The following is a 56,685-nucleotide window of genomic DNA, read 5'->3' on the forward strand; positions in this document are numbered from 1 at the left end:
ACGTCAGCGGACATGGCAAGCGCCTGTCCTATTACGATTTCGGCCACACGACGGTGTACGCCTCCCGCTTCGACCAGCGCTTCCCCTATTGCGCCTATGTGCCCGACGACTATGACGAGGACGGCGACAAGACATATCCGCTGGCGGTGATCGTGCATGGCACCGAACGCGGCATGCTCGCCTACCGCGATGCCTTTGCCGACTTCGCCGAGCAGAACGGCGTGATCGTGCTCGCCCCGCTCTTCCCGGCGAGCATCTGTTTCCCGGGCGACCTTTCCTCTTACAAGATGCTGCGCGAGGGCGACCTCCACTACGATGCCGTGATGCTCGACATGGTCGAGGAAATGCGGGAGCGCTACCGCACCCGCGGCGACCGCGTGCTGATGTACGGCTTCTCCGGCGGCGGCCATTTCACCCATCGTTTCCTGTTCCTCCATCCCGAACGCCTGCTGGCTGCATCGATCGGCGCGCCGGGCGTCGTGACCCTGCTCGACTTCGATCACGATTTCTGGGTCGGGGTGCGCGACTTCGAGAAAGTGTTCGGCAAGAAGGTCGACCTCGACGCCATGCGCAAGGTCGCCGTGCAGATGGTGATCGGTGGTGACGATCTCGAAACCTGGGAGATCACCATCAAGCCGGACGATGCCTGGTGGATGCCCGGCGCCGATCTCGCCGGCGCGACCCGCAACGACCGGATCAGGTCGTTGAAGGGCAGCCTGGAGAGACACGGCGTCGAGGTGCAGCTGGATGTCGTGCCCGGCATCACCCACGACGACCGCGAGCTCATCGCCAAGGTCAAGGACTTCTTTGCGCGGGCATTGAATGGGGTTGCCGCGCCCGCCTGAAAAACTGCAGTCAACAAAACTGGAGATAAAAATGGGAACAAGATCGGGAATGGGAAGACGATTGATCCGGGTGCTGGCGGCAATCGCCATGATGGCGTGTGCGCTGCCGGCGATGGCGCAGGAGCAGCCGAAAACCGGCGGCACGCTCAAGGTTCGTATTAACGCCGACATCCGCGCCACCGATGGTCTTAATCGCGACGCGAACACCGACACGGTGCTGCACCAGATCTTCGAGACGCTGGTGGCCTACCGCGCCGATCTCACGGTCGGCCCGGCACTGGCCGAATCCTGGAAAGTGTCGGACGACGGCAAGACCTATGCCTTCACGCTGCGCGACGGCGCGGCTTTCCACAATGGCGACGCCGTGACCTCATCCGACGTCAAATGGAACTGGGACCGCCGCATGGATGCGGCCAACGAGTGGTTCTGCATTCCGTTCTTCGACGGCAGCCAGGGGCTCAAGGTCGATGAGGTGGCGACGCCTGATCCACGCACCGTTGTCTTCACGCTCAACGCGCCGAATGCGCTCTTTCTCGCGCAGCTCGCCAATGTCCAGTGCAATGGCTGGGTCGCCAGCCCGAAGAATGTCGGCACCGACGGCAAGTGGATCGCCGACAGCGCCATCGGCAGTGGCCCCTTCAAACTGAAGGAATGGGTCAAGGGCCAGTATGTCACGCTCGAACGCTTTGCCGATTACAAGCCGGTGAAGGAGGCGCCGAGCGGCTTTGCCGGCAGCCGTGAGGCCTATGTCGACGAGGTGCGCTTCATGGTCATTCCCGACACGGCGGCATCGGAAACCGCGCTGTTCGCCGGCGAGCTCGACGTCCTGCCTGATCTTGAATCATCGCGTGTCGAGGAAGCCAAGTCGCGGGGCATGACGGTGCTGTCGACGCAAGGCCTGTCGTGGACGGCGATCCTGCTGCAGACCAAGGATCCGCTGCTGTCGAACGTCAAGATACGCGAGGCGCTGGCGCATGCCGCCGACATCAACCAGATCGCCGCCGCTCGCACCAACGGTGTCGCTGCCGGTGACCCCTCTGCCGTCGCCCAGGCGAGCTCGTTCTTCGACGGTGATTTTCTCAAATGGCCGGAATACGACCCGGTCAAGGCCAAGACGCTGCTGGACGAGGCCGGCTACAAGGGCGAGCCGATCAAGATCCAGACCAACACCCGCTACCAGGGCATGTATGAAAACGCGGTGCTGCTGCAGGCGATGATGACGGCCGCGGGCTTTAACGCCCAGCTCGAAGTGCTGGATTGGGCGGCACAGCTCGACAATTACCTTGCCGGCAAGTTCCAGATCCAGTCCTTCGGCTATTCGGCGCGTCTCGATCCGTCGCTGATGTATGGCGTCATCCTCGGCGACAAGGCGACCGACCCGACGGCGCAGTGGGACAGCAAGGAGGCCCTCGACCTCTACACGAAGTCGATGGCCACGACGGACCCATCGCAACGCAAAGCGCTGTTCAAGCAGCTCCATGCCCTCATGGCAAAGGATGTGCCGATCCTTGGCCTCTATTACGAGCCATCCGTCGACGCCGTGTCGCCGAAGGTGAAAGGCTATTCAGTATGGCCCGCGGCAAACCCCCGCGTATGGGGTGTCTGGAAAAGCGAATAGGAGCTGGCGGTTGTCTGTCGCTCGAAAGGTCGGAGGCGTGGCCTCCGATCTTTTGTTTGAGCTACCTGGTGGTGAAAACCTGACGCTTGGTACCGGGCCGTAAACCCGCTCAGGGCGGGAAGGAGACCTAAACTCACCAGCTCTCCCGCGGCGCGTTTGCGCCAGGAGCGATCGTTCGACAGCGATCCGAGCAGCAATGGCCGTTCTGCGTGGCCGAAGTGCCTCTGACCTTTAGTACGAGGTGACGGTTGACCGTGGAGGTCTGTGACCTAGCTTTGTGACCTAACTTAAAGCTCAAGCGGACCGCCCACAGGCACGGCAATGCCAAATCATCTTGCCGAAATTTACGCAAACAACGCAGATCTCGTTATCCTGGGCGGGATAGCAACACTTGCCTCGGTGGGCCTCTGTCTTATGCTCCGGCGTATCCGTCGCCTCACATCAGATGAGAGCGAAGGCGAATCTGATCCCCCCGAGGAGGCATCTTGGGATTGGGAAAGCCCGGTCGACCTTGCAACCGAGCCTGCTTCTTCTTCTCAGGTTGCCGTGCCCTCAGACACGGCAGACCTGGATGATCGGCATCAGGATGCCACTTACCTTCGGTTCGGGGTGCGAGTCGAGTATTTCGACGTGATCTCCGAAGCTTACGAGAGCTCGTCTGTGGCCCAGGCCAACGCTTTCGCTTCCGCGACGAACATGCCGCAATCCGGCCGCCTTGCGACATCGGTCAGAGAAATCGCTGGCTATGTTCGTAGGCAGGTGGCGGCTAATCTTGCCGCCGTAAGTAGTCCAGTATTGAGGGCCCTGAGCCGTATGCCGACACAACTCGCCCTCGCGGAACGTGGGGAGCCAATTTGCGGGTCAGCATGGGACCAATTGGGTCATAAGGTTTTGCCGCGCAAAGTTGCTCAGTTGGCCAAACCGTCGCATCGCGGTTTGAACGTCACAGCTCGAAGGGGAACGATCAGCCTGGATCCCGACCCGACCATCGCGAGGGCCTCACCTCCACGCGTTCGCAAGCCGATCGGTCTTGTGCCCCGCTTGGGCGTCGCCGCAATCTGCCTGGCCATGCCGCTTAGCTATGCGATGAGACAAAACTGGGTCGAAAGCGCCCCCGCCATTTCGCGGGCCCAAGGCACGAGTGTCGACTTGCTCAGCCCGGATTTCACGGCTGCCCGGGCGCAAGTCGGGGCAGCCGGTGGTCAGGCTGCCGCTGCAGGGGAATTGGGCGGCCAGGAGCACCGGGTGGCGGAAAGCGAACGCGCCAGGAGCGCTGCTCTGCAGGAAGCACTCCTCGAGTCGCGCAAGCAGATCGATGCGCTGAGGACAAGCATCGCAGCCTCCGACAACGCACACGAGGAGCGATTGCGCAACGAGCTCGCGGCAGCCCGCACACTTGACGCATTGCGGCGCATAGCGGGAGATGCCCGCACAATGCTGCGCGAGGCCACCAACTATGTCTTTACGGAGATGCCCGCTGCTCATCTGGAGCGTCAGCGAACAGAATGGCGGGCGCGCGATCTGTCGCGAGCGCGGGCGAAAATTGAACAGCTTGAGGCCGAGGCCGCCGAGAATCGCGCCAAGGCCAAGGCTTCGCTGGCGCAAGCGAGCGGAATGCTCGACGACGAACGCCGGAAGTCAGAGAACCTTGGTGGCGATCTCGCCGAAGTGAAACTGTCCAATGCCGCGCTCAAGGAGCGCGCGGACGCGGCTGAGCAGGAACGGACCGGTGCAGTCACAGCGAGAGAACGAGTGGAGCAGACCGCGGCCCAGACGGAGGGCGCGCTGGCTCGAGAACGCGCTGCAGCAGCGTCGATTCGTGAGGAGCTAAAAAAAGTTCGCCTTGAGCGCGACGCGTCTGCACAGGAACGAGCCAGAGCGGTGTCAGCGAGAGAGCGTGCCGAGCAGACTGCAACCGAGACGGCACAGGCTCTGGCACGAGAACGTGCTGCAACAGCGTCGACGCGTGACGAGCTGGAAAAAGCTCGCCTCGAGCGCGTCGCGGCTGAACAGGAACGAGCCAGAGCAGTCTCAGCGACAGAGCGTGCAGAGCAGACTGCAACCGAGACGGCGCAAGCGCTGGCACGAGAACGCGCTGCAGCAGGCTCGACCCATGAGGATCTCGATAAGGTTCGCCTCGAACGCGCCGCCGCTCGAGCACTTTTGGTACGGGTCACCAGGCTGAACGAGGCTCTGGACAAGCAACGTGAAGACAATGTTTCTCTTGCCCGCGACCTGGCTGCGGCGCGCGCGGACAATGACAGGCTCAGGGCTGAGCGTCGCAGCGCGCAGATTGAGCGGCCGCTGAAGCCGCGCGCTGGCCGCGCAGCAGCCGCTGCCGGCGGGTTGAAGGCTGTCAGCCAGAAGACTGCACGCAGCAAGGTTCGCGACCCGTCGCGGATTGCCCGGGTGCGTTCTCTCACACTTCCCTATTCCCTCAGGCCAAGACACGTGACCTTGGAGTGATTTCCAAAACGAATGTGCGTCCCTCCTATCGAAGGCCCAAGGCCTTTGGGAGGCGTTGCCTCGCACCCTCTCACGACGCCGCGGATCACCCTTCGAATTCATCCTGCTCTCGTCGGCGGGGAGTTCTGCGCGATACGCTATGTCAGCCCGATCACCCTGCCTGTCGCGTTCAATTCGCATTTGATCGGCGCCTGCCGCGTCTCCACGTTGCCTTGCCGTCCATAGTCGATGCTTACCTCAACGGGAGCCGAGATCGTATCCGGGCTCAACCGACGTATGGAACCTGCGCTGCTGACGCGCACACTGGTCGCGCCAAACGGGCCGGCGGCCGACTCGATTGCATCATGGCAGGCGCGAACGACTTCATCCGGGACGCCCGGCAGCGCCTTGATTGGACTGACCGTCGATGGACTGTTGCTGGCGCTGAGAGGCTGGAGGTTGGCCGGGAGGTCGAGCGACCGTCCGGCCCCTGCGGACCGGGCGACACTGACGGCAGTGGCTGCCGGAGTTGCCGTCATTGCCGCCGTTGCAGTTGTGCTGGTCCCATCGTCGTCCACCGGCGAACTACTGCTGGAGCCGCTGGGAACGCCGCCAGGTCCTTTGTGCGCGCCGCCTTTGCGGCCTTCACCGTGATGGCTGCCAGCGCTATTGCCTCCGCCACCATGGTTGCCAGCGCTATTGCCTCCGCCGCGCTCGCCGCCGGCAGCAGCTCCTACGCAAGCTACCGCGATCGAGCAAACGAATGCGAGATATGCCCAACTGGATTCAGGGGATTGACGCACGACCACCTCCATAAAGTGCGTCGGTCGAACCGTCTTTCCGCGGCATGCAGTCAGGACGGCGGACCGCCGCCGCCTTCAGGCAAACTCGCGACTAAGGCGCCCACGGAGCTAAACTAGGGGATGAATCCGGTGTATCAAGGACGCGGTGCGTAGTGGCCGGCATCAGCAGCGAGTTCGGCAAACAACGCATACTCCGCATAGCCGCCATCAAACTTACGGCCCATCTCACCCATCAGCCGCCGCAACGTGCCGCCGTCCAACACCGGAAGGTGGATAACGTCAGGCTTCGTTCAAGGTGACCCGGTCGCCCAGCCTGATCTTGCCGGGTTCGACGACCTGGCAGAGCGCGCCGAAGCCGCCTTCGCCATGGCGCGCTATGGTTTGCAGCACTGCCGGTTCGAAAGCGAGATCGCCTTGCGCGAGCGCCGTGAAGGTGCAGCGCGCGCAGGATTCCGAAATCATGATCCGCGCCTCGCCGATCGAAAGCACTTTTCCGATGATCTGCTGCTCGACGAAACCGTCCCGCGAAGCGTCGGTTTCGATCACGATGTTGGGCCGGAACCGCCTGGAATCCATTTGCGACGGATCCGGAAGCAGGCCGGCTAGCCTGTTCATCGAGGCTGACGTGACGATGTGGATGTCGGCACGCTGATAGCGTGGCGCGATATGATCCTGGGCTTCCGAGCCGAAGGGGACGTGCGGGTGCAGCGCCGCCGGGAAATCGAGGAAGGCCGAAACCAGCTCGCCTGCGAGGCTGGAGCCGGCATCGATCCAGGTGCCATCGTCCAATCCGATTTCCGGCCGGTCGCCCTTCAGCCTCGCAAGAAGGTTGGGCAGCGGCCGCCAATGTTTTCGCTTCTCCGGCGCGGCAACAATTCCGTCGCGCCGGTCGACGATGCCCCAGATCCGGTCGCCCGGAATCCCACCTTCAACAAGCTCCGTCCCGTCCAGCCGTTCGCCGCCCATAGAACTGACGGGATATCGCCAGATCTCCTTGATATGGCCGAACGGTGTCATGATGCGCAGACGAGCCGTGTCGCCTTCATTGCGCCACGGCCTTGCGGGCGCCCGCGCCATCGGCGAAACGGCGGTCGATCAGCATCGCCGCATCGAGGAGGGCGCGCGTATAGGCGTGGCGCGGACGGTCGAAGACGTCGTCGCGGTCGCCGATCTCAACGATCCTTCCGTCCTGCATGACGGCAACCCGGTCGGCAACCTGCTCGACCGCACCCAGATCATGCGAGACGAAGAGGCAGGCGAAACCGTAGCGTTCCTGCAACGACCGGATCAGAAGCAGGATCTGTTTCTGCACCGTCATGTCCAGTGCCGAAACCGGCTCGTCGGCGACGACGAAGGCCGGTCGCCTGACGATCGCCCGCGCGATCGCGACGCGCTGGCGCTGGCCGCCAGACAGCTGATGCGGGAAACGCTCGAGAAGGTCGCGCGTCAGCCCCACTTCCTCGATGACCTCATCCATGCGCGCAGTCCGCCGCTTGCGGTCCAATTCGGTATCGAGCTTCAATGGTTCGGTGACGATCTCGGCAATGGACTGGCGAGGGTCGAGCGAGGAATAGGGGTCCTGGAAGACGATCTGCATATCGCGACGCTGCAAGCGCGCGTCAGCCGATCGATCATTTGCAATCGCCTTGCCAAGAAATGAGATCGTTCCACCGGACGGCCTGACGAGGCCGACAATGGCGCGCCCGAGCGTCGTCTTGCCGGAGCCCGACGCGCCGACCAACGCCAGGGTTTCGCCACGCCGGATGGTCAGGTCGACGCCGTCGACGGCGCGCTTCGGCTCCGCGCGCGCAAACAGCCTCGGACGGCCCGGATAGTCGATGACGACATTGCTGATCTCGACCAGGGCCGGGCCGTGGACGACTTTTCTCGATCCGCCGGCGCTGCGCTTGGGAAGCGCATCCACCAACCGCCTCGTGTAATCGTGCTGCGGTGCGTGAAGAACCTGGGTACTGCTTCCCTGTTCGACTGCCTTGCCTTCGCACATCACCGTCACGTTGTTCACATAGTGCGACACCATGCCGAGGTCGTGGCTGATCAGCAGGACGGCGGTTCCATTCTCCCGCGTCAGCTCGACCATGAGGTCGAGCACGTCGCGCTGCACCAGCGTGTCGAGCGCGGTGGTCGGCTCGTCGGCGATCAGCAGGCGCGGTTTGAGCAGCATGACCGATGCGAGCATGATGCGTTGGCGCATGCCGCCCGAGAATTCGTGCGGATAGGCCGCAAGGCATTTGCTGGGGTTCTTGATCTGGATCCTCTCCAGCATCGCCAGTGAGCGGTCCTTTATCTCGGCGCGCGACATGTCGCGATGCAGGCGCAGACCCTCCGCCATCTGCTCGCCGATGGTGACAGCGGGATTGAGCGAGACCATCGGCTCCTGAAAAACCATGCCGATCTGCGCACCGCGTATCTGGCGCAGCGCCTTTGGGGCAAGGCTGGTGAGTTCCTGCCCGTCGAAGCGGATGCTACTGTCCAGGGTCGTGACCAGCGGGGCAGGGAGCAGGTTCAAGATCGAGCGGGCCGCCATCGTCTTGCCCGAACCGGATTCACCGACCAGCGCCAGCATGTCACCGGGCGCGAGATCGAAATTCAGCTCGTCGACGATCCGCTTTCCCGATGGCCCGACCGAGATCGACAGGTTGCGCACTGAAAGCATCGTGTTCTTGTCCCCGGTCGGCACGAGCATGTTTCCAGCACCTACATTTTCGGGTCGAGCCAGTCGCGCACCGCGTCGCCCAGCATGTTGATGCCGAGCAGCGTGATCGAGATGCAGAGACCTGGCAGGATGATCAAATGCGGCGCCTGGCCGATATAGGGCCGTGCCGTCGACAGCATGTTGCCCCAGCTCGGCGCCGGAGGCGGGACGCCCAGTCCCAGAAAGCTCAGCGCGCTCTCCGACAGGATGATCCAGCCGAACATGGTGGTGGCGAGCACGATGATCGGGGCGACACAGTTGGGCAGCACGTGCCGCGCCATGGTGATGATCTCGCTGTTGCCCATCACGCGCGAGGCCTCGACATATTCCCGCTCGCGAATGGACATCACGGAAGCCCGCACCACGCGCACCACGATCGGCATATAGGCAAGGCCGAGCGCAAGGATGATGCCTTCGCGGCTGGCACCGATCACCGCCATCAGGCCAAGCGCCAGGAGCAGGCCTGGGAAGGCGAGGAAGGCATCGTTGACCATCATGATGACGCGGTCGACCCAGCCCCGCAGGAAACCTGCGAGAACGCCGAACACGGTGCCGGTGATCAATGCGAATATAACAGTTGCAAAAGCGATCCAGGCGCTGGTACGCGCGCCGCTGGCGAGGCGGCTGAGCACGTCGCGTCCGAATTCGTCGGCGCCGAGCAGATGCAGAGACGAGGGCCCGCTGAGGCGCGACGGCAGATCGAGCTTGAGCGGATCGTAGGGCGCGATCCACGGACCGAACACGGCCAGAAGGATCAATGTTCCGGTGACGGCGATCCCGAAGATCGCGTTGAATTTCAGACCGGGCCGGCCGAGAGCACGGGCGATCATGCGGTAACCCTCGGATCGAGCAGCGGATAGACGAGGTCGACGAGAAGATTGACCGCGACATAGATGAAGGCGACGAACAGCATCGTTCCCTGAACGACGGGATAGTCGCGGGCATAGATGGCGTCGACCAGCAGCCGGCCGAGGCCGGGAATGGTGAAGACGGTCTCGATGACGACGATGCTGGATAGCAGGCTGCCGAGCACGAGCCCGATCAGGGTCCAGGTGGGCGCGAAGGCATTCTTGAATGCGTGGCGCCACATCACCGCGCTTTCCGAAAGCCCCTTTGCCCGCGCATGGGTGATGTATTCCAGGCGCGCCACCTCGATCGTGCTGGCCCTGGCCATGCGCGCAATCGGGCCGGACTCGACGAGCACCAGGGTGACCACGGGCAGGATCACATACAGAGCGGCTTGCGCGAAGTCGCGGCTGAACGGCACATAGCCGACGATCGGCAACCAGCCGAGATAGAGGCCGAAGATCAGCATGAGCATCAGCCCCAGCCAGAAACTGGGGATCGAGAGCAGGATGGTCGAGGTGGCGACGACGGCGATATCGCGCAGACTGTCCTGCTTCCAGGCGGCCAGCATGCCGGCGGGCACGGCGATCGCCGAGGCGACAAGCACAGCAAGAAAAACGATGATCGAGGAGACGGCGAAACGGTCGAGGATCAGCGGCAGCACTTCTTGCCCGCTGCCGATCGAGCGCCCGAAATCGCCTGAAAGGACATTGCCGATCCAGATCAGGTATTGCACCACCACGGGCTGGTCGAGCCCCATCTGATGCCGCATCGCCTCGACCTGTCCGGGCTGTGCGAGGTCTCCCAGCATCAAGGTCGCGGGATCGCCCGGGATGAAGCGCATCATCACGAAGACCGCAACCGACACCAGGATAAGTGTCGGTATGGCGCTGGCGATGCGGGTCAGGACAAAGCGGACCATCGTTTCTCCTGTGCTGATATCGAAGATGTCTCCCGTGCCGGCACTGCCTTCTCCGCCCTTGCGAGGACCGCATCGTCCATGGTGAGCTCGTAGCTGGTGAATTCGCGGTTTTGAGCCGGCATCGGAGCGATCTCCATGACGCCGGTGGCTGGTTCGAAGACGATCATCGCGACTGTCGCCGAGAGATTGCCGCCTTCTTTCCTGACCACTGGACGGCACACGCTGAACGGCGAAGCGAAATCGTCGAACAGGGCTTCCTTCACATCGTCGATCGTGATGTCGCCATGCCGCGCCGACAAATGCCGGCGCACGCGATGGTCACGATAGAGACTGTCCGGCACATCGCGAAGTCCGGTCTCACGCAGCTTGGACAGCGCGACCGGGCTTTGCCAGTGATTGGCATGGACGATCATGTCCTTGTCCGGATAGATCGCAAACGCCTCGTCCGGCGCGCATTCGAGATCGACCGTGAACCCCTCGGCAGTGCTCAGGATCATGTTGTTGGAGCCGGATTTCGGCGTCGTCGCCACCACCTTGATGGCATGGGAGAAATGCTGCGCCTCGAGGGCCCGGCGGCGGATGAAGGGAAGCGGAATGCCGATCTCGCGATAGTCACGGTCGGATTCGAGATAGTTCGCGGTGATGCCGATGCCGGCCGCGTTGAAGCCGCTGCGCGCCAGTCCGCCGGCTTCGGTGAAGGTGAGGAGGTCCGGCCCGTCCGTTCGCCGGATGCGCAACACCACCGATGTCTCGGCGCATTCGGCCTTCCAGTCCCAGTTCTGGCCATGGATGAGCCTGCCGTTCCGGGTTGCTTCCGGCAGGATCGCCGCGCCCGTGCAACCGTCGGGCTCGTCGTCGGAAATGCCTTTCTCGCGCCGGGCAAGCTGCAGGATTTCGGTGCGCGCATTGACCAGGACGATCGAGGACAGATCGACATTGGCGCCTGACGCGATCCCTTCCATTTCCTCGACGAGGTCGGGCGCCCATTGCCGAAGGCGAGGCAGGAAGATGCCGGAGAACCGCCCGACATCGTCCCGCCTGAAGCCGAAACGATCGAGCTGCGCAGCGTAGAGCGCCACCGAAGCGCCGATGCGCCCGCGCGCCTGTTCGCCGTAGGCCGTGCCGCGCGCTTTCGGCGCTCCTGCGATTTCGACAAGCGGAAATGGTGTGACTGTTGTCATCAAAAGGAAAGCCTCAAACTCGTATGAGTCCGGATAGTAATGCATTTTGATTGAATGAAAAGCAGAAAAATTCGATAGATTGCCAGTTCGAACTGCGTGGCGCATATCTATAATGCGAATGCCTGAGGAAGTGCATATGAACGAAACGATCATCGACCGGCAGCCACGCAGTGAGGCGGCCAGCCCGCTGCAGATAGATCTGGCGCGGCGGATCCTGGAGCGGATCAGGGATTCGGGCTGGACGGTTGGAACCCGCGTCTCGGTGCCGGACCTTGCCCGCACGTTCGGCGTTTCGCGTTCTCCCGTCAGCGCAGCGCTGGAACTGCTGGTCGCTCAGGGCATCTTAAGTCCCTTCGAGACGAGGGGGCTGCAATTGGCGCGCGATGTCGCCGATCTCGACCCGGAGGATATACTGCCCAGTTCTCCGCTCGAGGAGCTTTACCGCAGGATGATGCGGGAACGCGCGCTCGACCAACTGCCCCAGGAGGTGTCCGAGGCGGAACTGATGCCGCGCTATCAGGCATCACGCGGCATCGTGCGCAAGCTTTTGCTTCGCTTTGCCGCCGAAGGCCTGGTGCAGCGCCTGCCGGGGCACGGCTGGCGTTTCGCCGACACGCTTGTCGGCGAGGATGCCTACCGGGAAAGCTATGATTTCCGGATGGCTGTCGAATGCGCGGCGCTGCGGTCGCCCATGTTCAATGCAGACCCCCAGCAACTGGCGCCGGTCCGCCGCGCACACGAGCGTATCCTGGCGATCGTGTCGACGGGCAAGACGCTGATCGGCGGCGATGAATGGTTCCGGATCAACGCGTCATTTCATGAAGGACTTGCGGCCTGCTCCGGCAACCGGTTCCTGGCCGATGCGGTGCGTCAGCAGAACAATCTGCGCCGGTTGCAGGAATCGGCGGGTTTCGAGGAACTGCCGGCGGAACGCATCGAGCAGTCCTGCCGGGAACACCTCGCCATTCTCGATGCCGTCGAGGCGGGCGAGATCGAATGGGCCGAGGCGCTGCTGCGCCAGCATCTACGGCAGGCCTCCGAGTTCGCTGCGCCGCAGCGCTCTATCTGACGGGCAGCGATTCCGGCCGCTATTTGGGCTGGTCAGGTTCGAGCCTGATCAGTCCGTTCCACTACTGCTGATCGTTCCTGGTGCGCTGTCAGCAAAGGTGTCTTTCATTGCGCGCAGGATAATGACGGCCGAGGCCGCGCCTGGGTCGATGTGCCCCAGGGACCGCTCCCCGAGCCGTGCCGCCCGGCCACGGGCAGCGACCATGGACCGTGTCGAATTCGCGCCGGCTTCCGCGGCCGCCAGGATGCCGTTCCACATCTCCCGGCTGCCGGCGGCGCGCGCCTGTGCGCTGACCGCAGCTTCGGTTGCTGGAATCCAGGCGTCGAGCATGGTCTTGTCGCCGCGCTGCCCCTTGCCGCGCTCTCGAATGCCGGTCGTCATGGCCTCGATGATCGCCGCCTGGCCTGAAGGTGAAAGGCGTTCGTCCTGTTTGAGGGCTTGCGCCGCTCTGCGGAACGCGGTCGCATAAAGCGGCCCGGTGGAAGCACCGACGGCATCGAGAAAGGCGGACGCGGCAGCCGTGAAAACCTCTGACGGCAGCATATGGTCGAGATCGAGCTTGGCCAGCTCAGCGTTCACAGCCATGAAGCCGAGAGACATGGTAATGCCATGGTCGGCATCGCCAATGGCGCCATCGAGATCCGAGAGATGGTCCTTTCCCGCCTCGATCGCGATGGATATGCGATAAAACATCCTGCTCAGGCATTGCGCCGCGTTTTCGGACATCATGTTCCTCCCGGTTCCAGCAGGATGCGGCCACAGGCGCGTATCCTGTATCCTCAGCCGACCCGCAGGACAGCGGTATCGCAAGGATGGTGCAACAGCTCCGTCAACTCATTGTCGAGGTGCAGGATCGATATGGACGCACCGACCATGTCGAGCGAGGTGCAATAATGTCCCACCCAGTTCGCCTCTATCTTGATGTCCTTGGCGCTCAGCCGCTGCTCGACGCGCCTGAACAAAATGTAGAGTTCCATCAGCGGCGTTGCCCCGAATGAATTGATCAGCACCGCGACACGGTCGCCCGATGCCGGCTTCATTTCGGAAAAGATACGGTCCATCACCCGGTCGGTGATCTCATCGGCGCTCATCATTTTTTCGCGGATGACGCCGCGTTCGCCGTGGATGCCCATGCCGATCTCAATGTCATCGGGGCCGATCTCGAAATTGTGACGACGGGTCTGCGGGAGGGAGCAGGGCTCCAATGCGACGCCCATCGTGAATGTCCTCGAATTGGCCTTGCGTGTCGCCGCTTCGCAGGCATCGAGCGACAGGCCGCGATCGCAGGCGGCGCCGGCGATCTTGAACATGAAGAAGTTGCCGGCAACGCCGCGGCGGCCTTCCCTGTCCTCCAGCGGCGACGAGGCGATATCGTCCGTCGTCACGACCGTCCGGACCTCGATGTCGTTTTCCGCCGCCATCTCGGCCGCCATCTCGAAGTTCATGACATCGCCGGCATAGTTGCCATAGACGAAGAGCACGCCTTGCCCGCCGGATGCCGCCCTGGCGCACTGAAAGATCGGGCCGGGAGGCGGCGATGAAAAGATATTGCCGACAGCCACGGCATCGGCGAGACCCTTGCCGACATAGCCGAGAAAGCAGGGCTCGTGCCCGGTGCCGCCGCCGATCACAAGCCCCACCTTGCCAGGTCGCGGCCCCGTGCGGGCAACGAGGGCGCGATGCGAGCCTTTGATCGGTTGGATATAGGCGCCATGCGCCTTCACCACGCCGTCAAGCATCTCCTCGACGACATCGTCAGGGTCGTTCAGGAACTTCTTGATGTGGGTTCGGAAGTTGCTGGGCAGGGCCACCGAGCTATCGATCTTCGGGCGTTGGGAAAGCTTTTGATCGAGCTCCGTCACGCCATCGGCATTCAGAATGCCGCGGCCCGTGGCAGCGTCGGTGATGAGCACGTTGACGTAGCCGCCGCGGAGCGCGGCAAGGATCGCCGGCACCTTGTCGAAACCACCGGCGACTGCAATCCGCAGGCCGATAGACCTGAGCATGTCGAGCGAAATTCCGATCGTCCGGTCGTCGAGCGGGCCAGCTACCGGGCTGCCCCGCCCGTCGATGAAGCGTCCGGCGAGGACGCCCACGGCATCTTTGGCGAGATATTGCTGCACCGAAACCGATTCGAAAAAACCGCTGGTGTGGATCGTTGAATTCGGACGCAGCGAGGCGATGCCGAATAGCGCTTTGTTGGCTTTAGAAAGCGCTGCGAACTGACTTTCGATCAGCGGCTCGCGCAGAAGAATGTCGCGGACTTCCGCATTGGAAACGATAGCCGGCGCGGTGATGTTGATCAGCTTGCCATTGACGGCATTGGCGATGGCGGCCGCGCAGAGTTCCGGAGTATAGGCAAAACTTGCTCGCGTGCCGCCAGTCGCCTGCACGACAGTGACGTCCTGAAGGCCGGGCACGGAGGCCTGCTCGCCAATCGCCAACACGGTTCGCCCCCAGGCAACGGCCACCGTGTCGCCGGATTTCAGAAGCTTGGTCAGAGCCTGCGCGGCCGCGGTGCCGAGACGATCGATCAGCGGACGCGCATTGTCGTCGCTCGGCACGACGAGGCAGTCATGCAGCCCGAAATGCCGTTTGAGTTCCTGTGCGATCGAGAGCGAACTCAGCCGTGATGGCTCGAGGGAAATGTTGACGATGCCGCGGGCGCGGGCATCGGCCAGGTAGCTGTTCACTGTCGCCCGCGAAATGCCCATGATTTCGGCGATATCGCCTTGCGTCATGTGGTCTTCGTAGTAAAGCCAACAGGCCCAGACATAGGGATCGTCACCATAGCGCAAGGGAATGGGTTCGGCGCCAGCCTCGGGTCCTGTCCGCACCGTTCCGTTCTTCCGCGCCGATGATGTCTTGACTGTCATGCTGCCTGGTTTCCCCGAATCCAGAATCGATCCTCAAGATGAGCGCAAACGGAAGAACTCACAATCTTGGTTCGATCAGGCGTTAACCTGGCTTCCGGCTGTAAAATCAGCCGGAGGCCAGCGCTCGGGAGGAGCGGTCGTAGCTCAATCACTCGCAGTCGCGGACTGCTGCAGCTTCTCCTTGGCACCGAGCGCCAGGGCTTTCAGAATCAACGCACAGGATGTGGCGCCGGCGTCGAGCACGCCGAGCGAGCGTTCGCCCAGGCGGCTGGCGCGGCCAATCCTTGCAACCAGGTCCTTTGTGCCGTCACGGCCTTTTTCGGCTGCGACGACGAGCGCATCCAGAGCTTCCGGGAACGGCTTGCCGTCGGCGTTGGCGCCGTCGAACGCTTCGATCGCCGGCACGAGCGTGTCGAGAAGCGTCTTATCGCCGACCTTGGCCGATCCGATCGCCTGGATGCCGTCGAGACCACTGGTGAGCATGGCACTGAAAGTCCGGGCATCGATGGATGAAGATTTCTCGATCGTTTCGGCGAATTGCGTGAACATGACGCCATAGAGCGGCCCCATGGAGCCGCCGATCTCGGTCATCAACACCGTGCCCAGCGTATCAAAGGCGGTGGCCAGCGACATGTCGTTGCCCCTGATCCGCTCCGCAGCCATGCCGAAGCCCTTGGCCATGTTGACGCCGTGATCGCCGTCACCGATCTTGCCGTCGATCTCGCTCAGATAGGCTCGGTTTTCGATGATCCGGTCGGCGATCGAAAGAACGATGTCGCCAGCGGAAGCGTTGTCAAACTGCTGCATTCGCCTGCTCCTAAAGCCTTGCGGGACAATCGACATCCACGTCCAGCAGCCTTTTCAGTTCGGCGTCGAGCGCCATGACCGTGAGTGTGGCGCCGACCATTTCCAGCGAGGTGAAGTAGTTGCCGATGTAGGTCTTGTAGATGGCTAACCCGCGTCCGGTGATTTCCTGCTCGATCGTATCGTGGAGGATGTAGAGTTCGTTGACCGGCGTTGCGCCGAGGCCGGACACAAGAACCGCAACTTCGGTTCCGGCGGCAAGATCGTGATCATCAAGCACGATCCTGACCATCTGCTGCGCTATTTCGACCGCGGACTTCAGCGGCTCGACCCTGACGCCCGGCTCACCATGATGACCGATGCCGACTTCCATCGTGCCCGGCTCAATCAGGAAGTTGGGATGCCCCACGGCAGGCAGCGTGCAAGGGCCAAGGCCAACGCCGATGGAGCGGCAATTGTCGATCGCCCGCTGCGCCGTTGCCTGCACGTCCTCGAGGCTGGCACCTTGCTGGGCCTTGGCGCCGGCGCATTTCCACATGAAGATCTCGCCGGCGACGCCTCGGCGCTTCTCACGCTCATCCGGTCCGGCCGAGCATACATCGTCGTTGGCGACGACGGTTGCGATCGTAATGTCCTCCTTGGCCGCGAGCTTGACGGCCATCTTCACATTCATGTTGTCGCCGGCATAATTGCCGTAGAGGCAAACGACACCCTTGCCGCCATTCGCCTCCCTTGCGGCGTCAAGGAAGCTCTTTGCCGTCGGCGACGAGAAGAGCTCGCCGACCGCGACCGCGTCCAGCATGTTGCGGCCAGTGTAGCCGATGAAGGCAGGCTCATGGCCGGAGCCGCCGCCGGTGATCACGCCGACCTTGCCGCTGACCGGCGCATGGCGGGCTGCGATGACGCGCGGGTTGCTGCCGAGCCTGACGATGTCGGCATGCGCCTTGACGAAGCCCTTGACCGTATCTTCGACGACCTCGTCGGGATTGTTGATGAACCGCTGCATTGTTGCTCCAATCCTGCGCCGGTCAGACAATGGTGTAGCCGCCATCGACCAGAAGGTCGGCGCCGTTGATCATGTCGGCGCCGTTCGATGCCAAAAACACCGCCGCGGCGGCTATTTCTTCCGGAAAGGCAAAGCGGCCGGTCGGAATGCGTTGCTTCAGCGCCTCTCCGCGCGGCCCATCCCAGGCCTTTCTGCCGAGGTCGGTCAACACCACCGTCGGCGAGATCGTGTTTACCGTGATGCCGTGCTTGCCCCATTCGGCGGCAAGTGTCTTGGACAGGCCGATGACGCCGAATTTCGAAGCGCAATAGGCGACGTGCTGGTCGATCGCGACAGTGCCGGCCTGCGAGGCCATGTTGATGATCTTGCCACCCTTGCCAGCTTTGATCAGGGCACGCCCGGCGGCCTGGGAAACAAGGAAAGTTCCCTTGAGATTGATATCGATGGTCTTGTCCCAGGCATCGAGGCTAAGATCCTCGGCGGGAGCGAGCAGGGCGACGCCGGCGCTGTTGACGACGATGTCGATACGGCCGAAGGCGGCTTGCGCCGCAGCAAACACGGCTTCCACCGATCGCGGATCGGACACGTCGCAGACGAAGGATTTCGCACCGTTGCCGAGTTCGTCGGCCTTCGATCTCGCAACGGATTCATTGATGTCGATCACCCCGACGACCGCGCCCTTCGCGGCAAACGCCGATGCGATGGCGCTGCCGATGCCGGAGGCGCCGCCAGTGACCAGAGCGACCTTGCCGCCCAGTGAAAAATTGAGATCAACCTGTATTGAATCCGTCATGGTGCTCTTCCCGGCTTGTTGGAAAGTGGGGCGGGCAAGAGAGCCCACCCCACGGCTGGATTACTTGCGCGTCGCCAGAAGCTGATCGACGTTTTCCGCCGTCACCGGCGTCCACGGCACATTGTAGATCTTCTCCTTGCCGTCGTTCCACGGCATGTCCTTGTAGGTTGCCCAGATGTCGGATTGCGGCTTGTAGTCCCCCTTCTTGGCAGCGAAGATAGCAAGGTCGAGCGCACCTTGAGCCTGGGCGCGCGCGTCTTGAAGGATCGAGGTCATTTCACCGGCCTTGACGGCATGGAGCGCATCGGTGATGCCGTCGATACCGGCAATGGCGAAGCTCTTCACGTCGAGGCCGGCGGCCTTGATCGCCTCGATGGCGCCGAGCGCCATTTCGTCATTCTGGCCAATCACGCCGTTGATCTGGTTCGGATGCGCGGTGAGCCAGTTTTCCATGAGCGTCTGGGCTTCGGCGCGCGACCAGTTGGCGGTCTGATCCTCGAGGATCTTGACATCCGGGCACTCGGCAAGCGCTTTCTTGTTGCCTTCGAGGCGGGAAATCTGCGCGGACTGGCCGACCGGCCCTTCGAGGATAACCACATTGCCCTTGCAGCCGATCTTGTCGAGCACGGTCTTGGCTTCCATGTAGCCCGAGATCGTGTCGTCGGATCCGACATAGGAAGTCAACAGATCGGAGTTGACGCGGGTGTTCGAACCGACAACCGGAATGCCGGCATCGGCTGCCGTCTGAACGGCTGCCGCGCCGGCGTCGACGTCGATCGGAGCGAAGATGATCGCATTGTACTGCTGGGTGACCATCGTCTTGAACTGGTCCTGCTGGACCAGGGCATCATAGCGGCCGTCGAAGACCGTCAGCTCGACTTCGCCGCTCTTGACGGCCGGGTGCTCCTGAAGCGCTGCCGACCAGATCTGCATGAACTCCGCATTCAATCCGTAAGGCGCTGCGCCGATCTTGATCTTCTCCTGCGCCATGGCCGACGAGGCCAGCAGCGCGGTCGCAGACGCGAGCGCTATCATCAATCTTTTCATTCCGTACCTCCACTTAAGTGAGCGACCGACATGGTTCGCCTATCAACGGACACGCGCAGTGCAGGTCCGATTTCGAAAGGGGCCTTTTGTTTGAGCCTCGGATTGGGTCCGACGCCCTAAGCCCCGTAGTTTCTCTTCTGGTCAAGCATCACGGCGCCGACGATCAGGGCACCCTTGAGAACTTGCTGGTAGTAGGATTGGATACCCATCAGATCGAGGCCGTTGTTCATGACGCCGATGATCAGCGCGCCGATCAACGTGCCCGTCACCCGGCCGATGCCTCCCGAAAGGCTAGTCCCGCCGATCACCACCGCCGCGATCGCATCCAGCTCATAGGCAATGCCGGCCTGGGGAAGCGCCGAGCCGGTGCGGGCGCTGAGCAGCATCCCGGCGAGGCCGGCAAGGCCGCCGGATATGACATAGACGACGAACTGGATGCGGGTAACGTTGATGCCCGAGGTCCTGGCCGCATGAGGGTTGCCGCCGACGGCATAGATGTAACGGCCGAAACGGGTCCGATTGAGGATCCACCAGGAGACCGCAAACACGACTGCGAGAACGACGACCGGTGCGGGTATGCCAAGGACATTGCCTGTGCCGATCCAGCGGAATGCTGGTGTCAGCGCGGGAACCGGACGACCTCCGCCATAGATGAGGGTCAGTCCGCGCGCCGCCGACAGCATGCCTAGCGTCGCCACGAAGGCCGGCACCGAAAACCGCGACACGATCACGCCGGAAACGGCACCGCAGGCAATGCCGACCAGCAGGCCGATGCCGAGACCCAGGGCGACCGGATAGGGCGCGCCGGAAATCCCGGCGGTCGCGGAGGAGGTCACGAAGCTGGCGCTGACGATGCCGGCAAGCGCGACGACGGAGCCGACCGAGAGATCGATGCCGCGCGTCAGGATGACGAAGGTCATGCCGATGGCGAGGACACCGTTGATCGAGGTCTGCAGCAGCACGTTCGAGATGTTGCCGGCCGTCAGGAAGAACTCGTTGGAGACCGAGAGAACCGCCGCCAGGATCAGGAACGCGAGGAAGATCCCGTATTCCTGAATCAACAGCCGGCGCTGCTCCGAGCCGAGCCAGCCGCTCGCATTCCTGTTGTCGCTAACCGACATCACCGGCTCCTTTGCCGCTGAGCGAACACCCCTGTTCATGTTGAAAGGTGGACGAGTGATTGGGCATTCGTTTCCTCCCGGCTGTAGATTCCGGCACTTCTGCCGGCGCGCATCACCATGATCCGGTCCGCCATGCCGAGGACCTCGTCGATTTCGGACGAGATCATCACGACCGTGCCGCCGGCAGCGGCGAAATCGCTGATGATCCGGTAGATTTCACGCTTGGCGCCGACATCGACACCGCGGGTCGGCTCGTCCAGAAGCAGGACTTTCGGATTGCGAAGGAACCATTTGCCGAGCACCACCTTCTGCTGGTTGCCGCCCGAAAGGCCGGAAACCGGCATCGTGTCGCGGGCAGCCTTGATCTGGAACTGCTCGCGCATGTCGCGGCTTGCTTGCGCCTCCCGAGCCCGATCCATGGCGAAGCTGGGGCTCATTTCAGGCAGGCTCGCCATGCAGATGTTTGCGCGCACGCTGTCGGAGAGATTGAGACCGGTCAGCTTGCGGTCCTCGGTGACCAGAGCCAACCCATGCGCCATGGCATCCGCCGGCTTTGAAATGGTGACCTCGATACCGTCGACCTTGATGCTTCCCGTCGATGGCTTGTCGAGCCCGAAGAGGCAGTTGAAGATTTCTGTCCGCCCGGCTCCCATCAGGCCGTAGATGCCGAAGATTTCTCCCTTTCGCACCGAAAACGAAATGTCCTCGATCTTGTTCGGGCAACTGAGCCCGGCAATTTCGATACCGGGTTCTTGCGTCGGCGTGCTGGTCTTGGCGAATTCCTCCGACAGCTCGCGGCCAACGATCATGCGAATGAGCTCGGGCCGATCGATGTCCGCAAGCGCGCCGCTGCCAACATAGGCGCCGTCGCGAAAGACCGTGTAGGAATCGGCGATCTGAAAGATCTCCGACAGACGGTGGGAAACATAGACGATGCCACGCCCTTGCGCCTGCAGGCGGCGGATCGCGGCAAACAGGTGCTGCGCCTCCCGCTCGCCGATCGCCGACGTCGGCTCATCCATGAAGATGACCTCGGCGTCGTGACTGAGCGCCTTGGCAATCTCGACGAGCTGCATCTGCGCAACCGAGAGGTTCATCATGTACTGCGTGGCCCGGATATCGAATTCCAGATCGTCCAGCAGCCTTTGCGCGGACCGGTTCATCGCACGGAAATCGATGCCTCCGAAGCGCGCCTTGGGCTCGCGGCCGAGATAGATATTCTCGGCAACCGTCATGTGGGGAACAGGGCTGAGCTCCTGCTCGATAATGGCAATGCCCGACGCCAGCGCGTCGGCGGGGCTTGCGAATTCCACATCCTTGCCGCGGCGGCGGATCGAGCCGGCATCGCGGTTGAAGATACCCATCAATATCTTGAGAAAGGTCGACTTGCCGGCGCCGTTACCGCCGCACAGGGCATGGACCGTGCCGGCGCGAAGCTGGAGGCGGCCTTCGCGCAAGGCTGCAACGCCGCCAAAGGACTTTGCCAGCCCTTCCACCTCGAGCAAAAGCTCCACGTAGTCTTCCTCCCTTTGGGCATTCGGCAATCCTTTTTGGTGGGGAGCCGATCGACACGGGGTAGCCTCCGCCCTGGTGCCAATGTGACAATAGTCAATATTTGTTCGACAAATGTCAAGTCATGGATTCGGCTTGATCGTGGCGCTGGAAATCAGGGTCGAAGCGGCCGCAACATCGCACTTGCCGGGTAGGTGCCGAGACGACGGCGACCGTAACGCGCATGCCGGCCGTTCGGCCACGCAGTGCGCCGACATCTTCTGCGGCATCCATAAGGAGTCGGGCGATCTGGAATGAGTGTTTCCCCGATCGCTTCACGCTAGTTCCGATCCGTCAAATGCCGGGATCGGACGCTTTGGGGCCAATTTTCAGTGGCGCGTCGTTTTCATCCGGATTGGGGACGGGGGCTTCGTCGGGAAGTCTGTCCGGATCCGGCTCACGCACCGGCTTCGGCTCGGGAAACGGCGGTGGCGTGGGCGCCGGAGTGGGCGTTGGTTCGGGAGTGGGAAGAATGGCCATGGTGTGATTTCCTTCCGCTCGCTGCATTCTGCCTTGGCGGGTCATCGACGTCGGGTGGGATTTCTGACGCCACCCGTTTCGACCGGTTTCGCTCTACGGGCTGATGCACGCAGAACGACCACGCGTGCCTATGGTTCCGATACGAGCCTCCGACGATCCCGCAGGCATCAGGCGCTCGTGGCAGGACGGCGCCGTCAGAAAATTGATCGAATGGTCCCCGCATGAGGGCCTTGTCGGCGTCGTGGAGCGCCATAATTTCCATTTCAGGGTGGGACAAACTCACCTGCTGAATAGGAGGCGGTCGTGAAGCACCAAACACTTGACCAACTGCATGCCGTTGCCGACGTTCACGCTGAAGCAACAGACCTCGTGGCGACTCGAAGCCAGCGTCTCGAACGTTGGGCGAAACTGCTAGAGCAAAATCCCGATCGGCGTCTCGAAGCGCTGACGGGCACCGAATACAAATCCCCTGAGATACGCGAAAAAATGCGCTACAACGACTCGCCTCTCACCGTTGCCTTCGAGGATCCGATTTTTCGCGCACAAGGCTTGAGAGATGACACCTATGGCGAAGCCAGGCGCTTCTTCGAGCTGACCGACTGGCAGTTGCACGAAATCGTCTGCCATTGCCATGTCGGCGCCACGATACGAGCGCGGTGGGCTGCCTCTCGCGTCCGTGCGGCAATGTCGGAGAGGTTCGGTTTCTTTGCCTGGCTGCGCGGAACATTCATGCATTGAAGCATCGGCATTGACGCTACAGGTCGGCATGTTCGGATGATGGAGGCGGCGAAGTGATTTTCACGCCTCCAATGGTCGTTGATGACGGATGCCGTTCGGCGGCGATCCGCCATCGGCGAGACTTGGATACCATCCGCATGGGCGGGATTCAGTCGGCGGGCGCGGTGTAGCGGCGATGGACCGCTTCCGCGATGGCGGCGCGGCTTCTATGCGGATCGAGACTATCGTCATCCTCGATGATAGCCGCTTCCTCCGCAAGTTCCATGTCCTTGACCTGGTTGCGGAACCAGGCCGAATAGTCGCCCGCGCGCAAGTGATGCTCCCAGGTGCGGTCGTCGATCCCCTCGGCGAGATGGAGGAACATCATGAGATTTTGCGCTTTCAGGTTGAGCGTGCCGTCAGCGCCGCGGAAATAGAAACTGTTGTCGCCAAGATCGCCCTCGGCATATTTGCGTATATGGCGCTTGCGTTCCTGCCGGGGACGTTCGACCGAGATCGGCCTCGCGGGATCGGCTGTCGAGCGGTTCCAATACAGAACCTTGTTTTCCGGTGGCGGCGCGACGCCCTCCGGCACGTCCTCGCCAATTGCGGCACAGAAGCTTTCGACGACCTTGTCGGCTTCCGGGCCAAGGGCCAGCACCGTGTCGACACCTGCCAGCACGTCGCGCGAAACCAGATCGGGATGGACTGTGACCAGAATGGTCGCCGAAAGGCTTTTTGGAAGCGCAAAGGATGTGCCGTCGCGTGCGTGCGGCAACAGGTGGTGTGCCTCGTCGATGATCAGCCAGTGCGGGCGTCCGGTGCGGGCGCGAAGCGCGGCAAGCTCCGGCAGCAGCTTGGCGAAGGCGTTTGGCCGTTCCCCGGTCTTGATCCCGAGCATGTTGACGGCGACATTGTTGGACGGCTTGGACAAAAGGTCGAAGATTTCGCGTGAGCTCGGCGGGCTTTTGGCGTCGCCAACCACCAGCACGTCCTCCAGTTCCTCGTAGTCGCCTTCCGGGTCGAGCACGCAAAACTGGAAGCCTTGCTCGACGAAGCGTTCGGTCAGGGCGGTGGCGAGGGTGGATTTTCCGATCCCGGACGTGCCGGCCAGCAGGACGCTGCCGCCGCGCGGTGAAAGGTGCATCACTGCGCCCGATCCGTCGTCCGCGCCAATCTCGATGCGTTGCCGCGCCGTGTCCAGCGAGGCGGCGTCATGCGAGATGAGGCCCTCGATCAACTCCCTCACGCCCGCGCCGCGGGCACCATTCGTCACGTGGCCCGCCGTCTCCCTTACCTTCGGCAGGGCATTGGCAACTGCAACGCCGAAGCCGACGGCGCGCAGAAAGGCGTGATCGTTCTCCGCATCGCCGATGCCGACGACATTGTGGGCGGACAATTCCAGATCCTCGAGGGCAGCGGCAAGACCGGTCGCCTTGTTGACCCCGCTCGGCAGCACCATGACGGCACCCTTGTTGAAGATTATCTCCAACTCCAAGCCAAGGTCCTTGATCACTTCCAGCACGATGGTCTCGTTGGGCTCCCTGGTGGCGACGACGGAACGTCCCATCGACAGGGGCGCGATCTTGCGCATCATCAGCCTGTCGACGAATTCCGCCGGAGGGGCAGGCGCAAGGATGCGCTCCTTCTTCGAAGCCGGCGTGTAGACGAGCGCGCCGTTTTCGGCGACGACCTTGTCGAAAATGCCAAGCTCCGGGAAAACGCTTTCGAGGTCGGCAAGCTCGCGACCGGTCACCACTATCAACTTGCGGCCGGTTTCCTTCAGCCGCTCGAGCGCAGCACGGGTCGCATCGGAAACGATCCCGTTTTCCGCGAGTGTGCCGTCGTAGTCAGTGGCTAACGCAAGGGCATACATCGAACCATTGTCGGCAGCCCGAAAGCCGACCCGAGATGCTTTCTCGCCGAACTGAGCGGAAAGGCATCTGTTTCGGTGACTTCCATTGGCCGAATCCCGTCATCGTTTGTCATGGCCGCCCGCAATCATGGCTGATTGGTCCCAACGGCGCTGGCTGTCGATTGTTCCCAGCGGCGCAAGGCAAGAATCGCGGAGGCCTGGCTTTTTGGTTGAGCATTGGGTGTTTTCCGAAAGCTGGTACCCACTTTCTAGCCGATGATCCTGAATCCGTTCGGCTCCTGACCGGGATCGACGTCTTGGGATGTCACGCCGGAAACCGACGCTCCGGTCGGCCCTTTCCACAACCGGTTCATCATCGTCGAAACCGCGCCTTCGGCCCCGACGATCAGTGCCGTTACGGATCCGTCATCTTCGTTGCGAACCCATCCGGACAGACCAAGCCTCTCGGCCTCGGTCCGTGTCCACACGCGAAACGAGACGCCCTGCACCCTTCCACTGAGCCTGACGCGTACCGCTTTGCGCCCATCCTCCATCATGATCACCTCCGTGCCAGTGGTTTTCTCATATCTTCAACTCCCCGGCGGCGGAAAAGGCTCCGCCTTCGCATTTCCAAGGGCTTCGGCCGGCCGCCAGTCCGATCCGCTGATGTCGGCAACGGAACCATGCGGCGGCGGCTTTGTTAAGGACGGACAGCTGCAGGTTGCTGGGCTTCGGAGCCACGATTTCATGACTAACGATTCTCCAACGGGAGGCGCCATCCCGGCATCCGTTCCGACGATCGATCCAAAAGCCGCGCCGACGCTTCAGCACGCCGAGGCCGAGGTCTTCTACACAGAGGCGATCCGCGAGCTCGCCGCGACGGACATCCCCTTTCTTGTCGCCGGCACCTATGCGGTGAGCGCCTACACAGGCGTCACGCGCCAGACGAAGGACCTCGACATTTTCTGCAAGGCCGGCGATTACGCGCGCATTCTCGCGCATTTCAAGCAGGCCGGCTATGCGGTCGAGATCGTGGACGACCGATGGCTTGGAAAGGTCTTCAAAAGCACGCATTTTTTTGACGTCATATTCGCTTCAGCCAATGGCACCATGCCGGTCGGCGACCAATGGCTGGAGCATGCACGGCAAATCGAGCTGCTGGGCAGTCAGGTGCGGATCGTAGGTCCGACCGAGCTTATCTGGTCCAAGTGCTTCATCCAGGACAGAGGCCGCCACGACGGCGCCGACGTCGCTCATACAATCCTCAAGGCGCAGGATCAGATCGATTGGCACCGGCTGCTTTCCTATCTGGAGGTTCACTGGGAGGTGCTGCTGATGCAGCTTCTGAATTTCCGATGGATCTATCCGAGCGAGCGCGATCATATCCCGGCCTGGCTGCTCGACGAATTGCTTGACCGGCTCGCCAAGCAGAGGGAGTTGCCTACTCCCCGAATGAAAATCTGCCGCGGACGCCTGCTTTCGCCGACCGACTACGAGATCGACGTGAAGGAATGGGGCTTTGCCGGCGTCGGTGGAACAGGAGAATTTCGTGATGGCTGAGAAGGGCACAACCGCCACGGCAAGAGTTGGGAACGGCGGCACCGTCAGGATTGCGGCTGTCGGCGATCTGCATGTGCGTGAAGACGGCCAGGCCTCCTGCCGTGATCTCTTCGGCGAGGTCTCGCGCGAAGCGGACGTCCTCGTTCTCACCGGCGACCTCACCAATCTCGGCAAGCCCCGAGAGGCCGAAATCCTTGCGGAGGATTTGCGCGCCTGCGCAATCCCGGTCGTCGCCGTGCTCGGCAACCATGACTATGAATCCGGCGCGGTCGAAGACGTCGCCCACATCCTTCGGCAGGCAGGGGTCCATCTTCTTGACGGCCAGACGACGGAAATCAAGGAGGTCGGCTTTGTCGGCGTGAAGGGTTTCATTGGCGGTTTTGGGTCACGCATGCTCGGCTCTTTCGGTGAGCCGGCGATCAAGGCGATGGTTGCTGAAAGCGTCAGCGAGTCGATGCGGCTCGAAAACGCAATGCGGCAGGTTCGCACCGAACGCACGCTCGTCGTCCTGCACTACGCTCCGGTCATCGAGACGGTCGCTGGCGAGCCGTTGGAGATTTTTCCGTTCCTGGGCTCGTCGCGCCTGGCGGAGACGATCGATCGGTTCAAGGTCACCGCCGTGGTGCATGGCCACGCGCATCGCGGCGTCTACGAAGGCCGCACACCCGGTGGTGCCCCGGTATATAACGTCGCCATGCACGTGGCGAAGCCGACCGGCCGTCCCTACGCCTTGCTCGAAATCTGAAACACTCTGCGCGCCGTTAGAGCGGGATGCGTTCAAGTTGACCTAGGCTTCCCGCTCTAACGATTTGTTTAGCCGCATTTCTGCGACGCCAAGTGATTCCACTTGGCTGCAAAATGCTAGCGATCGATCTCGCCGAACACGATATCGAGCGACCCGATGATCGCAGCGACATCGGCGATCATGTGCCCCCGCGACAGAAAATCCATCGCCTGCAGATGGGCAAAGGACGGCGCCCGGATCTTGCATCGATAAGGAATATTGCTGCCGTTCGAAACCAGATAGACGCCGAACTCGCCCTTTGGCGCCTCAACCGCGGCGTACACCTCTCCTTCGGGCACGCGAATACCCTCCGTGTAGAGTTTGAAATGGTGGATTGTCGCTTCCATTGAGCGCTTCATCGTCGCTCGCGGCGGCGGCGTGATCTTCTGGTTCGGGACCGCGACCGGCCCGCGGCCCTCGGGCGATCTCAGTTTCTCCAGGCATTGCTTCATGATCCGGACCGATTGGCGCATTTCCTCCATGCGGACGAGATAGCGGTCATAGCAGTCGCCGTTCTTGCCGACCGGAATGTCGAAGTCCATCTCGGGGTAGCATTCATACGGCTGTGCCTTGCGCAAATCCCATGCCGCTCCCGACCCGCGCACCATGGGGCCGGAGAAGCCCCAGGCCCAGGCATCATCCTGCCCGATCACACCGACATCGACATTGCGCTGCTTGAAGATGCGGTTGCCGGTGAGCAATTCATCGAGGTTGTCGCAGACCTTGAGGAACGGGTCGCAGAAAGCCCAGATGTCGTCCAGAAGCTTCGGAGGCAGGTCCTGGTGCACGCCGCCGACCCTGAAATAATTCGCATGCATGCGGGCGCCGGAGGCGCGCTCGTAAAAGACCATCAGCTTCTCGCGCTCGGCGAAACCCCAGAGCGGCGGGGTCAGCGCGCCGATGTCCATGGCCTGGGTCGTGACGTTGAGGAGATGTGACAAGAGCCGGCCGATTTCGCAAAAGAGAACACGGATAAGCTGTCCGCGCTTCGGCACCGATATTTCGAGCAGCTTCTCGGCGGCGAGGCAGAACGCATGCTCCTGGTTCATCGGCGCCACGTAATCGAGCCGGTCGAAATAGGGCAAGGCCTGCAGATAATTCTTGTACTCGATGAGTTTTTCCGTGCCGCGGTGGAGCAGGCCGATGTGGGGATCGGCGCGGTCGACGATCTCGCCGTCCAGTTCCAGCACCAGCCGCAGGACGCCGTGAGCAGAAGGATGCTGCGGCCCGAAGTTGAGGGTGAAGTTGCGAACTGCGGCTTCGACCATGACGATGCTCCGCTGTACTGGGTTTTCATGGCCGAAGCCGGGTGCTCCGGTCAGCCACGCCCGGCCCGCCGATCATGTGGTTGTCTGGATGATCAGCGTCAGCATGCCATCGCCATCGATGTTGGCAGCGACAACCTGCGAGGAATCCAGCCCGCTCGCCGCCAGCGCCGTTGCTGCCTGCGGCGACGCATCGATCGAGCTCTGCAGGGTGAGCAGATCTTCAACGCTGGTCTGGGTGATCACGGCCTCGGCTTGTGTCTTGAGTTCCGGAGGCAAATCCTCGAGGGCGACGATCGCAATCCCGGTAAAGTTCTGGTCGGTGAAACCCTGATCCGGCAGCGCTTGATCCGGCAGGGCTTGGTCGGGCGGCGTTTGGTTAGGCAGGCTTGGATCGGGCAGGACTTCCGGGGCCGGGGGTGCGATTTGGGGAAGCTGCGGGTTGGTGGATTGCGCGTGGATCGGCTGCGCCAGGGCCAATCCCGAAAGGGCAGCAATAGTCGTCAACATGCGCATGATCGTTCCTTCCGTTTTCCGTTTTGCTCGGGGAGGATCACTTGGTCACCACTCAACCATTGTGCCGGACTATGGTTCCCGTCGTCACGGATATGGCCATTGGTGGAAGCTCTGCCGCATCGCCCATCCGGTCGCGCGTGGTCGAAACATGGAACGATTCCGAAAGGCATTCATTCCTCCCTAATCACATCTTGATCACGGGTTCGGCGGGGCGCTTCACCTCGAGGAGAAAGCCATGAGAATCAGCGAGTGCATGACACAGAATGTTCAGGTCGCCAGTCCGGAGCAGTCCTTGCGGGATGCCGCACGAGCCATGGCCGATCTTGACGCCGGTGTTCTGCCCGTCGGCGAGAATGACCGGCTGGTCGGCATGATCACGGACCGCGACATTGCCGTCCGCGGCATCGCGGAGGGCAGAGGTCCTGACGCCAAGATCAGGGACGTGATGAGCGCGGAGGTGCAATGCTGCTTTGACGACCAGGAAGTCGACGATGTCCTTCAGAACATGGGCAATCTCAAACTGCGGCGAATGCCGGTGATCAGCCGCGACCGGCGGTTGGTTGGCATTGTCTCGCTCGGCGATCTCGCCGCGAATGGCGAGGCGGCCTGGGCCGGCGAAGCGCTGGGCGGCATTTCGCAGCCGGGCGGCGACCATTCGCAGACAGCGCACTGATGCATCATACATCATAATTGAATTCGAAGTTCCTGCTCCATCGCCGGCATCGTCGCTCGGGAACTTCGAAATCCAAAACTGCACGGTTTCGCGCCTTTGCGCTACAGCGCCGTGCGCCCGTTCGCATGATCCACCGGGAAAATCGATTCCGATTTTCCGGGGTCATGCGTCGGGCCCGATGTTATGCAACGGAGAATCGATCGATGACCCACAGCCATGTTCCGTCGACTTGGCGGCGGGCGACCTCGGCGGTCACGGTGCCATCGGGAAGATGGGTTGAGGTGAGTGCCAGGTCTCCGCTGACAACAGCCGGGGCCTGATTTCCGGCAGCAAATTTTCGGCCCGTTGCGGTGATCTCCGCGAAGAGTGCCCGGATCGCTTCCCGGCCACGCGTCAGCTGCCCTTCACCGCTGTCGACGACGGCGTTCTGCTCAAAAAGCGCGGCCATGCCGTCGATGTCTCCCACCCACTGCCGGGAAATCAGCAGGCGCTCCAAATCCTGGGGATCATGCGCCGGCTCACGGCCTGGCTCATCGGTCATGGCGACACTCCTCCGATGCTCTCATGAACTACAGGTTCTCACGAACTGCAGGGTCTCATGAGTTGCAGGCTGCTGCAAAGGCCTTGGCGGCTTGGGCACTGCCCTTGAGGGAAACATCGTAGGTGGTTTCGCCGCCGAGGTTGATGTGAAGACTGCTTCCGGATGCGATCCAGCCCAGCAGTGGATCCTTGGCGCTAGCCTTGAATACCGGCATGGACGCCAAGGTCAGGGAGACCTGGATTTCCCCGAGGTAGAGCAGCGTGGCGATCATCCTCCCCGGTCGACATCGCGGTCCGCAACTCGCCATTTAGCGGCGCCGGCGCGGCGCCGGTGGCTGCGGCCCTCGTTGAGGAAGTCGGCGATCCTTGCCGCCAACTTCGCCGAGGCGAAGGTGAGCAGCCGGTCGTGATGGACGACGGGCTCGTCGTTCTCATTGTCCCAGATCTCGAACCGGCAGCTTGGGTTCGGTATAGCTTCGAAACGGTGCTTCATATCGATGGTCCCGGTCGTTTGGTTGCCTTGGGCGGTCGAGGATGCAAGGGCATGGGCCGTGCCGTGGTGGGCAGTGCGGGCGCGCTTTCGCCAGCGCTGTTGGCAAACAGGAGAAGGTCGGCCCTGGCCCACAGCAGATAGCAGGCAAGCAATGTCAGCGGCGCGGCAACGAGGGCAGGGGAACCGCCCAACCACACCTCAGGCAAGGCGGCGCCCATCGACAGCGCCGCCGCGAGCATCGCCGGCAGGCGGCTGGCCAGCACCGCACTGCGGAACGGATCGGGCCATCCACCCGGGCACGCTGGCGCCGGGCCTGTAGGCGGCGCTGCCGAACTTGCCGAGCGCATGCAGCAGTCCGGCGGTCGCCGCCAGCACCGGCTGGCCGAACAGGAACAGTGCCGCGCCAAGCCCGATCGCGCCGATCCCCGACAGGAGATCGGCGAGGCGGTTAAGCGCTGGATCGGGGACATCCCGCCCGGCCCAAGCGCGGTGATAGACCTCGCCGCTGCAGAAGAAGACCAGCGTTGCCAACGTCAGCGCCACCGCACTGCTGCTGCCAGCGAAATAGTCGAACAGCGCGGCGCCGCCGCGCATGCCGGATCCCTGAGGGGCGGCGAGCTGGATCGTGACGCCCATCACCAGCCCGAGCGCGTTGCCAAGATTGTAGTAGCCGCCAGGACCGGCCATACGCGCCGGATCGCCGCCGCAAATCGTGAAAGCGCCTCCGCGGTCCGGCCAGGACCCGCAGCCTTCGGTTTCGCGTCGAGACTCGACGGCTCGAAGGACAAGAGCTCGGCCAGCGCCGAGGCAGTGCGCCATTCGGATAGCGCGTCGTCCCGGCGGAGTGGCGCGTGATCGTTGTCGAATCGCATCGAACCCTCCTCGTCATGGAGCCGACGGTTCCGGAGAGCTCGAGGCCTCCGGTGATCGGCTGTGATCGACAGACCGAGGTTCTGCGACCCCGGCTTACGGATGGCTTACGGGCGTTTGGATTATGCCTTTGGCAGCGGCACGCCCGCGCGGTGTCGGCTCGGGTATGGGATAGACCAGCCGCGAGAACGGCGCCCGGCCGGCGACCGAAAAATAATTGCCCTTGGCATAGCGAAGTTCCGGCACGAATTGCGGGTCGAGCCCGTCAAGTGAGCGGGCAAGCGTCGTGGCGCCAAGCCCGGCGGCGTTGATGAAGCGCGGTGCCGATCTCAAAGCGCTCGCCGCTGGTGCTATCGACTGTGTCGAGAACGATGCGCCCACCCTCGATGCGGCCGCAGACGATGCGGGTGTTGAGGCTGAGTGCCGCCCCGTGCTCCTCTACGTCGCCCCGCAAAGCAAGCATCAGGGCGTGGCTGTCGATGATGCCGGTGGCGGGCGACAGCAGGGCGGCCGTGCACCGCAGCTTGGGCTCCAGCGCGCGTGCCCCTGCTGCGGTCAAGGGTGTCAGGTCGCCCGCGCCGCAAGCAGAGGCGTTGGCCAGAATGGAAGCAAGCACCGGCTCCTGTTCGGCATCTGTGGCGACGATGAGCTTGCCGCAGCGCGCATGCGGAACCGCCCGCTTCTCGCAATAACGGTAAAGCTGTTCCCGGCCTGCCACGCAGAGCCGGGCCTTCTGCGATCCGGCCGGATAGTAGATGCCGGCATGGATGACCTCGGAATTGCGCGAACTCGTTCCGGTGCCGATGGCATTCTCGGCCTCGAGGACCAGGGTGTCCATCCCGCGCTGCGCCATCTCTCGCGCGATCGCGAGGCCAATGACGCCGGCGCCGGCGACGATGCAGTCGACGTGGTCCATGATCAGGCCACCTCAGCCTTGTTGTTGTGCCTGCTGGTGAGCCGTTCGGGAATCATGTCTCGGCGATGCGCACAGCCGGCTTGGCGCAGCTTCTCGCGTTCCAAGGCCTCGAAGCTGAAATTCTGCATGTCTTTGTCCATCCGCCAGCCCTTCCGAAAGGGCTTGACACCCTTACAAGAAACAGATGCACCAAACACCATTACTGCCAGAGGCGATGCGCGCCGAACGGCGGCAGGACCCGGCGTGCAGGACAGGACCCATCATGGACGCTCGACCGAATTCTCCCGAAGCTCGCGACATCAGCTATCACATGCACGGCTACACCAATGCCCGCAAGCATGAGGAAGCAGGGCCGCTCGTCATCGAGAAGGGCGACGGCATCTATGTCGAGGATCTGGCCGGCAACCGCTACATCGAGGCGATGGCCGGGCTTTGGAGCGTCGCGGTCGGCTTCTCGGAGAAGCGGCTGGTCGATGCGGCGGTGAGCCAGATGTCCAAGCTGCCTTATTATCACGACTTCGGCTCCAAATCGCATTCGCCGCTGATCGATCTCGCCGAGAAGCTGGTGCAGATGGCGCCGGTGCCGATGAGCAAGGCGTATTTCACCAATTCCGGCTCCGAGGCCAACGACACGGCCATGAAGATGATCTGGTACCGGTCGAATGCGCTCGGCCAGCCGGCACGCAAGAAGATCATCAGCCGCATTCGCGGCTATCACGGCGTCACCATCGCCTCGGCAAGCCTGACCGGCCTGCCCAACAATCACATTTCCTTCGACCTGCCGATCGCCAGTGTGCTGCACACGTCGACGCCGCACCATTGGCGCGAGGCGCTGCCAGGCGAGAGCGAAGAGCAGTTTTCGAGCCGGCTTGCCGACGACTTGGAAAAGCTGATCCTGGCCGAGGGCCCGGAAACCATCGCCGCCTTCTTCGGCGAGCCGATCATGGGCGCCGGCGGCGTCATCGTTCCGCCGGCCGGCTACTGGGAGAAGATCCAGGCGGTCCTGTCGAAGTACGACATCCTGATCGTCGCCGACGAGGTCATCTGCGGTTTTGGCCGAACCGGCGAGATGTTCGGTTCGCAGACCTTCGGCATCAGGCCTGACATCATGGTGCTGTCGAAGCAGATCTCTTCCTCCTACCTGCCGATCTCGGCCCTGCTGATCAACGAGAAAATGTTCGAGCCGATTGCCGACGAAAGCAATCGGATCGGCACCTTCGGTCATGGCTTCACCGGCGGCGGCCATCCCGTCGCGGCGGCGGTCGCGCTCGAGAACCTGAAGCTGATCGAGGAGCGCGACCTTGTCGGCAATGCGCGCACGGTCGGCGCGCATATGCAGAAACGGCTGCGCAACCTCGCTTCGCACCCGCTTGTCGGCGAGGTGCGTGGCGTCGGCCTGATCGCGGCGGTCGAACTGGTCGGCGATAAGGTGACCAAGACGCCGTGGGGCACGGCCGGCGCGCTGGGCGGGCTCGTCAACGGCTTCATGCAGCAGAACGGCGTCATCTCGCGCAACATGGGCGACGCGCTGGCCTTCTGCCCGCCGCTGATCATCACCGAGCCCCAGGTCGATCAGATGATCGACGCGTTTGAAAGATCGCTCGAAGCCGCAGTCAAGCAGGTCGGACTATAGGGCTGAACAGCCCACCCGAAGGCAGAGGCTGAATGGGCGTTGGTGATTGGCGAAAGCCGAAGCGGTATCCAATCTCCCCCCTTGCGGGGGAGATGTCCGGTAGGACAGAGGGGGGTGTGAAGGATCGCCAACTTTCGACTTCAGCCTTGCCAACCCGAATCAGCTTGAGGGCGCGGCTGCGATCGATTGACAGGTCGGAGGGAAGCACCCCCCTCTGCCTGCCGGCATCTCCCCCGCAAGGGGGGAGATCGGCAGCTTCGGCGGCGCCGCCAAGCTCGGTAATTGGTCTGAAGCGATTGCTGGGAACGATTGCCCAGGACCATTACTTGAACATCCTTTGCGCAGGTGCTACGTCGCCCATATCGACAGGGGCGCTCCGTATTGCCGGGGCTGAGATGGTGGGTGCAAGCCTTCGGTCCCTCAAGCTGATCTGGGTAATGCCAGCGGAGCGAGGCGACCATGTTTTCAGGTGCACAGATTTCCCTGTATCCGATGTGCGACGATTTTGTCGACGTCATCCTTGGGGCACTTTCGGCGATGGACCCCTATCGACCGAATTTCCGCATCGAGACCGACGACATCTCGACGCTGATCGTCGGCCCGCCGGAACAGCTTTTCCCGGCCATGCGCGACCTCTTCGCATCGGCGGCGGCAAGTGACGTGCATTGCGTGTTGTCGGCGACGGTGTCGCGCGGCTGTCCGGGCGAGCCTGACGATCCGATCTGCACACCGATTTCCGGCAGCAGCCACGAGCTGTCCCTGGCCGAGCGCATCGGCGCGGCGCGGGCGCATGTCGACAGTGCGAAAAAGCTTGGACAGGAGGTCGCCGCGCAGTTCTCGCTCTATCCGCTCGGCGAGGGCCATCACATGGACGAGATCTACGGCTGTATCGACTTCCTCAAGACTTCGGGCGTCTTCGACAGGTCGAAGAATTTCTGCACGAAGCTGAAAGGCGACGCCGGACCGGTGTTTGCGACGCTGTCGGAAGCCTTCCTTCGTTTCGGCGCGCCGCAAGGCCATGTCGCGCTCGATCTCACCGTGTCGGCGAACAGCCCGAGTCCTTGTTAGTGTTGGCTGTCAACGGGTTGCAGCGAAATCCGAAACAGCATCCGGAACGACCACCAGCTTGCCGACAAAGTCCTTGGCAATGAAATCAGCTTGGGCGCGGTGGAAATCGGAGAGCTTGTAGACGCCGCCGACCAGCGGCCGGATCTTCTTGTCTTCGATGTAGCGAACGATACGGCGGAAGTCGTGCCGCGTGCCCTGGCTGGAGCCATGCAGCTGCAACTGCTTGAGATACATGGTGCGCAGATCGAGCTGCACGACCGGGCCGGCAATTGCGCCGGCTGTGGTGTAGCGGCCTTCGGGCCTGAGGATGCGCAGCAGATCGTTGAAGATCGCGCCGCCGACCAGATCGGCAACCACGTCGATCGGCTGGCCGCCGGTTGCCTCATTTACCGCAGCCGGCAGGTCGGTCACACCCCGGGTGATCACCGCCTCGGCGCCGATGTCGAGCACGGCCTGTTCCTTGCCCTTGCCGACGACTGCATAGGGGACGGCGCCGCGCGCCCGCGCCAGCTGCACGATGCCGGAGCCGACGCCGCCCGACGCGCCGGTGACCAGCACGCGCTCGCCGGCCTTCAATGCGGCACGTTCCAGCATCTGCTCGCCGGTGAGATAGGCGCAACAGAAGGTGGCGAGTTCGACATCGGTCAACTCGGTGTCGACGACATGGGCGTTCTCGGCCGGCACGGTCTGATACTCGGCATAGCCGCCGTCACGGCCGTGGCCCATATAGTCGATGTCGGCGAGTGAATCGTCGTCGCGGTTGTAGATGGAGAAGTCGACCATCACCCGCTCGCCGATACGGTCCGGCGAGACACCATCGCCGACTGAGGCGATGTGGCCGACCGTGTCGGTGCCCTGGATGCGCGGGAAGATCAGCGTGTTGCCCTGACGCCGCCAGGTCGATACGGCGGCAGCATCTTCCTCCGTGCCATAGGCGCCCTGTCGCACCCAGACATCGGTGTTGTTCATGCCGCAAGCGGTGACCTTGATCAGCACTTCGTCAGGCGCGGGCGAGGGCACTTTCACGTCGGTGCAGTAGACGAGCTTTTCCGGCCCGCCGTGACCGATCAGCTGCACGGCGGCCATGGTGGCGGGGAGGGAGGGATGAGAGATCATCGATTTAGCTTCCAGATATTGCAGGTTGGCGCTGCCCCTCACCCTTACCCTCTCACCGTGAAGAACGGGGAGAGGGGGTCGCCAGCGCTGGTGCTTGACCCTTCTCCCCGTTTACGGGGAGAAGGTGCCGGTAGGCGGATGAGGGGCAGCGCCAACCGTCGAAAGTTAGAGATTGGCAAACACGCTCTTCACCGCATCCGCCGTCTTCGACACGACGATGTCGGCCTCTTCGCGCGTCAGGCAGAGCGGCGGCGCGAAGCCGAGAATGTCGCCTTGCGGCATGGCGCGGCCGATGACGCCGCTTGCCGCAAGGGCGGTCGCGACCTGCGGCCCGATCTTCTGCGAGGCGTCGAAGAACACGCGGTCGTCCCGGTCGGCGACGAACTCGATTGCCGCCAGCATGCCGTCGCCGCGGACGTCACCGACATGTTTGTGGCCGCCGACGGCTTTCGTCAGTTCGGCGCGGAAATAGGCGCCGGTCTCGCCGGCGTTGGTCACCAGGTCCATCTCGTCGATCAGCTCGAGATTGGCGACGCCGGCGGCAACGCAGATCGGATGCGCCGAATAGGTCCAGCCATGGCCTATGCTGCCGAGCTTGTCGGAACCCTGCACCAGCACCTGCCAGACCTTGTCTGCGACGATGACGCCCGACAGCGGCGCATAGGCCGAGGTCAGGCCCTTGGCGATGGTGATCAGGTCGGGCTTGATGCCGTAATGGTCGGAGCCGAACATGGTGCCCAGCCGGCCGAAGCCGGTGACCACTTCGTCGGCGACCAGCAGCACGTCGTACTTCTTCAGCACCGCCTGGATTTTTTCCCAGTAGAGGGCGGGCGGCGGCACGATGCCGCCGGTGCCGAGGATCGGCTCGCCGATGAAGGCGGCGATCGTGTCCGGGCCCTCGGCCAGGATCATCTCTTCGAGCTTGTCGGCGCAGTGTTGGGAAAACTGCTCCTCGCTCATCGAGCGGTCGGCGCGGCGGAAATAGTAGGGCGCCTCGGTGTGCAGGATCGGCGCACGCGGCAGGTCGAAGGCGTTGTGGAACAGGTCGAGCCCGGTCAGCGAACCGGTCATGACGCCGGAGCCGTGATAGCCGCGCCAGCGCGAGATGATCTTCTTCTTCTCCGGCCGGCCGAGCACGTTGTTGTAGTACCAGATCAGCTTGATGTTGGTCTCGTTGGCGTCGGAGCCGGAGAGGCCGAAATAGACCCTCGACATCCCTTGCGGGGCGCGGTCGATGATCATCTTGGAGAGCGTGATCGACGCCTCGGTGCCGTGGCCGACATAGGCATGGTAGTAGGCGAGGTTCTTGGCTTGCGCGGCGATGGCATCCGCGATTTTCTGGCGGCCATAACCGACATTGACGCAGTAAAGCCCGGCGAAAGCATCGATGCTCTTGCGCCCATTATTGTCCCAGATGGTGACGCCTTCGCCGCCGGCGATGATGCGGGTCGGGCTCTCGCCGCGCGCGTGGGTGCCCATATGGGTCGAGGGATGGAAGAAGTGGTCGCGGTCCCAAGCGGCGAGTTCGTTGGACTGGTCGAGCATCTTTTTTACTCCTAAGGAAAAGTGTGGGGCGCGGCCTAGGCCACATCCAGGCAGAGGTATTTGAGATCGGTAAAGGCTTCGAGCCCATGGCGCGAGCCCTCGCGGCCGATGCCGGACTGTTTGACGCCGCCGAACGGGATCGGCGCGCCGGTGATCTTGACCCGGTTGATGGCGACCATGCCGTAGTCGAGCGCGCGGCCCATGCGCAACTGGCGGCCGCCGTTCTCGGTGACGACATAGGCGACGAGGCCGTACTCGGTGGCGTTGGCGCGGGCGACGACTTCCTCTTCGCTGTCGAAGGGCGTCACCGCGGCGACCGGACCAAAAGTTTCCTCGCGCATGATCAGCGCGTCGTCGGTGACATCTGCCAGCAGGGTCGGCTGGTAGAACAGCGGTCCTGCAGAATCGCGTTTGCCGCCGGTGAGGCAGCGTGCGCCATGGGCGAGCGCATCGGCGACCTGCTCCTCGACCTTCTTGACGCCGCGCTCGTGCATCAAAGGCCCGATGTCGGTGTCATCGGCCAGGCCATTGCCTGTCCGCAACGCGTCGATGCGCCTGGCGAAGGCGGCGCAGAAACGATCGTAGATCGGGCGCTGGACATAGATGCGGTTGGCGGCGAGGCAATCCTGGCCGGAGGTGGCGAATTTGGCATCGACGGCGATGGTCACAGCCTTGTCGAGATCGGCGTCGGCAAAGACGATCAGCGGCGCATGACCGCCAAGCTCCATCACCAGCCGCTTCATCGTCGGCGCACTTTGCGCGGCGATCAGCCTGCCGATCTCGGTCGAGCCGGTGAAGCTCATGGCCCGCACGCGAGCGTCTTCGCACATCCGCCCAACGATGGTCGAAGCCTTGCCGGTGAGAACGTTGAAGACGCCTGCCGGCAGGCCGGCGCGTTCGCCGAGCTCGGCCAGCGCCAGTGCCGATAGCGGCGTTTCAGACGAGGGGTGCGCGACGATGGTGCAGCCGGCGGCAAGGGCGGCGGCCGCCTTGCGGGTCAGCATGGCCGCGGGAAAATTCCACGGCGTGACGACGCCGACGACACCAAGCGGCTCGCGCCGCACCATCATCTCGGCGTTTGGCAGATGGCTGGTGACGCTTTCGGCGTTAAGGCGTTTTGCCTCCTCGGCATACCACTCGACGAAAGAGGCGGCGTAGTCGATCTCGCCCCGCGCTTCCCTAAGCGGCTTGCCCTGCTCGAGCGTCATCAAGAGCGCCAGATCCTCTTTGGCAGCGATGATCAGGTCGAACCATTTTCGTAGGATTTTCGAGCGCTCCTGCGGCAAAAGTACGCGCCAGGCGGGAAAGGCGCGCGATGCCGCGTCGATCGCCTTGCTCGTCTGCCTGCTATCGAGCGCGGCAACCCAGGCAACGGTGGCGCTCGTGGCAGGATCGGTCACCTCGAAGCTCTCGGCGGCCTCACTCGCCGTCCAATGGCCGTCGACATAGGCGAGCTCGCGCAGCAGCCGGCGGTCGGCGAGGCGGTCGAGTGCATCATGGCGGTGTGGGCGGGCAAAATGCGCGGACATGTTCGAGGTCTCCCGATGTCGAGGCGATGTGGAGAGACTATGCGCGCGGTGCAGACAGAGAGACTGTTTCAACGCCGTTGCGTAGAGAGATTGTCTCTATTGCATCGCCCGCGTAGACGATCTCTCTAGCGTTACGACGACACCGGCAGCAGATCCGCCACCGGCAAGGAAATCTCCTCCTTCACCGTCTTGGTGACGATGTAGGTGAAATAGCGATCGATGCCGATCTCGCGTTCGAGCAGCGCGTCTACGAGCCGCTGATAGGCGTCGATGTCGCGCGCCATCACTTTCAGCAGATAGTCGACGCCGCCGCCCACCGACCAGCAGGCGACGATTTCGGGAACGTCGCGGATGACGCGCTCGAAGCGGTCGAAATCGGCTTGTCGGTGGCTGGCCAGCGTCACCTCCATCAGCACGGTTGCGACCGGTGCGACGGCGCGCATCGCAACCTTGGCGTGATAGCCGGAGACGATGCCGGCCCTTTCCAGCTTGCGCAGCCGCATCCAGCACGGCGTCGGCGACAGGCCAACCTTGTCGGCCAGCGCCAGCTTCGTGATGCGCCCGTCGCGCTGAACCGCGTCGAGGATTTTGAGGTCGATCTGATCGAGTTTCAATGCGGCCATGAAGCGTCTGCTTTTTTCTTGCCCGACACCATGACGGCGCATTATTTCGATTGTCAATTGCACTGATTTCGATCTCTAATAAGTCATGACATTGTGGCGTCCAGATCCCGCGCTCATCCGGCGGCCGGCCTATCAATCGCTCGCCGACCAGTTTGCGCGTGCGATCCATGACGGGCGGCTGGCCAACGGCGCGCGGCTGCCGACGCATCGCCGGCTGGCCGACGACCTGAAGCTTTCGGTGCAGACGGTCAGTCGCGCCTATGAGGAACTGATCCGCCGGGGCCTGGTTTCCGGCGAGATCGGCCGCGGCAGCTTCGTGCAGACACAGCGCCGCGAGCCGGAGCCGCCATACCTGCCGGAGCGCCTCGGCGAGGTCATCGATCTCTCCATCCTGAAGCCGGTGTGCGAGCCGATGCATCTGGAGCGGCTAAAGCAGGCGCTGGGCTGGCTTGCCGAGAACCTGCCGTCGAGCTCGGCGCTGTCGTTCCGGCCGAACATGGTGTTTCCGCGCCACCGCGCCGTCGCGGTCGACTGGCTGCGGCTCTGCGGTCTCGATGTGTCCGCGCAGAATGTCAGCCTGACCAACGGCGCCACGGCCGGCATGACGGTGGCGCTGATGAGCGTGGCGCCGCCGGGTTCGACCGTCGCCACCGAGGCGATCGGCCATCACACGCTGATCCCGCTGGCGCGCTATCTCGGCTTCAACCTCGAAGGACTGCCGATCGACGACAATGGCGTGATCCCGGAGGCGCTCGACGAGGCTTGCCGGTTGTCCGATATCCGCGCCGTATTCGTGCAGCCCTCGGTCATCAACCCGACCGCGACGCTTATGGACGCCGCGCGGCGCGAGCAGATCGCCGCGGTTGCGCGCAAGCACGACATCGCCATCATCGAGAACGACGTGCTCGGCCCCCTGGTCGAGGGCCGTCCGCCGCCGGTCGCCGCCTTCGCGCCAGAGCGCACGCTCTACGTCACCTCCTTCACCAAGATCGTGGTGCCGGGCCTGCGCATCGGTTACCTCGCGGCGCCTGACCGCTATGTAGCCGCCGTCGCCAACCGGCATCTCGTCTCCAACTGGATGGCGACGCCGCTGGTGGCGGAGATCGCCACAAAATGGGTGGCCGACGGCACGGCGATGGAGCTCGTCCGCTGGCAACGTTCGGCGCTGCGGCGGCGGCAGGAGATCGCCGCCGAAGTGCTTGCCGGGGTCGACTACCGTGTCCATCGCGACGGATTGCATCTGTGGCTGCAGCTGCCCGGCGACCGCGCCGAGGAGAGTTTCGTCTCACAGGCCCGTTTGCAGGGCGTGGCGATCGCGCCAGGCACATCCTTCCGCATTTCGCAGGAGCCATGGCAGCCGGCAGTGCGGATCTCGCTGGGCTCGACCACCGAGGGGGAACTGCGCGCCGGCTTGAGCGTTGTCACCAAACTTCTGCTCGGCGACCCGGAGCATCTTCTGCTGGCGATCTAGGCAGACATTGCCGCGAAATTGTGCGGAGCCAGAAACATTGTCATGATATTATTTTCCTGATTGACATGATTTGGCGCGTTCCGCATCGTTGAAGGCACCAGGTTCTCCAGCACGGGGAAATTCATTGTCCGCGCCCATCATCAAGATCGACGGCATTTCGAAAAGCTTCGGCACCTTCAAGGTGCTGGACGGCCTGTCGATGCAGGTCATGCCGCGCGAGAAGCTGGCGCTGATCGGCCCGTCCGGCTCGGGCAAGACGACGATCCTGCGCATCCTGATGACGCTGGAGCGGATCGACAGCGGCCACATCCAGATCGACGGCGAGCAGCTTTACCACATGGAGCGCAACGGCCAGTTGCTGGCTGCTGACGAACGGCATCTGGCAAGAATGCGCCAGAAGATCGGCATGGTCTTCCAGCTGTTCAACCTGTTTCCGCATAAAAGCGTCATCGACAACGTCACGCTGGCGCCAATCTTGACCAAGGGCATGCCGCGCGCAGCCGCCGAAAAGCGGGCGATGGAGCTGCTCGACATGGTCGGCATGGCCGACAAGGCCAAAGCGATGCCGGCGCAGCTCTCCGGCGGGCAGAAGCAGCGGGTGGCGATCGCCCGGGCGCTGGCCCTGCAGCCCAGGATCATGCTGTTCGACGAGGTGACATCGGCGCTCGATCCGGAGCTGGTCGAGGAGGTGCTGAACGTCTTATGGCGACTCTGCTCCGAGACCGACATGACCATGCTGCTCGTCACCCACGAAATGGGTTTTGCCCATGATTTCGCCGACCGGGTTTTGTTCTTTGACCGCGGCAAGATTGTCGAAGAAGGCAAGCCCGACGAGATTTTCCGCAATCCCAAGCAGGAGCGCACGCAAGGCTTCCTGAAGAAGATCATCGCGGCCGGACATCGCGTCTGACCGCCATGCCAAGGCGGCAACGCCGTCCTCAAGGGCGGCGAAGCCGTCTCGACCAAAGCGAACCAAGAAGAGAAGCAAGGAGTTGGGAACAATGAAGAAACTTGGCATTCTGGCCGGCGTGGCCGGTGTTGCACTGACCGCGATTCTGGCCGCATCGACCGCGAGATCGGCCGACGACAGCAAGCTCGAAGAGCTCAAGGCGCAGGGCTTCGCCCGCGTCGCCATCGCCAATGAGCCGCCCTATACGGCGGTTGCGGCCGACGGCAAGGTTTCGGGCGCGGCGCCCGATGTGGCGCGCGAGATCTTCAAGCGCCTCGGCGTCAACGACATCGTCGCCTCGATCTCGGAATATGGCGCCATGATCCCCGGCCTGCAGGCAGGCCGTTTCGACGTCGTCACTGCCGGCCTGTTCATGAAGCCGGAGCGTTGCGCAGCGGTCGTCTATTCGGAGCCGGTATTGTGCGACGCCGAGGCGATGCTGGTCAAGAAGGGCAATCCGAAGGGCTTCAAGAGCTACGAGGATGTCGCCAAGGATGCCACCGCGACGATCGGGGCGCCGGGCGGCGGCACCGAGGAGAAGCTGGCGCTCACCGCCGGCGTGCCGCGTGACCGCGTCATCGTCGTGCCGGATGGCCAGAGCGGCCTGAAGATGCTGCAGGACGGCCGCATCGATGCCTATTCGCTGCCCGTGCTGTCGATCAACGATCTGGTCAAGAAGGCCAACGATCCGAACCTCGAAGTCGTCGCTCCGGTGGTCGGCGCGCCGGTCTATTGCGACGGCGCGGCGTTCAAGAAGGGCGACGAGGCGCTGCGCGACGCCTATGACGTCGAGCTGGCCAAGCTGAAGCAGTCCGGCGAATTCGCCAAGATCATCGAGCCTTACGGCTTCTCGGCGGCGGCGGCGATGTCGACGAGCCGCGACAAGCTCTGCTCGGCAAAGTAGGCGCCTTTTTCCTTCTCCCCGTTCACGGGGAGAAGGTGTCACGAAGTGACGGATGGGCGGCACAAAGTTCTACGAAGCTGGCACTGCCCCTCATCTGCCTGCCGGCATCTTCTCGTGAACGGGGAGAAGGGGCCAAGACTACCGCCTCGCACAACTGTAAACGTTGGAAACTCTTGATTTCATGACCCAATGGTCCGGCTATTTCGGCCTGATATTGCAGGGAGCGCTTGTTACCATCGAGCTGACGCTGATGGGCTCGGTGCTTGCCCTGATCATGGCCTTTCTCGCAGGGCTGGGGCGGCTGTCGCGTTTTTTCGCCATTCGGGCGCTGGCCACCGCCTATATCGAATTCTTCCGCGGCACCTCGATCTTCGTGCAGCTGTTCTGGGCCTATTTCGTGCTGCCGTTCATCGGCATTTCGCTGACGCCGCTGCAGGCCGGCGTGCTGGCGCTTGGCCTCAATGTCGGCGCCTATGCGGCGGAGGTAGTGCGCGGCGCCATCCAGTCGATCGGCCGCGAACAGTACGAGGCCTGCACCGCGCTCAATCTCGGCCGCTGGCAAGCGATGCGCCATGTCATCCTGCCGCAGGCGCTGCTGGTCATGCTGCCGACCTTCGGCAACAATGCCATCGAATTGCTCAAGGCCACCGCCGTGGTTTCGCTGATCTCGCTCACCGACCTGACCTTCCAGGCGCAAGTGGTGCGCTCGCAGACCGGCAACACGCTGGTGCCGTTCACCACCATCCTCATCATCTATTTCGCCCTTGCGCTGATCATCTCGTGGGGCGTCCGATCGCTTGAAAGGCGCATGGCGCGCGGCCTCGACGGGGTGCGCGTCTAATGGATCGGGCCTTATAATGGAGTGGGATTGGAATTTCGTCTGGGAGATCATGCCAACGCTGATCCAGGGCGTGAAGATCACCATCCTGGCGACGCTGCTCGGCTCGGTTCTGGCCGCGATCGTGGGGCTGGCCATCGCGCTGGCGCGGCGCTCGCCGAACAGGGGCTTGTCGCGCACCGTCGGCTTCCTCGCCGAGTTCATCCGCGGCACGCCACTGCTGGTGCAGCTCTATTTCATCTTCTACGTGCTGCCGGACATCGGTATCCTGCTGCCGCCGCTGGTGGCGGGCGTCATCGGCCTCGGCCTGCACTACGGCACCTACACGGCCGAAGTCTATCGCGCCGGCATCGAGAATGTGCCGCGCGGCCAGTGGGAAGCCGCCAAGGCCTGCAATCTGAACGCCAGGCAGACCTGGACCCACATCATCATGCCGCAGGCTATTCCGCCGATGATCCCGGCGCTTGCCAACTACTTCATCGCGATGTTCAAAGAGACGCCGCTGCTTTCGGCGATCACCGTGCTGGAATTGATGAACCAGGCCAAGAGTGTCGCCAACACCTATTACCGCTACGTCGAGCCGATGACTTTGGTCGGCGCCTTCTTCCTCGTCATCAGCCTATTCTCGGTCGTGCTGCTGCGCTGGCTGGAACGCCGCTACGGGCGGATCGAAACATGACAGTGGTTCCTGCAATGCCCTTGCTCTACGGCGCCCCCCTCTGTCCTGCCGGACATCTCCCCCACTTGGGGGGAGATTGGCTGTCACCGTTGCTTTCGCCAATCTCCAATGTTGATGAACAGGCGCTGTCAGCGAAGCTGCCGATCTCCCCCTGTGTGGGGGAGATGTCCGGCAGGACAGAGGGGGGCGCCGTAGAGTGCAAACCGTTGGCAAGGAGCGCGTGGTGACCACTCCTGTCGACATCCGCTTGCACTCGACACGGCCGGCGCTCGACGCGCGTCCGCTGGAAAAGCGCGTCGGCCTGATCATCCTTGCCACCGACCATACGACCGAGCCGGATTTTCGCCGCATGGTGGCGAGCGACCGGGTAGGCGTCTATGTCGCGCGCATCCCCTATGCCAATCCGACGACGCCGGAGAATTTGCGTAAGATGCAGCCGTCGCTTGCGGCGGGCGCTGCGCTCATCCTGCCCGACGAGCCGCTCGACGCGATCTGCTATTCCTGCACGTCGGCCTCCGTGGTCATCGGCGATGCCGAGATCGAGGCGGCGGTGCAGGCAGCCAAGCCCGGCGTGCCGGTGGTCACGCCGCCGATGGCAGGGGTGCGTGGCTTGAAGGCGCTGGGCGCCAGGACGATCAGCATTCTCACGCCCTACACGGTCGAGACCAGCCGGCCGATGGCGGCCTATTTCGCGGCGCATGGTTTCGAGATCGCCAGCTTCACCTGCCTCGGCTTCGAGGACGACCGCGAGATGGCACGGATTGCGCCGGCGTCGCTGGTCGATCTGGCGCGCGAGGCGACCGATGCGAAGGCGGACGCGTTGTTCGTCTCCTGCACGGCGCTGCGGGCCGCGCTTGCCGTGGTCGGCATGGAAGAGGCGATCGGCCGTCCGGTCGTGACCAGCAACCAGGCAACGGCCTGGAACTGCCTGCGGCTTTGCGGCGACGACGAGCCGCGCGCCGAATTCGGCCGTCTGATGACGCTGCCGTTGAATTGACCGCGGAGCAAAGGCCATGGCCGCGAACGACGTCACCCTCTCCGATATCCGCGCCGCGCGCGAGCGGATCGCAGGCAAGGTTGAGCGCACGCCGACCGTGCTTTCCCCGAGTCTTTCCGGGCACTTGGGCGCGCCTGTTTATCTCAAGCTCGAACATCGGCAGACCACCGGCAGCTTTAAGCTGCGTGGTGCCTCGAACGCCATCGCGTCGCTGAACGCTGAGGAGAAGGCGCGTGGCGTGGTCGCCGCCTCGACCGGCAATCATGGCCGGGCGCTGGCTCATGCGGCGAAGCTCGAAGGCATGCGCGCGACGATCTGCATGTCGCGACTGGTGCCGCAGAATAAGCTCGACGAAATCCGCCGGCTCGGCGCCGAGATCCGCATCGTCGGCAACAGCCAGGACGATGCGCAGCAGGAGGTTGAACGGCTGGTCGCGGAAGAGGGGCTGGTCATGCTGCCGCCCTTCGACCATCCTGATATCATCGCCGGACAAGGGACGCTCGGGCTGGAGATCATCGAGCAGGTTGCGGACGCCGCTTTGGTGCTGGTGCCGCTGTCAGGCGGTGGGCTGGCGGCGGGTGTCGCCGCTGCCGTGAAGGGTGTAAGCCCGAGCACGAAGGTCATCGGCGTTTCGATGGCGCGCGGTGCGGCGATGAAGGCAAGCCTTGATGCCGGACATCCAGTTTTGGTCGAGGAACTGCCGACGCTGGCGGATTCGCTCGGCGGCGGCATCGGCCTCGACAACCGGCTGACCTTTTCGATGTGCCGCGACCTGCTCGACGATGTGATCCTGCTCAGCGAGGACGAGATCGCCGCCGGCATCCTCCATGCCTATGAACAGGAGCGCGAGATCGTCGAAGGCGCCGGCGCGGTCTGCATCGCCGCCGTGCTTGCCGGCAAGGTCAGGGCGAGCGGCCCCACGGTGCTCATTCTGTCGGGCCGCAACATCGATATGACGCAGCACAGGAAAGTCGTTTGCGGCGAACACGCCTCATTCAAGGAGCACTCGGGATGAAAGTTCTTTCACGTCGAGTTTCTTCCCAAGGATCGCTATCCTTTGCAATTGAGGAGCACGCCGCATGAGCCGGATGACGATACTCACCGAAGCCGAATTGCGCGCGATCGTGAAGCTCGATCTCGATGCCGTCGCCTGCGTCGAAAATGCGTTCCGCGCGCTTGCCACCTTGCCGGTGGCGATGCCGCCGATCCTGCGGCTCGACATTCCCGAGCACCGCGGCGAGGTCGACGTCAAGACTGCCTATGTGCCAGGTATCGACGGTTTTGCGATCAAGATCAGTCCCGGCTTCTTCGACAATCCGAAGCTCGGCCTGCCCAGCGTCAACGGCATGATGGTGCTGCTGTCGTCAAAAACCGGGCTGGTCGAAGCGCTGCTGCTCGATAATGGCTATTTGACCGACATCCGCACAGCCGCGGCCGGAGCGGTCGCGGCGAAACACCTTTCGCGAGCCGACTCCTCAATTGCCGCGATCTTCGGCGCCGGCGTCCAGGCCGGGCTGCAGCTCGAGGCGCTTATGCTGGTGCGGCCGATCGCTGAGGCCCGCATCTGGGCCAGGGACGCCGCCAAGGCCGAGGCTGCGGCGGACGCATTGCGCGAAAGACTAGGCATCGTCGTGCGCGCGGAGCCCGATGCGGCAAAAGCGGCGGCCGACGCCGACATCATCGTCACCACGACACCCGCTACCGAACCGCTGATCAAGGCCGGCTTCGTCTCCGCCGGCCAGCACATCACCGCTATGGGCTCGGACGCCGAGCACAAGAACGAGATCGCGCCGGCGATCCTGCGCATGGCCGATCTCTACGTCGCCGACAGCGCGAAACAGACGCGGCTGCTGGGCGAACTGCATCATGCCATCGCGACAGGTGTCATGGCAGCCGATGCCGAGATTACCGAGCTTGGCCAGATCATCGCCGGCGAAAGACATGGCCGGCGCTCGGCCAGCGACATCACCATCGCCGACCTCACCGGCACCGGCGTGCAGGACACGGCGATAGCCACGCTCGCCCGCGACCGTGCCCGAGCAGCCAACACCGGTACGATTTTCGAAAGCTGATGCTGGCCGCAAGGCCCAACAAACGAGGACCAAGAACAATGCAGCCTAATCTCAAATTCTCGCGCGGCGAATATGCGGAGCGCCTGGCCAAGACACGGAAGGCCATGGAGGCCAAGGGCGTCGATCTGCTTGTTGTCAGCGATCCATCCAACATGGCGTGGCTGACCGGCTATGACGGCTGGTCGTTCTATGTGCACCAGGCCGTCATCGTGCCGCCGTCGGGCGAACCGGTGTGGTACGGGCGCGGCCAGGACGCCAACGGCGCCAAGCGCACCGCCTATCTCGCCCACGACAACATCGTCGGCTATGCCGACCACTATGTGCAGTCGACCGAACGCCACCCGATGGATTTTCTCTCGCAGGTGCTGGCCGATCGCGGCTGGGGCAAGCTTAGCATTGGCGTCGAGATGGACAATTACTGGTTCTCGGCCGCTGCCTTCGCGTCACTGCAGAAACATCTGCCCAATGCGCGCTTCGTCGACGCCACGGCTCTCGTCAACTGGCAGCGCGCGGTGAAGAGCCCGACCGAGATCGACTATATGCGCAAGGCCGCCCGCATCGTGGAAGCGATGCACCAGCGCATCGTCGACAAGATCGAAGTCGGCATGCGCAAGTGCGATCTGGTCGCGGAGATCTATGATGCCGGCACGCGCGGCGTCGACGGTATCGGCGGCGACTATCCGGCGATCGTGCCGCTGCTGCCGTCGGGCGCCGATGCGTCGGCGCCGCATCTGACCTGGGACGACAAGCCGATGAAGTCGGGCGAGGGCACCTTCTTCGAGATCGCCGGCTGCTACAACCGCTACCATTGTCCGCTTTCGCGGACTGTGTTCCTTGGTAAACCCACGCAGGAATTCCTCGATGCCGAAAAGGCGACGCTGGAAGGCATGGAGGCTGGGCTTGCCGCGGCAAAGCCCGGCAATACATGCGAGGACATTGCCAATGCCTTCTTCGCCGTGCTGAAGAGATACGGCATCGTCAAGGATAACCGCACCGGCTATCCGATCGGGCTTTCCTATCCACCGGACTGGGGCGAACGCACGATGAGCCTGCGCCCTGGCGATCGCACCGAGCTGAAGCCCGGCATGACTTTCCATTTCATGACTGGCCTGTGGCTGGAGACGATGGGGCTCGAGATCACCGAATCCATCCTGATCACCAAGACCGGCGTCGAGTGCCTGGCCAACGTGCCGCGCAAGCTGGTGGTGAAGAATTGAGCCCGATGTCCCAGCTTCGCCCATCGCCGATCACGCCGACCGTCGACTTCGACCGCGACGGCGTGCAGCACGGATTCCTGCGGCTGCCCTACAGCCGCGACGATTCGGCCTGGGGATCGGTGATGATCCCGATTTGCGTGATCCGTAACGGCAACGGGCCGACCGCACTGCTCACCGGCGGCAACCATGGCGACGAATATGAGGGGCCGCTGGCGCTCTACGATCTCGCCCGCACGCTCGATCCAAAGCACGTCAGCGGCACGGTCATCATCGTGCCGGCGATGAACTATCCGGCGTTCCGCGCCGGCACCCGCACCTCGCCGATCGACAAGGGCAATCTGAACCGCAGCTTTCCAGGCCGGCCAGACGGCACGGTGACCGAGAAGATCGCCGACTACTTCCAGCGCGAACTCTTGCCGCGCACAGACATCGCGCTCGACTTCCATTCCGGCGGCAAGACACTCGACTTCGTGCCGTTCTGCGCCGCCCATATCCGGCCCGACAAGGTGCTGGAGGCGAAGGGCTTCGCCGCGGTCGAGGCGTTCTCGGCACCGTGGTCGATGAAGATGCTGGAGATCGACGCGGTCGGCATGTTCGACACTGCGGCCGAAGAAATGGGCAAGCTGTTCATCACCACCGAGCTTGGCGGCGGTGGGACTTCTCGCGCGAAAACGGTGCGGATCGCTCGTCGCGGGGTGCTCAATGTGCTGCGCCATGCCGGCATTGTCGCCGGTGCGGTCGAGATGCAGCCGACCCGCTGGCTGGACATGCCGTCAGGCGATTGCTTCTCGTTCGCCGAGGACGACGGGATGATCGAAACGATGATCGATCTCGGCGAGCCCGTCGAAGACGGCCAAGTCCTGGCGCGCATCCACTCCATCGGCCGCACCGGTTCCGCACCGCAGGAGATCAGGGCAAGAATGTCCGGCCTTCTGGCCGCGCGGCATTTCCCCGGACTGGTCAAGGCGGGCGACTGCACCGCAGTGGTCGCTGTGCTGGTCGATTGAAGGCGGAGCCAGCCAAACTCAGGTTTGGTCGTTCTGCCGCGCGGTATCGCCTTCGAAGCCGCAACGCCAATAGGCGACGACGAGGTGCGCGTCGCGCGGCAGCTTCCGGTCCTGCCTGAGGTAGGACCGGATGGCGCGGAAGCTCTTGTGCTCGCAGCCGACCCAGGCGAAGACGCTGCGCCCATCTTCGGGCCAAGGCACGTTCCGGACCGCGTCCTGAAGCAAAGCGGATTTGCCTGGGGCCACGCCATTCCTGTGCAGCCATTTTATGTCCAGTGTGGCCTGCGAAACCGGCTTCTGCTCTTCGTTGCCATAAGCGACTTCGATGCGGACGACGGCGTGCACGCCTGCCGGCAGCGCCTCCACTATACGGCCGATCGCGGGCAGCGCGGTCTCGTCGCCGGCAAGCAGGCACCAGTCGGCCTGAGGGATGTCGCCGCCGCCCGGGCCGGTCATCCCGACGATATCGCCGATCCGTGCATTGGCCGCGAAACGCGCGCCGGGCATGCCATCGCCATCATGCAATACGAAGTCGATATCGACCTCTCCCTTTTCGACGTCGATGCGGCGGATCGTGTAGACGCGCACATCCGGCCGCCGTTCCGCTTCGGGCCATACCGGACGGCCGTCCACGCCGGTGACCGGCCAGGCGGGTACTGCGCCATCCTTGGGAAGCAGCAGACGGACATGAAGCCCGCCCGTTGCGAAGCGTCCAAGGTCGCTTCCGGCCAGGGTCAGCCGTCGCATATGCGGTGTCACATCGGCGGTTCGCACGACGCGCATCTCGCGGAAATAGGGTAGCGGTTGCCCTGCCGCCCCGTCGCCCTGCCAGATGATGCTGGGGTTATCCGCCGCTGCGAAATGCAGCAGGTGCTCGGCGATGGAGAGCTTCACATAGGCCAGGGATGTCTCGTCTCTGCCCTCGGCAAAAACCTTCAGGCAGCGCTGGCAGGCTTCCATGCTGGCCGAGCCGAAGGCCGTGTCGATGCGGCTGCAGGCGCCGTCGACGGCGACATCGCCATGGTCGGCAAAATGCGCGCAAAGCCGCTTCATGATGTCTTGCGGACAAGACAGCATGATTTCGGCGGATGCCTTGAGGTTCCTCGGCATTTCAACCATGGCGCGGCACTCCTTTTGCGAGCAGATGGACGAGATAAGGTCCGCCAAGCAGCGAGGCGAACAGGCCGACGGGCAGTTCGTATGGAAAGGCCACCATGCGCGACAGCCAGTCCGACACGATCATCAGCAGCGCGCCGACAAGGACCGCGCCGGCGAGGTGAAGGCGGGCGCGGGCAAAGCCGATCGGCCGGGCAAGGTGCGGCGCGATGAGACCGACGAAGCTCAGTGGCCCGACGAACATCGCGGCAAGCGCGGTGAGGATTGCTGCGAGCACGATCAGCGTCAGTCGTCCGCCCGCGATCGGCAGGCCGAGTCCGCGTGCGGTATCCTCGCCGAGCGGCAGGATATCGAGCCAGCGGGCGGCGAGAAACAGCGGCAGCGTCAACAGCATCAGACACGCCAAGGCCACCCAGGCATCGGCGCCGGTCGCCTGGCTGGTCGAGCCGCTGAGCCAGCGCAGCAGGACATAGGATTGCGAATTTCCCATGGCGATCGTCGCGGTGATCACGGCGCTGCACAGCGCGCTCATGGCAATGCCGGCAAGCAGCAACCGCTCGGAGCCGAATTTCGCCCGTGCGGCAATGGTCAGCATAGCGATCAGCACCGCCAGCGAGCCGAAAACGGATCCGGCGAGTTGCCAGTCGAGCCCGGCCGTCGCGCTGACCATCAAGACCGCGGTCAGGCCGGCACCGGCTCCGGTGCCGACACCCAGCACCTCGGGGCTTGCTAATGGATTGCCGGTGATCCGCTGGATGACGACGCCCGCCACTGCCAGCATGGCGCCGGCGGCTGCCGCCACGCCGATCCGCGGCGCGCGCCAGGCGGCGAGATCGGCCAGCATCTCGCCGCCGGCGACCGACCAGCCCGCCGGTCCTCGTCCGACGATAAGCGCTACTACCGCCGCGACAAGGGTCAGCAGAAGCAACAGCAAAATGATGAACCGGCCGGCCTTGCGCGGGGACGTGCCTGATGTGCCGAGGTTCGGCCATTCGAGCAGGCGCAGCGTCGGCAGCAGCCAAAGCAGAACCGGGCCGCCCAGAAGCGCGGCGCCCGCGCCGGTTGGAATGCGTTCGCCGCCGGCGCCTGCCGCCAGCTGCACCAGCCCATCCGTCAGCCACAGCAGGATGGCGCCGATCAACGGCGCGGCCAGCAACTTCTGCCCTAGCGAACGCGCGCCTGAAAGCGTGGCGAGCGCCGGTGCTGCAAGGCCGACGAAGCCGATGACGCCGACCTCGGCGACCACCGTGGTCGCCATCCAAACGGCAAGCGCAATGACGAGGAAGCGGCTGGTGTGGCGGGCGATGCCGAGACTGCGCGCAGAAGCGTCGTCAAGGCCAAGGATCGTCAGTGGCCTGAGCAGCAGCAGGGCGGCGCCGGCGCCGACCGCCAGCCTGGTCGACAGGGCGATGGGCGGCCCCCAATCCTGCTGGACCAGCGATCCGCCGCCCCAGATGAACAGCGAGAACAGATAGTCGCCATTGGCGAGGATCAGGGCGGCGCTGATGGCGCTCGCGGTGAGCGCCACCATCATGCCGGCAAGCACGACGGAGACAGGCTCAAGCCCGCGCCGCCAGGTCAGCGACAGCACCAGCAGCACCGCAGCAGTGCCGCCGGCAAAGGCGACCGTGCCTTGCGACCGCTCCATCAGAAACGGCGCATAGACGGAGGCGGCCGTCATTGCCAGTTGCGCACCCGACGAGATGCCGAGCGTCGACGGCTCGGCCAGAGGGTTGCGCAGCACACGCTGCAGCAGAAGCCCGGACAGGCCAAGGACGGCGCCGGCCAGCACCGCCACCACCGCACGCGGCAGCGTGCTGTAGAAAAGGATGATGCGATCGAGATCGATGTCGCCCGCCGGCGCGGTCGGCCACTGCGTGCTGATGCGCCATGCGAACAGCAGCGCCGCCACCGCCGCGAGGAGGCCCCAGAGCGCGATCGGCGACAGCGCACGGCCAGCCGTGGCGCGCTCGGTCATGGCGCGGTCAACCATGAGTCTGCCCGGCAAGGGCGGCCGTCGCCAACCGGGCGAAGCGGCGTGCCGAGGGCAGGCAGCCGAAGTGATTGATCGGCTCGAGCAGGGCGACACGGCTGTTCCGGACCGCCGGCAGTGCGTTCCACAGCGCATTTTCGGGAAGCGCGCGGCCGACATCGGCCGGCAGCGGCGAAACGACGAGGATCGAGGCGTCGGGAACGCGCGCCAGCGCCTCCAGCCCGACCGGAGCGGCGGCGCTGTAGCTCGTCTCGTCGGCCCAGGCATTCTCAACGCCGAGACGCCGTAGCACGTCGCCGAACATGGAATCCCGGCCAAAGGCGCGGAAATGGCGTGAATCGCCCAGGCTGATAACGAAGACCGGCCGCCCGGAGTCAGCCGGCAGAGTAGCGCGCAATCGCGTGATTTCGACTGATGTCTCGTCGACGTAGCGTTTCGCTTCGGCCTGTCGTCCGAGCTTTTCGCCAAGCGCCAGCGTCGCCGCTTCAGCGAGCGGGTAGGGCGGCACGCCGGGCGCGTAGACCGTTTGCGCAAAGACCGGCGCGATGCGCTCGAGCATCGGGCGCTGGTATTCGTAGAAACTGGAGATGGCGACAAGATCCGGCGCGACGATGCGCAACAGTTCGTAATTGGGCGTGCCGCGCAGCCCGAGATCGGTTACCGATCGGGGCACCTCGGGTTCCACCGCCAGTTTGCGAAACTGGATGAGTTCGGTCGCCGCGACCGGCGCGATGCCAAGCGCGATCAAGGTCTCCAGCATGCCCCAGTCGATCGCCGCGACGCGCAGCGGCGCAGCCTTGGCGGCGATCGGCGGCAACATGGCCGCCATGCCAAGCGCGAGCACCCGCCGTCTGCTGGGGAGGAGGTGGATCATCACCAGGGCCTACAGCCGATAGCTACCAAGTCGTATGGGCCTTCAGCTTGAACGACCGGCCTTCGCCATAGGCACAGGTCAGAGTCGTCTGGCAGCTTGCCACATATGTTTTGTCGAAGAGATTGGTGATGTTGAGGTCGACGCCCCAGTTCTCCTTCTCGTAGCCGAGCTTCAGGTCGGCCAGCGTGACGGCCGGCACCTTCGCCGTGTTCTCGTTGTCAGCCCATGAGGAGCCGAGATGGCGTACACCGGCGCCGATCGAGATGCCGTCATACCAATCGCCGCGGAAGGTGTAGTCAACCGACGCCGAGACCATGACTTCGGGCACGATGAAAGGCGTCTTGCCGATCAGGTCTGGGTCGTCGCTCTTGGTGAAGTCGATATCATAGGCGGTTAGCGCCGCAGTCACCCTGAGATCGTCGGTGACGTTCACCTTGCCTTCGAGCTCCACACCGCGAGAGCGCAGCTCGTCGGCCTGGACCTGGGCAAAAGGATCGGTGTCGCTGGCGATGGCCACGTTCTGGCGTGTGAGGTCGAAGACCGACAGGGTGAACAGGCCATCGATGAAGGTCGGTTCATACTTGACGCCCACCTCATACTGCACGCCCTCTTCCGGCTTGAACAGGTCGCCATTCGCGTCGGTTCCGATGATCGGATTAAAGAAGGTGGCGATGCTGGCATAAGGAGTGATGCCGTTGTCGAACTCATAGGCGAGACCAGCGCGGCCGGAGAAATCGCCAACGGTGCTGCTCTGGTCGATGACGGGAAGGCCGAAGGTCTCCGAATAGTAGGTCGGGCGGTTGTCAGCTTCGAGCCAGCCGCGATCGTAGCGGCCATTCAGCGTCACCAGCCAGCCATCGCCGAAGCGAAGCTGGTCCTGCGCATAAATGCCGAGCTGCTTCTGCGTCAGATCCTGGTTGAGGTAGCTGACGCGAGGCGTCAGTGGCGAGCCATAGATCGGGTCGAACGCATCTATGGGATTGTCATAGTTTAGATCGAAGAGGCCAGACGACTGCACCTGGTCGATGTTGTAATATTTGAAGTCCACACCGACGAGAATCGTATGTTCGATCGGGCCGGTTTCGACTTTGCCCTCGATCTGGTTGTCCATGAGGAAGGTTACGACGTCGGTGTCATGGTCGAAATTTATGCGGGCCAAGTCAGTAGGCCCTCCGATGGTCGACCAGCCGTTTGGATAGACGCTCACTTCATCGATGCTCGCTGCGCCGAAGCGAGCGTTCGAGCGCACCGTCCAGTCATTGTCTAACGTGTGCTCGAACTCGTAGCCGATCGAGCCCTGTTCGCGCTTGTAGAGATCGATGGACGGTTCTGTGAAGTTGGCGTCGGGATCGATGCGTCCGTAGTTGACGCCGCCGACTATGTGATCCACCACCGTTCCGTCATAAGGCAGGAAGTTGCCGCCATTGTGGTTCTCGTCGATGTGGCTGAAATTCGCGAGCACCGTCAGCCGGGTCTGCTCGTCGGGCTGCCAGGTGATGCTTGGCGAGATGAAGCCGCGCCAGCCGTCCTGCAGATCGCTATAGGTGTCGCCGCCGGCGACGCGACCGTTGACGCGATAGCTGACCACGCCGTCGCCGGACACGTCGCCGATGTCGAAGCCGAGATAGGCCCTACCGGCGTCGTTGACGCCGGTTTCGACATAGCGCTGCCTGCCGTCGGGACGCTTGCTGACATAGTTCACGATGCCGCCCGGATTGCTGCCGCCATAGAGCACCGAGGCCGGACCTTTCAGCACTTCGATGCGCTCGATCCCGAAGGAATCGACGTAAAATCCACCGAAGCCATAGCTGAACAGCTGCAGGCCATCCATGTAGATGCCGGTGTCCGTCGCCTGGAAGCCACGGATGAAAATCCAGTTGGTGTCGCTGTCGGGGCCGAAGGGCTGCGTGAAAACGCCGGCCGTATATCGCAGCGACTCGTCGATCTTCTGCGCTCCCTGATCGTCGATTTCCTGCCGTCCGATCACCGAGACGGATTGCGGGATCTCGGTGAGTTTGGTCGCGGTCTTGGACCCGGTCTTTGTCTCCTTGGCAACGACGCCGTCGACCGGTCCGGTCGCGCTGTCGCCGGCCTCGCCCTCGACCACCACGGGTTCTAGCTGGGTGTTGTTTTGCTGGGCGAACGCGCTCACGGGCGGAATCAAAGCGAGGGCGACGCCCGCCAACAGCGGCTTCATCCGGCAGATTCTGTTCATAAGGCAAACCCCAGGGTTCTCGAACGCATATACCTGACTGTTTACCTCAGCTTATGTCGGGGTCATTGGATGGATTTGCGCAGTTTGTCGGTTTTTGTCCCAAAAGGCCGATATTGCGATTTCATGTTGCGGAAATCTTGCCGCGCCTGCCGGCACTCTTCATCCACGCACCAGGCGTCAATCCGACGACGGATTTGAACACTCGCGTCAGATGGGCCTGATCGAAAAAGCCGGTTGCTTCCGCGATATCGCCGAGTGATGCGGATTCATGCGCCATCATTGTCTGAATTTTTCGAACCCGTGCCTGCATCTGCCAACGGTGCGGCGGTATACCCGTAGCCGCCTTGAACGCGTGGCTAGTTGCGGTTTCCGACAGGCCGGTCAGCGCGGCCAGATCGGCGAGACGGATCTTGCCCAGGCAATGCGCGTCGATGTAGTCGGTGACCAGGCGCAGTTTTCGACGAGACAGCGGCGAGCGCCGCCGCTGTCGGCCCGGTTGGCCGATCTCGAAAAGTCCGGCGAACAATGCG

At 63.2% G+C, this 56,685-nt stretch carries 55 protein-coding genes and 1 riboswitch (2 of these 56 running past the window's edge); of the genes, 21 read left to right on the forward strand and 34 right to left on the reverse strand.

What is annotated here, in order from left to right; all coding sequences use genetic code 11:
• The 3 genes from CIT25_RS32180 to CIT25_RS37280 form a co-directional block, all read left to right on the forward strand.
• A protein-coding gene (locus CIT25_RS32180) for a hydrolase (protein WP_095489111.1) crosses the window boundary here: on the forward strand, positions 1–845 show its 3' portion. It extends 7 nt beyond the left edge of the window; only the last 845 of its 852 coding nucleotides appear in the window; the start codon falls outside the window, past its left edge; its stop codon occupies positions 843–845.
• A 31-nt stretch (positions 846–876) separates the two neighbouring features.
• Positions 877–2,463 (forward strand): ABC transporter substrate-binding protein, encoded by a 1,587-nt coding sequence (locus tag CIT25_RS32185; RefSeq protein WP_095489255.1) that lies wholly within the window; start codon positions 877–879, stop codon positions 2,461–2,463.
• 321 nt (positions 2,464–2,784) lie between these two features.
• Positions 2,785–4,929 (forward strand): coiled-coil domain-containing protein, encoded by a 2,145-nt coding sequence (locus CIT25_RS37280; RefSeq protein ID WP_206073032.1) that lies wholly within the window; start codon positions 2,785–2,787, stop codon positions 4,927–4,929.
• 1,061 nt (positions 4,930–5,990) lie between these two features.
• Here the strand turns inward: CIT25_RS37280 and CIT25_RS32200 are convergent.
• From CIT25_RS32200 to CIT25_RS32220, 5 genes are read right to left on the reverse strand one after another with little or no spacing between them, the layout of a single operon-like run.
• Positions 5,991–6,788, reverse strand: a complete 798-nt coding sequence (locus CIT25_RS32200; protein ID WP_095489113.1) for an MOSC domain-containing protein — start codon at positions 6,786–6,788, stop codon at positions 5,991–5,993.
• Positions 6,754–8,415, reverse strand: coding sequence for an ABC transporter ATP-binding protein (locus CIT25_RS32205; protein WP_095489114.1), 1,662 nt, complete (start codon positions 8,413–8,415; stop codon positions 6,754–6,756). The genes CIT25_RS32200 and CIT25_RS32205 overlap by 35 nt, the downstream gene beginning before the upstream one ends.
• 11 nt (positions 8,416–8,426) lie before the next feature.
• Positions 8,427–9,254 carry an ABC transporter permease gene (locus tag CIT25_RS32210; protein WP_095489115.1) on the reverse strand — a complete coding sequence of 276 codons (828 nt, stop codon included), beginning with the start codon at positions 9,252–9,254 and terminating at the stop codon, positions 8,427–8,429.
• Entirely contained in the window at positions 9,251–10,192 is a 942-nt protein-coding gene (locus tag CIT25_RS32215; protein WP_095489116.1) for an ABC transporter permease, read from the reverse strand. The genes CIT25_RS32210 and CIT25_RS32215 overlap by 4 nt, the downstream gene beginning before the upstream one ends.
• Positions 10,174–11,373: a C45 family autoproteolytic acyltransferase/hydrolase gene (locus CIT25_RS32220; RefSeq protein WP_095489256.1), complete on the reverse strand. Its 1,200-nt coding sequence runs from the start codon at positions 11,371–11,373 to the stop codon at positions 10,174–10,176. Before CIT25_RS32220 ends, CIT25_RS32215 begins: the two co-directional genes overlap by 19 nt.
• Before the next feature lie 136 nt (positions 11,374–11,509).
• Here CIT25_RS32220 and CIT25_RS32225 point away from each other — a divergent pair, with 136 nt between their 5' ends.
• Positions 11,510–12,442 (forward strand): GntR family transcriptional regulator, encoded by a 933-nt coding sequence (locus CIT25_RS32225; RefSeq protein WP_158302705.1) that lies wholly within the window; start codon positions 11,510–11,512, stop codon positions 12,440–12,442.
• A gap of 48 nt (positions 12,443–12,490) precedes the next feature.
• Here CIT25_RS32225 and dhaL (CIT25_RS32230) read toward each other — a convergent pair whose 3' ends face one another.
• The 8 genes from dhaL (CIT25_RS32230) to CIT25_RS32265 form a co-directional block, all read right to left on the reverse strand.
• Entirely contained in the window at positions 12,491–13,168 is a 678-nt protein-coding gene (gene dhaL, locus CIT25_RS32230) for a dihydroxyacetone kinase subunit DhaL (RefSeq protein WP_095489257.1), read from the reverse strand.
• A gap of 53 nt (positions 13,169–13,221) precedes the next feature.
• Positions 13,222–15,318, reverse strand: coding sequence for a bifunctional sugar-binding transcriptional regulator/dihydroxyacetone kinase subunit DhaK (locus CIT25_RS32235; protein ID WP_095489118.1), 2,097 nt, complete (start codon positions 15,316–15,318; stop codon positions 13,222–13,224).
• 144 nt (positions 15,319–15,462) lie between these two features.
• Positions 15,463–16,125 (reverse strand): dihydroxyacetone kinase subunit DhaL, encoded by a 663-nt coding sequence (gene dhaL / locus CIT25_RS32240; protein WP_095489119.1) that lies wholly within the window; start codon positions 16,123–16,125, stop codon positions 15,463–15,465.
• Between the two features lie 10 nt (positions 16,126–16,135).
• Positions 16,136–17,128 (reverse strand): dihydroxyacetone kinase subunit DhaK, encoded by a 993-nt coding sequence (locus CIT25_RS32245; RefSeq protein ID WP_095489120.1) that lies wholly within the window; start codon positions 17,126–17,128, stop codon positions 16,136–16,138.
• 22 nt (positions 17,129–17,150) lie between these two features.
• Positions 17,151–17,921 carry an SDR family oxidoreductase gene (locus CIT25_RS32250; protein ID WP_095489121.1) on the reverse strand — a complete coding sequence of 257 codons (771 nt, stop codon included), beginning with the start codon at positions 17,919–17,921 and terminating at the stop codon, positions 17,151–17,153.
• 60 nt (positions 17,922–17,981) lie between these two features.
• A complete protein-coding gene (locus tag CIT25_RS32255) occupies positions 17,982–18,968 on the reverse strand; it encodes a substrate-binding domain-containing protein (RefSeq protein ID WP_095489122.1) in 987 nt (328 codons plus the stop codon).
• A gap of 116 nt (positions 18,969–19,084) precedes the next feature.
• Entirely contained in the window at positions 19,085–20,089 is a 1,005-nt protein-coding gene (locus tag CIT25_RS32260; RefSeq protein WP_095489258.1) for an ABC transporter permease, read from the reverse strand.
• A gap of 35 nt (positions 20,090–20,124) precedes the next feature.
• The gene (locus CIT25_RS32265; RefSeq protein ID WP_095489123.1) at positions 20,125–21,603 is read right to left on the reverse strand and encodes a sugar ABC transporter ATP-binding protein; all 1,479 of its coding nucleotides are present in this window, start codon (positions 21,601–21,603) and stop codon (positions 20,125–20,127) included.
• A gap of 133 nt (positions 21,604–21,736) precedes the next feature.
• Between CIT25_RS32265 and CIT25_RS32270 the strand changes: the two genes are divergently transcribed.
• A complete protein-coding gene (locus tag CIT25_RS32270; RefSeq protein WP_158302706.1) occupies positions 21,737–21,898 on the forward strand; it encodes a hypothetical protein in 162 nt (53 codons plus the stop codon).
• Positions 21,899–21,934: 36 nt separating this feature from the next.
• Here CIT25_RS32270 and CIT25_RS32275 read toward each other — a convergent pair whose 3' ends face one another.
• Positions 21,935–22,120, reverse strand: a complete 186-nt coding sequence (locus tag CIT25_RS32275; protein WP_095489125.1) for a hypothetical protein — start codon at positions 22,118–22,120, stop codon at positions 21,935–21,937.
• 303 nt (positions 22,121–22,423) lie between these two features.
• Here CIT25_RS32275 and CIT25_RS32280 point away from each other — a divergent pair, with 303 nt between their 5' ends.
• Positions 22,424–22,858, forward strand: a complete 435-nt coding sequence (locus CIT25_RS32280; RefSeq protein WP_095489126.1) for a hypothetical protein — start codon at positions 22,424–22,426, stop codon at positions 22,856–22,858.
• A gap of 148 nt (positions 22,859–23,006) precedes the next feature.
• Here CIT25_RS32280 and CIT25_RS32285 read toward each other — a convergent pair whose 3' ends face one another.
• The gene (locus CIT25_RS32285) at positions 23,007–24,713 is read right to left on the reverse strand and encodes an HAD-IIB family hydrolase (RefSeq protein WP_095489127.1); all 1,707 of its coding nucleotides are present in this window, start codon (positions 24,711–24,713) and stop codon (positions 23,007–23,009) included.
• A gap of 248 nt (positions 24,714–24,961) precedes the next feature.
• Positions 24,962–25,246 carry an acylphosphatase gene (locus CIT25_RS32290; RefSeq protein ID WP_095489128.1) on the reverse strand — a complete coding sequence of 95 codons (285 nt, stop codon included), beginning with the start codon at positions 25,244–25,246 and terminating at the stop codon, positions 24,962–24,964.
• Positions 25,247–25,439: 193 nt separating this feature from the next.
• Between CIT25_RS32290 and CIT25_RS32295 the strand changes: the two genes are divergently transcribed.
• Both CIT25_RS32295 and CIT25_RS32300 read left to right on the forward strand, forming a co-directional pair.
• A complete protein-coding gene (locus CIT25_RS32295) occupies positions 25,440–26,252 on the forward strand; it encodes a nucleotidyltransferase family protein (RefSeq protein ID WP_095489259.1) in 813 nt (270 codons plus the stop codon).
• Positions 26,245–26,997 carry a metallophosphoesterase family protein gene (locus CIT25_RS32300; RefSeq protein ID WP_095489129.1) on the forward strand — a complete coding sequence of 251 codons (753 nt, stop codon included), beginning with the start codon at positions 26,245–26,247 and terminating at the stop codon, positions 26,995–26,997. Before CIT25_RS32295 ends, CIT25_RS32300 begins: the two co-directional genes overlap by 8 nt.
• A 116-nt stretch (positions 26,998–27,113) precedes the next feature.
• On the opposite strand, the gene CIT25_RS32305 is transcribed toward CIT25_RS32300, so the two are convergent.
• On the reverse strand, positions 27,114–28,304 hold the full coding sequence (locus tag CIT25_RS32305; RefSeq protein ID WP_095489130.1) for an NADH-quinone oxidoreductase subunit D: 1,191 nt from the start codon (positions 28,302–28,304) through the stop codon (positions 27,114–27,116).
• 72 nt (positions 28,305–28,376) lie between these two features.
• Positions 28,377–28,817, reverse strand: a complete 441-nt coding sequence (locus tag CIT25_RS32310) for a hypothetical protein (RefSeq protein ID WP_095489131.1) — start codon at positions 28,815–28,817, stop codon at positions 28,377–28,379.
• Between the two features lie 235 nt (positions 28,818–29,052).
• On the opposite strand from CIT25_RS32310, the gene CIT25_RS32315 reads away from it, so the two are divergent.
• Positions 29,053–29,490, forward strand: a complete 438-nt coding sequence (locus CIT25_RS32315) for a CBS domain-containing protein (protein ID WP_095489132.1) — start codon at positions 29,053–29,055, stop codon at positions 29,488–29,490.
• 181 nt (positions 29,491–29,671) lie between these two features.
• On the opposite strand, the gene CIT25_RS32320 is transcribed toward CIT25_RS32315, so the two are convergent.
• The 7 genes from CIT25_RS32320 to CIT25_RS38235 form a co-directional block, all read right to left on the reverse strand.
• Positions 29,672–30,031, reverse strand: coding sequence for a YybH family protein (locus CIT25_RS32320; RefSeq protein WP_095489133.1), 360 nt, complete (start codon positions 30,029–30,031; stop codon positions 29,672–29,674).
• A gap of 55 nt (positions 30,032–30,086) precedes the next feature.
• Positions 30,087–30,302: a hypothetical protein gene (locus CIT25_RS32325; protein ID WP_095489134.1), complete on the reverse strand. Its 216-nt coding sequence runs from the start codon at positions 30,300–30,302 to the stop codon at positions 30,087–30,089.
• Positions 30,299–30,523, reverse strand: coding sequence for a hypothetical protein (locus CIT25_RS32330; protein WP_095489135.1), 225 nt, complete (start codon positions 30,521–30,523; stop codon positions 30,299–30,301). The genes CIT25_RS32325 and CIT25_RS32330 overlap by 4 nt, the downstream gene beginning before the upstream one ends.
• Before the next feature lie 198 nt (positions 30,524–30,721).
• Positions 30,722–31,210 carry a hypothetical protein gene (locus CIT25_RS37885; protein WP_245330093.1) on the reverse strand — a complete coding sequence of 163 codons (489 nt, stop codon included), beginning with the start codon at positions 31,208–31,210 and terminating at the stop codon, positions 30,722–30,724.
• A 279-nt stretch (positions 31,211–31,489) separates the two neighbouring features.
• Entirely contained in the window at positions 31,490–31,726 is a 237-nt protein-coding gene (locus CIT25_RS37890; protein WP_245330107.1) for a hypothetical protein, read from the reverse strand.
• Positions 31,659–32,309, reverse strand: a complete 651-nt coding sequence (locus tag CIT25_RS32340) for an NAD(P)/FAD-dependent oxidoreductase (RefSeq protein WP_245330094.1) — start codon at positions 32,307–32,309, stop codon at positions 31,659–31,661. Before CIT25_RS32340 ends, CIT25_RS37890 begins: the two co-directional genes overlap by 68 nt.
• A 2-nt stretch (positions 32,310–32,311) precedes the next feature.
• Entirely contained in the window at positions 32,312–32,437 is a 126-nt protein-coding gene (locus tag CIT25_RS38235; protein WP_280953402.1) for a hypothetical protein, read from the reverse strand.
• A gap of 134 nt (positions 32,438–32,571) precedes the next feature.
• Here CIT25_RS38235 and CIT25_RS32345 point away from each other — a divergent pair, with 134 nt between their 5' ends.
• A complete protein-coding gene (locus tag CIT25_RS32345) occupies positions 32,572–33,942 on the forward strand; it encodes an aspartate aminotransferase family protein (RefSeq protein ID WP_095489136.1) in 1,371 nt (456 codons plus the stop codon).
• 357 nt (positions 33,943–34,299) lie between these two features.
• Positions 34,300–34,411: riboswitch (TPP riboswitch) on the forward strand.
• Positions 34,402–35,010, forward strand: coding sequence for a YkoF family thiamine/hydroxymethylpyrimidine-binding protein (locus CIT25_RS32350; RefSeq protein ID WP_095489260.1), 609 nt, complete (start codon positions 34,402–34,404; stop codon positions 35,008–35,010). (Overlaps the previous riboswitch by 10 nt.)
• Before the next feature lie 9 nt (positions 35,011–35,019).
• Here the strand turns inward: CIT25_RS32350 and CIT25_RS32355 are convergent, their stop codons facing one another.
• The 4 genes from CIT25_RS32355 to CIT25_RS32370 all read right to left on the reverse strand — a co-directional run bounded on the left by CIT25_RS32355 (position 35,020) and on the right by CIT25_RS32370 (position 39,814).
• Positions 35,020–36,126, reverse strand: a complete 1,107-nt coding sequence (locus CIT25_RS32355) for an alcohol dehydrogenase family protein (protein WP_095489137.1) — start codon at positions 36,124–36,126, stop codon at positions 35,020–35,022.
• Positions 36,127–36,291: 165 nt separating this feature from the next.
• Entirely contained in the window at positions 36,292–37,671 is a 1,380-nt protein-coding gene (locus tag CIT25_RS32360) for an aspartate aminotransferase family protein (RefSeq protein WP_095489138.1), read from the reverse strand.
• Positions 37,672–37,706: 35 nt separating this feature from the next.
• Complete coding sequence (locus CIT25_RS32365) at positions 37,707–39,200, reverse strand: NAD-dependent succinate-semialdehyde dehydrogenase (protein ID WP_095489139.1); 1,494 nt, start codon at positions 39,198–39,200, stop codon at positions 37,707–37,709.
• A 131-nt stretch (positions 39,201–39,331) separates the two neighbouring features.
• Complete coding sequence (locus tag CIT25_RS32370) at positions 39,332–39,814, reverse strand: Lrp/AsnC family transcriptional regulator (RefSeq protein WP_164547303.1); 483 nt, start codon at positions 39,812–39,814, stop codon at positions 39,332–39,334.
• Positions 39,815–39,908: 94 nt separating this feature from the next.
• Here CIT25_RS32370 and ehuR point away from each other — a divergent pair, with 94 nt between their 5' ends.
• From ehuR to doeB, 10 genes are all read left to right on the forward strand, one after another.
• Positions 39,909–41,294 (forward strand): MocR-like ectoine utilization transcription factor EhuR, encoded by a 1,386-nt coding sequence (gene ehuR / locus CIT25_RS32375; RefSeq protein WP_095489140.1) that lies wholly within the window; start codon positions 39,909–39,911, stop codon positions 41,292–41,294.
• 124 nt (positions 41,295–41,418) lie between these two features.
• Positions 41,419–42,204, forward strand: coding sequence for an ectoine/hydroxyectoine ABC transporter ATP-binding protein EhuA (gene ehuA / locus CIT25_RS32380; RefSeq protein ID WP_095489141.1), 786 nt, complete (start codon positions 41,419–41,421; stop codon positions 42,202–42,204).
• Positions 42,205–42,295: 91 nt separating this feature from the next.
• Complete coding sequence (ehuB, locus tag CIT25_RS32385) at positions 42,296–43,147, forward strand: ectoine/hydroxyectoine ABC transporter substrate-binding protein EhuB (protein ID WP_095489142.1); 852 nt, start codon at positions 42,296–42,298, stop codon at positions 43,145–43,147.
• A 181-nt stretch (positions 43,148–43,328) separates the two neighbouring features.
• Positions 43,329–43,988: an ectoine/hydroxyectoine ABC transporter permease subunit EhuC gene (gene ehuC, locus CIT25_RS32390; protein WP_095489143.1), complete on the forward strand. Its 660-nt coding sequence runs from the start codon at positions 43,329–43,331 to the stop codon at positions 43,986–43,988.
• A gap of 16 nt (positions 43,989–44,004) precedes the next feature.
• Complete coding sequence (ehuD, locus tag CIT25_RS32395; protein ID WP_095489144.1) at positions 44,005–44,664, forward strand: ectoine/hydroxyectoine ABC transporter permease subunit EhuD; 660 nt, start codon at positions 44,005–44,007, stop codon at positions 44,662–44,664.
• A gap of 223 nt (positions 44,665–44,887) precedes the next feature.
• The gene (eutA, locus tag CIT25_RS32405) at positions 44,888–45,661 is read left to right on the forward strand and encodes an ectoine utilization protein EutA (RefSeq protein ID WP_095489262.1); all 774 of its coding nucleotides are present in this window, start codon (positions 44,888–44,890) and stop codon (positions 45,659–45,661) included.
• Positions 45,662–45,677: 16 nt separating this feature from the next.
• Entirely contained in the window at positions 45,678–46,676 is a 999-nt protein-coding gene (gene eutB / locus CIT25_RS32410) for a hydroxyectoine utilization dehydratase EutB (protein ID WP_095489146.1), read from the forward strand.
• 64 nt (positions 46,677–46,740) lie between these two features.
• Positions 46,741–47,733 carry an ectoine utilization protein EutC gene (eutC, locus tag CIT25_RS32415; protein WP_095489147.1) on the forward strand — a complete coding sequence of 331 codons (993 nt, stop codon included), beginning with the start codon at positions 46,741–46,743 and terminating at the stop codon, positions 47,731–47,733.
• A 38-nt stretch (positions 47,734–47,771) separates the two neighbouring features.
• A complete protein-coding gene (doeA, locus tag CIT25_RS32420; RefSeq protein ID WP_095489263.1) occupies positions 47,772–48,950 on the forward strand; it encodes an ectoine hydrolase DoeA in 1,179 nt (392 codons plus the stop codon).
• Between the two features lie 5 nt (positions 48,951–48,955).
• Entirely contained in the window at positions 48,956–49,957 is a 1,002-nt protein-coding gene (gene doeB, locus CIT25_RS32425; protein WP_095489148.1) for a N(2)-acetyl-L-2,4-diaminobutanoate deacetylase DoeB, read from the forward strand.
• Between the two features lie 18 nt (positions 49,958–49,975).
• On the opposite strand, the gene CIT25_RS32430 is transcribed toward doeB, so the two are convergent.
• The 5 genes from CIT25_RS32430 to CIT25_RS32450 form a co-directional block, all read right to left on the reverse strand.
• Positions 49,976–51,076, reverse strand: coding sequence for a siderophore-interacting protein (locus CIT25_RS32430; protein WP_095489149.1), 1,101 nt, complete (start codon positions 51,074–51,076; stop codon positions 49,976–49,978).
• The gene (gene fhuB, locus CIT25_RS32435) at positions 51,069–53,066 is read right to left on the reverse strand and encodes a Fe(3+)-hydroxamate ABC transporter permease FhuB (RefSeq protein WP_095489150.1); all 1,998 of its coding nucleotides are present in this window, start codon (positions 53,064–53,066) and stop codon (positions 51,069–51,071) included. The genes CIT25_RS32430 and fhuB overlap by 8 nt, the downstream gene beginning before the upstream one ends.
• A complete protein-coding gene (locus CIT25_RS32440; protein ID WP_095489151.1) occupies positions 53,059–53,940 on the reverse strand; it encodes an ABC transporter substrate-binding protein in 882 nt (293 codons plus the stop codon). The genes fhuB and CIT25_RS32440 overlap by 8 nt, the downstream gene beginning before the upstream one ends.
• 22 nt (positions 53,941–53,962) lie before the next feature.
• Positions 53,963–56,137: a TonB-dependent siderophore receptor gene (locus CIT25_RS32445; protein WP_095489152.1), complete on the reverse strand. Its 2,175-nt coding sequence runs from the start codon at positions 56,135–56,137 to the stop codon at positions 53,963–53,965.
• Positions 56,138–56,276: 139 nt separating this feature from the next.
• Positions 56,277–56,685, reverse strand: the final stretch of a protein-coding gene (locus CIT25_RS32450) for a helix-turn-helix domain-containing protein (protein WP_245330095.1). The gene runs 494 nt beyond the window's last position; 409 of the gene's 903 nt are visible here — the last part of the coding sequence; its start codon lies off the right edge, out of view; its stop codon occupies positions 56,277–56,279.

The organism is Mesorhizobium mediterraneum (assembly GCF_002284565.1).
Taxonomy (GTDB): Bacteria; Pseudomonadota; Alphaproteobacteria; order Rhizobiales; family Rhizobiaceae; genus Mesorhizobium; species Mesorhizobium mediterraneum.

Coding starts and splice junctions, on each gene's coding strand:
- dhaL (WP_095489119.1), bottom strand. CDS start 16,125: ATGCAGCAGTTTGACAACGCTTCCGCTGGCGACATCGTTCTTTCGATC.
- ehuC (WP_095489143.1), top strand. CDS start 43,329: ATGACCCAATGGTCCGGCTATTTCGGCCTGATATTGCAGGGAGCGCTT.
- CIT25_RS32320 (WP_095489133.1), bottom strand. CDS start 30,031: ATGACCGATGAGCCAGGCCGTGAGCCGGCGCATGATCCCCAGGATTTG.
- doeB (WP_095489148.1), top strand. CDS start 48,956: ATGTCCCAGCTTCGCCCATCGCCGATCACGCCGACCGTCGACTTCGAC.
- CIT25_RS37280 (WP_206073032.1), top strand. CDS start 2,785: ATGCCAAATCATCTTGCCGAAATTTACGCAAACAACGCAGATCTCGTT.
- CIT25_RS32215 (WP_095489116.1), bottom strand. CDS start 10,192: ATGGTCCGCTTTGTCCTGACCCGCATCGCCAGCGCCATACCGACACTT.
- CIT25_RS32205 (WP_095489114.1), bottom strand. CDS start 8,415: ATGCTCGTGCCGACCGGGGACAAGAACACGATGCTTTCAGTGCGCAAC.
- doeA (WP_095489263.1), top strand. CDS start 47,772: ATGCAGCCTAATCTCAAATTCTCGCGCGGCGAATATGCGGAGCGCCTG.
- CIT25_RS37885 (WP_245330093.1), bottom strand. CDS start 31,210: ATGGCCGGTCCTGGCGGCTACTACAATCTTGGCAACGCGCTCGGGCTG.
- CIT25_RS32210 (WP_095489115.1), bottom strand. CDS start 9,254: ATGATCGCCCGTGCTCTCGGCCGGCCCGGTCTGAAATTCAACGCGATC.
- CIT25_RS32185 (WP_095489255.1), top strand. CDS start 877: ATGGGAACAAGATCGGGAATGGGAAGACGATTGATCCGGGTGCTGGCG.
- ehuB (WP_095489142.1), top strand. CDS start 42,296: ATGAAGAAACTTGGCATTCTGGCCGGCGTGGCCGGTGTTGCACTGACC.
- CIT25_RS32360 (WP_095489138.1), bottom strand. CDS start 37,671: ATGCTCGACCAGTCCAACGAACTCGCCGCTTGGGACCGCGACCACTTC.
- CIT25_RS32325 (WP_095489134.1), bottom strand. CDS start 30,302: ATGATCGCCACGCTGCTCTACCTCGGGGAAATCCAGGTCTCCCTGACC.
- CIT25_RS32340 (WP_245330094.1), bottom strand. CDS start 32,309: ATGGACCACGTCGACTGCATCGTCGCCGGCGCCGGCGTCATTGGCCTC.
- CIT25_RS32235 (WP_095489118.1), bottom strand. CDS start 15,318: ATGACAGTCAAGACATCATCGGCGCGGAAGAACGGAACGGTGCGGACA.
- ehuD (WP_095489144.1), top strand. CDS start 44,005: ATGGAGTGGGATTGGAATTTCGTCTGGGAGATCATGCCAACGCTGATC.
- CIT25_RS32290 (WP_095489128.1), bottom strand. CDS start 25,246: ATGGAGGATGGGCGCAAAGCGGTACGCGTCAGGCTCAGTGGAAGGGTG.
- CIT25_RS32220 (WP_095489256.1), bottom strand. CDS start 11,373: ATGACAACAGTCACACCATTTCCGCTTGTCGAAATCGCAGGAGCGCCG.
- CIT25_RS32200 (WP_095489113.1), bottom strand. CDS start 6,788: ATGGCGCGGGCGCCCGCAAGGCCGTGGCGCAATGAAGGCGACACGGCT.
- eutB (WP_095489146.1), top strand. CDS start 45,678: ATGGCCGCGAACGACGTCACCCTCTCCGATATCCGCGCCGCGCGCGAG.
- CIT25_RS32350 (WP_095489260.1), top strand. CDS start 34,402: ATGTTTTCAGGTGCACAGATTTCCCTGTATCCGATGTGCGACGATTTT.
- CIT25_RS32275 (WP_095489125.1), bottom strand. CDS start 22,120: ATGGCCATTCTTCCCACTCCCGAACCAACGCCCACTCCGGCGCCCACG.
- CIT25_RS32250 (WP_095489121.1), bottom strand. CDS start 17,921: ATGACGGATTCAATACAGGTTGATCTCAATTTTTCACTGGGCGGCAAG.
- CIT25_RS32315 (WP_095489132.1), top strand. CDS start 29,053: ATGAGAATCAGCGAGTGCATGACACAGAATGTTCAGGTCGCCAGTCCG.
- eutC (WP_095489147.1), top strand. CDS start 46,741: ATGAGCCGGATGACGATACTCACCGAAGCCGAATTGCGCGCGATCGTG.
- CIT25_RS32225 (WP_158302705.1), top strand. CDS start 11,510: ATGAACGAAACGATCATCGACCGGCAGCCACGCAGTGAGGCGGCCAGC.
- CIT25_RS32365 (WP_095489139.1), bottom strand. CDS start 39,200: ATGTCCGCGCATTTTGCCCGCCCACACCGCCATGATGCACTCGACCGC.
- CIT25_RS32305 (WP_095489130.1), bottom strand. CDS start 28,304: ATGGTCGAAGCCGCAGTTCGCAACTTCACCCTCAACTTCGGGCCGCAG.
- ehuR (WP_095489140.1), top strand. CDS start 39,909: ATGACATTGTGGCGTCCAGATCCCGCGCTCATCCGGCGGCCGGCCTAT.
- CIT25_RS32445 (WP_095489152.1), bottom strand. CDS start 56,137: ATGAAGCCGCTGTTGGCGGGCGTCGCCCTCGCTTTGATTCCGCCCGTG.
- CIT25_RS32245 (WP_095489120.1), bottom strand. CDS start 17,128: ATGCAGCGGTTCATCAACAATCCCGACGAGGTCGTCGAAGATACGGTC.
- CIT25_RS32295 (WP_095489259.1), top strand. CDS start 25,440: ATGACTAACGATTCTCCAACGGGAGGCGCCATCCCGGCATCCGTTCCG.
- CIT25_RS32355 (WP_095489137.1), bottom strand. CDS start 36,126: ATGATCTCTCATCCCTCCCTCCCCGCCACCATGGCCGCCGTGCAGCTG.
- CIT25_RS32330 (WP_095489135.1), bottom strand. CDS start 30,523: ATGAAGCACCGTTTCGAAGCTATACCGAACCCAAGCTGCCGGTTCGAG.
- CIT25_RS32430 (WP_095489149.1), bottom strand. CDS start 51,076: ATGGTTGAAATGCCGAGGAACCTCAAGGCATCCGCCGAAATCATGCTG.
- CIT25_RS32300 (WP_095489129.1), top strand. CDS start 26,245: ATGGCTGAGAAGGGCACAACCGCCACGGCAAGAGTTGGGAACGGCGGC.
- fhuB (WP_095489150.1), bottom strand. CDS start 53,066: ATGGTTGACCGCGCCATGACCGAGCGCGCCACGGCTGGCCGTGCGCTG.
- CIT25_RS32260 (WP_095489258.1), bottom strand. CDS start 20,089: ATGTCGGTTAGCGACAACAGGAATGCGAGCGGCTGGCTCGGCTCGGAG.
- dhaL (WP_095489257.1), bottom strand. CDS start 13,168: ATGTCCGAAAACGCGGCGCAATGCCTGAGCAGGATGTTTTATCGCATA.
- CIT25_RS38235 (WP_280953402.1), bottom strand. CDS start 32,437: ATGCAGAATTTCAGCTTCGAGGCCTTGGAACGCGAGAAGCTGCGCCAA.
- CIT25_RS32440 (WP_095489151.1), bottom strand. CDS start 53,940: ATGATCCACCTCCTCCCCAGCAGACGGCGGGTGCTCGCGCTTGGCATG.
- CIT25_RS32310 (WP_095489131.1), bottom strand. CDS start 28,817: ATGCGCATGTTGACGACTATTGCTGCCCTTTCGGGATTGGCCCTGGCG.
- CIT25_RS32345 (WP_095489136.1), top strand. CDS start 32,572: ATGGACGCTCGACCGAATTCTCCCGAAGCTCGCGACATCAGCTATCAC.
- CIT25_RS32255 (WP_095489122.1), bottom strand. CDS start 18,968: ATGAAAAGATTGATGATAGCGCTCGCGTCTGCGACCGCGCTGCTGGCC.
- CIT25_RS32285 (WP_095489127.1), bottom strand. CDS start 24,713: ATGTATGCCCTTGCGTTAGCCACTGACTACGACGGCACACTCGCGGAA.